Below are 57,671 nucleotides of genomic sequence, written 5' to 3'. Positions count from 1 at the left end.
TTGCCTTCATCTATCTTGACTTCGCAAGTTTCCCCTTCAGTCAATCCATGGAAATAAATATCACTTCCCATAAGCTTGAATTCCCCGGTATTTTCCAGATACTTCAAATAATCTTCATACACCTTTGGATACAAGGCATAACTCAACACATCCTTGTCATCACTGTCCATATTGAACTCTTTATCCAAATGAGCCTTGATCTTGTCAAAGTCTTCATCCGGCAGCAATTCTCCAGGTCTTGTATATATGGTTTCTTTTCCTTTAAGAACCAGCGTTCTCAGTTCCTCAGGAAATCCTCCCATAGGCTGTCCCATCATTCCCTGGAAGTAGGCAACTGAAGAGTCAGGGAAATCCATGTCTTTTGCTTTTTCATAAATATTCTCAGGATTAAGTTCATTCTGAATCATGAATATGGCCAGGTCCCCTACAGCCTTTGAAGATGGAGTAACCTTGACAATGTCCCCGAACATTTCATTGACAGTCTTGTACATTTCCTTGACTTCCTGGAACTTGTGACCAAGTCCAAAGCTCTCTACCTGAGGCTTAAGATTCGAGTATTGACCTCCAGGAATTTCATATTTGTATATTTCAGCAGTTCCAGACTTGAGGCCTGATTCAAAATTTCCATATACCGGTCTTACTGCATCCCAGTAATCCGATATCCCCTGTAGATCATCAAGCTTCAAGCCTGTGTCTCTGCCAGTATTTTCCATTGCGGCCACTACCGAGTTGAGCGCCGGCTGGCTTGTAAGTCCCGACATACTGTTAAATGCCGCATCTACAATATCTATATCTGCTATAGCCGCCATAAGCACCGTTGCTATACCATTACCGCTTGTATCATGAGTATGAAGATGGATAGGAATGCTTATTTCATTCTTTAGAGCCTTTATAAGCTTGTTGGCAGCCATAGGCTTCAGCAAACCGGACATATCTTTTATCCCAAGAATATGAGCTCCTGATTTTTCAAGCTCCTTGGCCATATCCACATAGTACTTCAATGTATACTTGTCCTTTGTTTCATCAAGTATGTCTCCAGTATAGCAGATGCTTGCTTCCACCACCTTGCCTTGATTAAGGACTTCATCAATGGATACTTCCATTCCCTTCAACCAGTTAAGAGAGTCGAATATCCTGAAAACATCTATTCCTGATTTTGCAGACTGCTTTACGAATTTTCTGATTACATTGTCAGGATAATTCTTGTAGCCTACTGCATTTGAACCTCTCAAAAGCATTTGGAACATTATATTTGGAATTGCCTTTCGCAATTCTTCCAGTCTTTCCCATGGCGACTCCTTCAGGAATCTGTAGGCAACGTCAAAAGTCGCTCCTCCCCACATTTCCAACGAGAACAGGTCTTTTCCCATGTTGGAGATCGCTGGTGCAATCTTAAGCATGTCAACAGTTCTCATTCTTGTTGCCATTAGAGACTGATGAGCATCCCTCATTGTTGTATCAGTCAAAAGAAGCTTCTTTTCATTTTTTATCCAGTCAACAAGTCCATCAGGCCCCTTGCTGTCAAGAATCTGCTTTGTTCCGGAAAGATTTTTTATTTTTTCATATGCCGGAACTCTAGGGACATCGAACTGAGGCTTTTCACCCCTGGCTTCATTGACAACCAGGTTTCCAATATATTTCAGCACCCTCAATTCTTCATCAGCTCCACTTCTTATATCAAGAAGTTCCGGGTTTTCTGCAATAAATCCAGTATCACAGTTTCCAGCTTTAAATGTCTCATGATTCAGCACATTCAGAAGAAATCCAATATTTGTTTTAACGCCCCTGATTTTGAACTCCTTGAGAGCCCTTGTGGACTTCTTGATAGCATCACTGAATGTTCTGCCGTAAGATGTTACCTTGACAAGCAAACTGTCATAATACGGACTGATAACCGCCCCTGTAAATCCATTTCCCCCATCAAGTCTTATTCCAAGACCCGAACTTGAACGATATACGTCTATTATTCCCGTATCAGGTGCAAAATTGTTGGAAGGGTCTTCCGTGGTTACACGACACTGAATGGCAAATCCTCTCACCTGAACATCATCCTGTGCCTTGATTCCGATTTCATCGGAGTCAAGAGCAAAACCTTCAGCTACCATTATTTGAGACTGAACAATATCAATACCAGTTACCATTTCAGAAACCGTATGCTCAACCTGAATTCTCGGATTCATCTCTATAAAGTAATGGTCACCGTTTGAATCTACAAGAAACTCAACAGTACCGGCATTTCTATAGTTTACAGCACCTGCAATTTTCAAAGCATCATTACATATATTGTTTCGCTGTTCCTCAGTAAGGCAGATTGAAGGTGTAAACTCAATCAGTTTCTGATGCCTTCTCTGTATTGAACAGTCCCTGTCATAAAGATGAACAAGATTGCCGTATTTGTCGCCAAGAATCTGAACCTCAATATGCTTCGGCTTTTCAAGATACTTTTCAATGAATATATCGTCTATGCCAAATGCCTTCTTGGCTTCGTTCTGAGCGCTTCTAAATTCGGAAAGAAGATCTTTTTCCTCTCTTACTATCCTCATACCTCTGCCGCCGCCGCCTGCGGCAGCTTTCAACATTACTGGATATCCGCAGTAATCTGCAAATTTTTTAGCATCCTTATCAGAATGCACAGCCTTTTCTATGCCCGGTATAGTGGGTACTCCCACTTCGTTAGCAACCATCTTTGACTTTATTTTGTCTCCAAGCCTATCCATCATTATATGGTCGGGACCTATGAATTCTATACCAGCCTCTTCACACTTCCTCGCAAATTCAGTGTTTTCAGCCAAGAACCCGTATCCAGGATGTATCGCATCAGCACCCTTTGATTTAGCGAGACTTATTATCTCATCAATGCCCAGATAAGCTTCAACAGGACCTTTGTTCTTACCTATTTGATATGATTCGTCAGCCTTTGTTCTGAAAAGAGCATTCTTATCCTCTTCAGAATAAATTGCCACCGACCTTATTCCAAGCTCCCTGCAGGCCCTGAATATTCTTATGGCAATCTCACCTCTGTTTGCCACTAAAATTCTCTTAAATTTCTTCATTAAATCAAACACCACCTTACAATTTTAACATTCATTTCACAGTTTTCTTGTAGGCTAAGAAAGTTAAAAATGCGTAATCCCTTGAAGCGTTGGTATTACGCGGTTAAGGAAACTTTCTACGACCTCTTAATAACCGCTTTGGCCACATGAAGCGTGACCCGGTTAACGCAGCAAAGCTGCTTTCTTGCCAACACTGTATTTTATCATATTTATAGAAAAAATATACAGCTAAAAAAATATGGAGTTATAAACTCCATTTCAATTTGTTTTACATTAGTTAACAGTGTAACAAAATTTTATTAATTTATCAAGCGATTTTTTTTATTTTTTTAATTATTTCTTCTTTAAACTTATTTGTATTCAGCATTCCGTTTTTCCCATACATTTGTTTACTGTTTGCAAACACTTCCTTCAATGCCGAAATTATTTCGCCAGCCTCTTCATACATTCCTATGTATTCAAGCATCATACATCCTGATAAGATTGCGGATGCCGGATTGGCAACACCTTTTCCCGCTATATCGGGAGCCGTTCCATGTACAGCTTCAAACACCGCACATTCATCACCTATATTTGCACCGGGAGCATAACCCAAACCGCCTACAAGCCCAGAGCACAAGTCAGATAAAATATCTCCGTAGAAGTTGGGGGCTACAACAACATCAAAATTATGAGGCTTCATTACCAGTTCCATGCACATGGCATCAATAATCTTGCTGTCATACTCTTTTTCCGGATATTTTTCAGCCACCATATTGGATGCTTCCAAAAACAATCCATCTGAAAACTTCATTATATTAGCCTTGTGCGCTGCAGTAACTTTTTTTCTATTGTTCTTTTCTGCATACTTGAATGCAAAATCCACAATTCTTTCACTGGCATTCTTTGTTATGATTTTCTTGGAAACTGCAGTCTCATGGTCAATCATCTCTTCTTCGCCGATATACAGACCTTCTGTATTTTCCCTTACAATAACAAGATCAATATCCTTGTACAGGGTTTCAACTCCCTCGTAAGACTTCAAAGGCCTGAGGTTGGCATATAGATCGAGTTTCTTCCTTATTTCTACATTGACGCTTCTGAAGCCCTGCCCCACAGGAGTAGCCGTTGGTCCCTTTAATGCAATCTTGTTTCTTCTAATGCTTTCCAGGGTTTCTTCAGGAAGGGGAGTATTATATTTGTCTGTTATTTCCGCTCCCGCTTCCATTATTTCCCATTCTATCTTATCGGTTACTGCGTCAATAATCTCCTCAGTAGCCCTGATCACTTCATAGCCAATTCCGTCACCATATATTAATGTTATTTTCATAGAACTCCTTTTTTGTCATCGTTCACACCAGTATTACCTAGAGTATTTCCGAATATTTGTTCCGTAAACCTTACCATTTCCTTATCACTGATGGCAGTTGTTCTTCCGGAATCATATTCAGCATCTATAAGATTCTTGATGAGACTTATTCTTGAATCTTTTTTGGATATTCTCACATCCCTGGCAAGGTCATAATAAAGATTTATCCACCCCGAAATCCCTGCAACTCCTGAATATTGATTAACTACTATTTTGATATTTCTATTAAATATGTCCTTGCTGTTGAACGAATTGTAAATGTCAGCATTTTTCATTATACCGTCCGCATGTATTCCCGCTCTGGTAGAGTTTGATTCTGCGCCCAAAAACGGCATTTTTGTATGTACCTTAAACCCAAATTCCTCATCAAAGAATGCTACAATTTCATTAAGCATTGCAAAATTTATCTTGTTTTTTGGTTCTTTCAACTGATGATACTCAACAAGCATTGATTCCATCGGACAATTCCCTGTTCTTTCACCTATTCCCAGCAGAGTTGTACTTACCGATGAAGCTCCGTACATCCAAGCCGCCGTCGAATTGGCTGTACAATAGTAATAATCGTTGTGTCCGTGCCATTCAAGCTGCTCCGATTTAAGCCCGGCAAGATTCTTGATATAGTAAACAAGACCTGGTACACTCCTTGGAAGCTTGTGACCGTTAAATGGTTTCCCTACGCCAAGTGTGTCACATATCCTGAACTTGATGTCAACACCTGCAGCTTTACCCATGTCATTTATCGCCGTTACAAGCGGAACAACAAATCCAAATACATCAGCTCTAGTAATATCTTCCAGATGACATCTTGGCTTAATACCATATTCCAACGCTTTCTCTATTGCACTGAGGTAAAGACTGAACACCTGACTTCTGCTCTTATTGAGCTTCTGGAATATATGATAGTCAGAACACGACATAAGTATTCCTGTCTCCTTTACGCCACAAGCCTTTGCCAACTTCATATCTTCAATTTTAGGTCTTGCCCATCCTGTTATTTCAGGAAACTCAAATCCTAAAGCCTGACATTTTTCGAGAGCTTCCCTGTCTCTTTTTGAGTACATGAAAAACTCCGATTGTCTTATCAATCCATTTCCATTATCCAATATATTTAACATTTTAAATATCTTTTCTATCTGTTCAACAGTAAAGGATTCCATAGACTGCTGTCCATCTCTGAACGTTGTATCTGTTATCCAGATGTCATCAGGCAGATCATATGGAAGTGTAACATTATCAAATTTGCTTACAGGAAACTTCTCGTAAGGAAAAATCCCTTTAAATAAGTTGGGTTTTATAACATCTAATATTTGTGAATAATTATTATCTACCATTCTTGCTTCCCTCCATTGTTTATGCAAGTATTTTGCGGACAGTTTCATGCATGGCCAAAAAAATACCGTTGTATTGCAAATACAAGGAATAAAAAGCCTACATTTAGCCTTAATCCATTGATTTTACATTGTATTTACATACCACAACTTGCTTTATCATGGTATTATAATAACAAATTAGACAGCGATAGTCAAGGAGTTTTTGCAAGTTAATTATTTTATCTTGCATTTGTCGTTTTTCCTCCCTGTTGTCATTAATGAATAAATTTCTCGGGTCAGTCGTAACGTTTAGACCGATAAATAAAAAACCTTCCCTAATACTTATTAATATAAAGGAAGGTTCAAGCATCACTATATGAATTTCAACAAATCAATTTTTTTATAATCTACGCCACCATTTTCATTAAGCAATTCCTCATCGGCATGTATACATTCAACCTTACCGATAAAAAGAACATGGGATCCGGTTTCTATGCTGTCCACTATTGTGCATTCGGCATTTACCGGACAATCAACAAGCAACGGAGCATCCACCACGGTTCCATCAACAGTTTCCATTCCAAGCTCCTTAAGCTTGTCAAAATCCCTTCTACTTTTTGAACCAAGATATGCATATTGTTCTCTCATGCTTTCAGTAACAAGGTTTACAACGAAAACTCCTGATTCCTTGATCATATTGTATGAATATCTGCTTGGCACTATTCCCACAGCAACCATAGGCGGGTCAAAGCTACAATTCATGGCAACTGCTACAGCAAGTGCATTGTCTTCTCCATTGTGCCTGCAGGATACAAGTATATCCGGCCTTGGCTGAACTGAGTTTCTTAAATCTTTTACTTCTTTCTTCAAATTAAACACCTCCATAATTATGTCCATTAAAATTATAATTTCAAAAAGCGTTATTGTCAAATGCCAATTACTCGAATTCTAATTTTTCTTTTCTTCCTTATTATAAGCAGAATCCCTAACAACAATACCTAAAACCGAAATTCTCCGGACATCCAGCCCTGATAATTATCTTGAACGTCATGAACAAAAGAAAAAACACCTTCTACAAGATGTTTATCTTATGCCACTCTTCAATTCTATCCGCTGCAAATTCAGCATCTGTAATATCTTCAATCTTCAGCTCATATTCATAAGTATCAGATTTATTCATATACATTGGATCGTAATATTCAAGCATAAGCTTCTTTATTACTCCATCCACATCCCCTTTTTCAAGGCTGTCCTTCAATTCCGCAACTCTGCTTTTATCCATATACTTGAGCAGGGTGTCAAGTGCTTCCATGGATTCCTCTTTCCAGTTTTCTCTTGCTATATAATCCTTTTTGATTATCCCGACTCTGTAATCAATATCTCCACTCACAAATATATGCTTTCCATCACGCATCTTCTCATGGATATATTTCGGTACCATAACCTTCCCTATTCTTCTGCTTTCGGCTTCCACATATACATGGTCCGTCTTGAAAGCTGACATTTGTTCAAGAATATTTGATTCAAACTGCTTCTGGGATTTGCATTCTCCAAGCCCTATACTTCCTAAAAGAGATCCTCTGTGATTGGCCGCACCTTCAAGGTCAAGTACATCCAGTCCTTTTTCCCTAAGATTTTTGAGGATATCAGTTTTCCCAGTACCGGTATTTCCATGAACAACTATGTATTCAACCTCGTCATTATATATAGGAAGTGTTTCCATGACATATTTCCTGTATGCCTTGTATCCGCCTTTCATCTTCAGTACGCTGATTCCTATTGAACTGAATGCAGTGGAAAAGAAAGTACTTCTATATCCACCTCTTGCACAATATGCAACGAGACGCTGATTATGGTCTCCTCTCAATTCAAGGAGTTTTTCAAAAGTTTCATTCATTTTCCTTGATGCGTATTTGACGCCGAGCCTTCTAGCCTGGTCCACACTTTCCTGCTTATAGGCCGTTCCTATCTCCTTTCTCTCTTCATTTGTAAAGAGAGGGATATTTATCGAATTCGGAATATGTGATTCCTCGTATTCCATTTCAGTTCTAACATCGATAAATATTGCATTCTCATTAAATTTTTCGTATGGTAGTTCCAAAAACATTATTGTCACCTCTTTCAGTGTAACATTATAGCATAAAACCATGCCCAGTTAAAGCATATATTACCAATCTCCCATTATCCCAATCTTCGATTATTATATCGTAAGACATAAGACGGATATATTTCAAGAACCAGGAAATCATGTACGACATCAGTGAGGTCTCGACTAATAGGTATCAACAATCACAATTATATATATTCAAATTGTTGTACCGGTGGCTAAATACCAGCGATTCAAGGTGTTTAGAAGTGCTTTTGTATAAGACTTTACCAAGAGGGAGCAAGGAGCTGGCACGGAGCTTAATTCCGGGACCATTAAAAATACGGCGCTGCGATAATCGCAACGCCGTAAGTTTCAAATATTCAATTGATTATTGTACTACTTCAAATCCCTGGTTTGCCCATCCGAGAGGAGCATTTGATTCCATTCCCATACCACCGTTAAGTGATACAGCGTCATATCCAAGGAATCTAAGAACTGCTGTAGTTTGTCCTGCAGTCTGTCCTGTATAGCAGTAAACAACAATTGTCTTATCTCTAGGAAGAGTATTGAAGTTTTCCTGCATTCCTTTTCCGTAGTTCATTTGAACTGCTGTAGGAATATGTCCTGCGGCATAATCCGCTTCACTTCTGATTGAAAGAACATAGATTGAATCGTCAGATGCATCAATCATATCCTTAAGGTTTTGCTCGCTTACCTTGTAGTTTTTGTAAACTGTATCAGCCACATCAGCAAGTCCGCTGTAGTACATGTCAAATGCTGCCTGCATTGCAGGTGCAATTTCAACTTCTTCCATTCCAAAGGCATTTTCAGTAGTTTCAATCTGCGCTTCATATCCTTCTACCTTCGAAATACCATAGTTGAATCCAAGATTTACAGATTTGGCATCAACTCCTGCCATCTGAAGAGTGGCAACAGCCTGTCCTGCAGTCTGTCCAGAATAACAATAAACATAAACTGTTTTGTCCTGTGGTATGTATTTCAAGTTTTCAGCTATTGCAGGTCCCCAAGGTGCATTTACAGCTCCCTTTACGTGTCCTTCAGCATAAGCATCAGCTTGCCTTATATCAAGTACAAACATATCTTCCCCAGCAGCTACCTTTTCAAGGAATGTATCCTGCTTGATCTTGTTGATGTCATCCGGAAGATTTGCAAAGTAGTCGTTTGCAGCTTCTTCTACTACGTGTACAGGGAATCCTTGGTTTGCCCATCCAATAGGAGCATTGATTGACATCCCCATTCCACCGTTAAGTGAAACAGCGTCATAACCCAACAATCTCAATCCTGCAGTAGTTTGTCCTGCAGTCTGTCCTGTGTAGCAGTAAACAACTATTTTTTTGTCCATTGGAAGCGATGCAAAGTTTTCCTGCATTCCCGCTTCAAATGATATTTGCTCGGCACCTATGATGTGTCCGTCTGCATAGTCAGCTTCACTTCTGATTGAAAGGATGTAAATGCTGTCATCGTTGTTGTCAATCATTTCTCTCAAGCTTGCTTCAGAAATCTTGTAGTTCTTGAAAATTGTATCAGCAACATCAGCAAGTCCTGCATAGTAAGCGTTCAGAGCATCCTGTATTTCAGGAGCAATTTCGTACTCTTCAGTACCGAATTCAGCAACATCTGTAGTGATAAGCGCCTCATAACCGTCAACCCTTGATATTCCATAGTTAAATCCAAGATTTACAGATTTGGCATCAACGCCGGCTGCATTCAGTGTCATAACAGTCTGTCCTGCTGTTTGTCCTGAATAGCAGTAAACATAAACCGTCTTGTCCTGTGGTATGTACTTCAAGTTTTCAGCTATTGCAGGTCCCCAAGGTGCGTTTACAGCTCCTTTTACGTGTCCTGCAGCATAAGCGTCAGCTTGTCTGATATCAAGAATGAACATATCTTCGCCTTCCTCAACCTTTTCAAGGAAAGCATTCTGATTAATCTTGTAGATATCATCAGGCATTTCTGCGAAGTATGCATTAACTGCATCTGCAAGTACGTCCGCCGTCGGTTCTTCAGGTGTTTCAGTTTCTGCCGGTGTTTCAGTTTCTGCTGGTGCCTCTGGTTCTTCTGTCTTTGGTGCACATGCCACCATACTGAATACCATAGCCAATACAGTCAATAGTACCAGTAACCTTTTCAAAATCTTATTCATATTCTCCTCCTTATTTTAATAATAGTTTTAACTATTATCCTGACTGTTTGAGTTTACAGGTGTAGAATTATCTGCCGGTACATCCGAAGGAGCATCCTCGTCGGAGCTCCACTCCAGCCATGCCCCATCATATAGCTTGATATTTCTATATCCTGCATTCCACAGGGCAACAAATGTTTCTGCTCCCCTTATTGAGGTCTTGCAGTATAATACTGCCGTCATTTCAGGTTCAAGCCCTTTTTCAATGTATGTGATTTGAATATCTCTTGGCGACTTTATAGTCTTGTCGTTGTGATTGTTCATAAGGTATTCAATATTTACGGAACCAGGTATTGTTCCCGCATTGAATTCCTCAAAAGATCTTGTATCTATAAGCATAATGTTTGCATCAGGTTCATTGACCTGCGCTTCTATATCCGCTTTTGTTGCAATATATTCTTCGTTCTTGTCAGCTGCTGTAAATTCAGCCTTTGCAATTACAGGAACAATGTCGGTACACACTGCACCTGCAGCTTCCAATGCTGTAAGTCCGCCGCTTACCACCTTAACATTGTCATGTCCGTAGACCTTCAATGTCCACCATAATCTTGATGCATCCATGTTATTCTTATTGTCATAAGCAATAACCATGGTGTCGTTTGATATACCTCTGCTGCCCATGACTTTTTCTATAGTTTCCTTGGGAGCAATCATGTTGCTGAAAGGTTCATTCACATTGATATCGCTTCTTTGAATGTTAACCGAATTTTCAACATGACTTTTGTTATAATCATCTTCGTCCTGCATATCTACTAGCACTACATTGCCGGAAGCCATCATGACCAAGGCATCTTCCGCTGAAACAACAGCAGTATCGGTTTCTGCAAAATCATAGGATGCACATCCAGTCAATCCCATAGCAGATACAAGAACCATACATAGTACAAGTAGTAACGATAATTTACGCATATGCCGTCCTCCATCCATAATTTTATTGATTTGAGTTTCTTGGTGTTGTTAAAGATTTGTTGCAAGATTGTTTAATAATAATCGTTTCAAGATTGTTAAATAATACACAATAATTATAAGTCATAACGTTTGCTTTTGGATATCACATTTTTTAATATAGCATTTGAATAGATAATATAGTTTAATATTACTATAATATTTAGTATAATGATACTAAATATTAGATTTTGGAGTAAAAAACATGAACCCATTTAAAGATAAGGCCAAATATTTTTTAGAAAAACCCATATTGATGTATATATTTGTTTATCTATTAATTAACATACTCTTCCTTGACAACTTTCCATTTATCCACTCTGACGAAAGCTGGTTAAGCGGACTGTCCAGAAATTATCTTGAATCCGGATCACCGGCAGTTACTGAAACTTTTTTTAATACATATAGGAGATTCCCACATGGAATAAAAATTATATTTCATTATATTCAAGCTGCCTTCATTTTATTGATGGGCTACTCTCCCTTCACTGTGCGTCTTGTTTCCCTGTTGGCTTCTTGCGGCATATTGTACGTCTTCTACCTTGTCAACTTTAGAAAAACAAGGGACTTGAGTTTTGCACTGATTTCAACTGTAGTTCTTTCATTGGATATACAATATATCTATGCATCGCATTTTGCAAGACAGGAAATCCTGATACTCTTTCTTATGATTACTTCCTACTACATTTATTACAGAAATATCTCTTCAATGCTGAAGCCTGTACTTCTGGCATTGTTAACAGGTTTAGCCATCGGTTTTCATCCAAATGCCCTCTTTATTTCCGCTATAACAGGACTGCTGTATCTTTACGATATATTCATTGTCAAAAGGGAAAAAATATCTTCTCTGGCTATATATGTTCTTATCACAGGGATCATTGCATTCATTTTTGTAGCAATAAGCTTCTCCTTTGATTCAAACTTCATATACCACTATATGAAGATCGGAGATCAGTTTGGAGTATTGGAAACACCATCCACCAAACTTTCTACCCTCAAATATTTCTATATGAAGCTTTATTATTCAGTAAGCGGCACCTACTATACCCCCTATATAAAGTTTCAGTTCTGGCTCTTTATTTTTTCCATTGCAAGCGCATTGTACTGCATAATCAAAAACAGAGAGGAGCACTATCTTGCCGGACTTCTTCTCTGCATAGCCGGAATAAACATTACATATGTGGTTATCGGAAGATTCAACCAAACCAGCTTTGTTTTTCAGGTGCCCTTCATGTGGCTTATTTATCTCAATCTTGTCAACAGGACAAATATCAAAAGGATAATAACCTTTGCCACCTGCACTTTGCTTTTTTATTTTTCAATCTTCAATATCTATCCATATTTGAACAATGATTATGAAGATTATATAGAAAATATAGCTGAAATTGTATCAGCTGAAGACAAGGTGCTTTGTAACCTGAATGCGGAATTCTATTTTGGCAACGGAAGCCTTCTGGATTACAGGAACCTCCATTACCTGAAGGACAATGATCTGAATTTTGAAGAATACATAAATTCCAACGATATAGAATATATAATCTATCCTGAAGAAATGGACTTCATATATGACCATCGCCCGGTTTGGAACGGAATTTACGGCAATCTTTATTACTACTACGACGACATGAATGAATTTTTCGAAGAGAACTGCACCCTTGAAAAGGAATTTACAAGCCCCTATGGGATGCGAATAGTGCGGTATATGTACAGAGATGAATGGTCTGTGAAAATCTATAAGGTGAATTGATTTATCCTTCTCAAGCTATAACAAATCCCTGCAAGATTGTTGCATCCTGCAGGGATTTAATTTGCTTTTGACTATTTTATTGCTGCCATTATTGCGTCTTCATTGACTTCAGTAACATACTCAGCTACTTGTCCATCCTTAACAATCGCAACATATGGGTATTCTGTTCTACCAAGTCTCTTTGCAAGTCCGTCAGACTTGTATACATCAATCTTGCAGAAATTGAAATCTGCCCTGTGCTTTTCAGTCATTTCTTCAATCAATGGAAGAAGTTCTCTCTGGTCAGCCTCTATTGCATTATATACATAAATTGCTCCATTCTTGTCTTTCTTCATGATTGTTTGTTCAAACACTTCGCTTTCAGCAATGTATTTTTCTGCTGCGAATCCTGCAATAGCTCCATCGCCAACAGCTGTAGCAACCTGCTTGAGCCATTTTTCCCTTACGTCTCCACAAGCAAATACACCTTCTATATTCGTTTCCATTCTGTCATTTGTAAGGATATATCCCTGTGGTGTAAGGTCTATCTGCTCCTTGAATATTTCAGTATTTGGAACATAGCCTATGAATTCGAAACAGTTGTCGCATTTCACAGGTACAAGCTTGTTTGCCTTAAGATCTTTGAGAACCACTGTATCAAGGTGTCCTTCCCCTTCAAATGATTCAACAACCGTATTCCAGATGAATTCCATTTTAGGGTTTGCCAGAGCCGCTTCCTTGGCTATTTCATTACAGTCCATTGTACCTTCATCATGCATAACAGATACTATTACTTTTTTTGCAAATTTTGTAAGGAACATTCCTTCCTCAATTGCAGCATCCCCACTACCAATGACTACAACAGTCTTGTCAGTATTCGCTGCCGCATCACAGGTTGCACAGAATGATATACCCTTGTCGAACAGGTAATCCTCTTCATTTTTAGCTTTTGTTATACGTGGTCTTCCACCGGTTGCAAGTATTACAGATTTTGCAATGAACTTGTTTCTGAAAGTTTCAACTACCTTTTCTTCTCCCTCAAGTTCAACTTTTTGAACTTCTGTCAACTTGAACTTGACACCCATTTTCTTTGCCTGAGCCTTCATCTCGTCAGTAATCTCTTCACCTTTTGGGCTGTTGGGGAATCCCGGATAGTTTTCAATTTCATTGGTATATGTTGCAAGTCCACCAACCAGAGCCTTCTCCATAATCAATGTGTTCAGTCTTGCTCTTGCACTGTAAATTGCAGCCGTAAGACCAGCTGCGCCGGCTCCTATAACTACAACGTCATAATATTCAACTTTCTTTTCTCTTGCCATATCTATATCTCCTCCGTATTGTATGAATTTTTCCGTACTAATTATGCTTGCCGAGGCAAGCATAATTGCAATATTAAATTTTAATACCTTCTACATGAAGTATTTCACAAGCAGCTTGCTTCCAGTTACTGCTCCAAAGAACATAAAGAAAGCAAATACCCAGCCTGACAAGGAAAGTGAAGTTATACCGCTGTACAATGCACCAATATTACATCCTCCTGCGATTCTAGCTCCATAACCCATGAATAGTCCACCTAATATTGCAGCTACTACCTGTTTCTTTGACTTGATCTTCTTGATTTTGAACTGAGAAGCCATCAAAGACGCAAACAACGCTCCAAATATTATACCTAAATTCCTCATAGTTCCGCCGTGGTTCATGAAACCTGCCTCAAGAGTTCTCTGAGCTCCTTCGCTGCTGAAGTAGTACCATTTGTCAACGCTTCCGCCTACTGCTTCATACAGCCACGCACCCCAGTTTGCCAAAACTCCTGAAACTCCCCACGGATTTCCGGTAAGTCCAAATGTAACTATTTGAAAAATTGAAAGGAGAATTGCTCCCATCACATATGTATAAGGTGTTTTGAACCATCTTTTAAAGAACATATTGTCTTTAAGTTTTTTCAAAAATTCCAAAACTACACCTCCATTTATATTTGTCTGTTAATTACTGTCAGTTGATTACTTGGCTTTTTCGATGATTATTTCCCACTCGCCGTCATCTACTTCTTCAATGTCAACATAGTGTCCTTCTTTTCTTGCCCACTCAGGTACGTTTTTCATTGCACAACTGTGGTCACACTGAACTACCAGTACATCTTCGACTTCAAGCTCTGCAAGAGCCTTCTCTGCCTTTACCAAAGGTACCGGACACGCTTCTCCCATACAATCCAAAATTACTTCTTTAGCCATTTTAATTTCCTCCGGTTATTTTATATTTTTTATTATTCTTAATATTTGAACTTGTTTCAAATTTATATTTCAAAAATTATTTTGCTTTCTCTATAATTATTTCCCACTCGCCGTCATCTACTTCTTCGATGTCAACATAGTGTCCTTCTTTTCTTGCCCACTCAGGTACGTTTTTCATTGCACAACTGTGGTCACACTGAACTACCAGTACATCTTCAATTTCAAGCTCTGCAAGAGCCTTCTCTGCCTTTACCAAAGGTACCGGACACGCTTCTCCCATACAATCCAAAATTACTTCTTTAGCCATTTTAATTTCCTCCATTTTTCATTTTATTTTTCTTTTTTGATGTGAATTATTCTAACTGACGCAAGGTTCAGTCTTAATGACCGGCTGCACCTTTTCTGTTTTCCCACTTTTCAGCAGCAACATACAACACTGCAATTATGAGAAGGTTTACTACAATACCTCCGAACCATCCGAATACGTCCGGAAGGAAGACTTTTTTCCCTGCAAGCATGAAATTCCTCTTCCAGAATCCCATATCATGGGCTCCCCAAAGTGAACCTACTATGAAGAAGAACAGTGACAATACCTGCATGTGGAATCCTTCTCCAACTCTCATTAGAGTTCCCGATGCACATCCTCCGGCAATAACCATTCCTATTCCGAATATGAATGCTCCTACTGCCGTAGCCACACTGACCGGTACTACATAACTCATTCCAGGTATTGGAAGTCCCATTCTGAAATATCCATACTTGATTGCGGTAAATCCTATTGACGTTACTGCAAATGCAATAAGTACCGCCCTGGTAATTGTTGTAGACCCTGTAAGGTACGGATCCCTCATCGATGCTGTAAAGCAGAAACTTGCTCTACGAAGTATGAATCCAAAACAGATTCCTACTATCCAGTACATGGCCAGTTCACCTGATTTGGTGTTAAGATACAGGGCGAAAAGCAATATGCCTGCAAGAACTGCCAGGCCTATAGGCATCTGATCTTTCTTTTTCTTTCTGGAACCTGCCCTGCTTGAGCTAGAACTCCTTCTAGGTTTTCTTTCCTCACCTTCTGCAGGTGCATCTGCAGTTGCCGCTGCTCTCGAAGGTCTGCGAGGTTTTCTTTCTTCGCCTTCACCCTTTGGCTCAGATGACTGTCCTTCTCTTGAGGGTCTTCGAGGCTTTCTTCTTTCACCGGTGTTTTCTGCAGTTGCTTCTGCAGCAGGCGAAGTTTTGGTTTCCTCTTGAGCCATTTGAGACGGCCTTCTAGGTTTTCTTCTTTCAGGCGTGGCGTTTTCCTGGTTGTTTTTCTCGTCTGACATTTTCTCACTCCTTTACGGAATTTTTTTGAATTTGAATCTGATATATTATTAACAATCTTGTCTATATATTAACATAGTTTGTAATTTTCTATTTATTTGATATAATTATATAGTATCAGAATTTATTATAGCTAAAAAAAGGAGCACTAATAATGCATATCGAATATTTCAATTACTTTTATCAAGTAGCAAAAGTTAAAAGTATTTCAAAGGTAGCAAAACAAATCCATATATCTCAATCGGCCCTGAGTCAGCAAATCCAAAAGCTTGAGGACAGCCTGGGTTTCAAGCTCCTTGAAAGGAGCAACAAGGGTGTAACATTGACCGAGATGGGAGAAATAGTCTTGAAATACTCTGAGAACATAATAAATACTTATGACAAAATGCTTTCAGAACTTGAACACGGGAACGAAGACACCAATACTGTTCATATGGAAGCGTGTCCCTCAATATCAAACTATGCACTTCCTTGCTCTCTTTATATCATCAAGGAAAAATTCCCTTCACACAAATATGAATTGATAACAAACATCTCAAGCAAGATTAAGGACAATGTCTCTAATGATATTTCAGATCTTGGGTTTGTCTACAAAAAAAGCGACGACCCCAACCTGAACTATTACAAGGTTGGAGCCAATAGATTTGTTCTTGTATCTTCTTACTATTACAATATCCCAAAGGAAATAACCGTGGATGAAATGATGGAATATCCAATGATTTCAATGATTGTACAGGATGAAGTTAAGGACGAAATTGGTAATTTGCTCAATAAGAGCAACTGTTCCTATGACGATATGAATATTCTTTTCCAGCTTGATTCCATAGAGGCAGTGAAATCATCACTTCACAAAAAGCACGGAGTGGCCTTTCTTCCCTATATTGCAATAAAGGAAGAGCTTTACAACAAGCATTTCAAGATAATCAACATAAAGGATTTTGACGTCAACATCAATGTATTCATGGTCACTAAAAAGGAAGGTCATCCTTCAAAGGCAGTAGAAGAATTTTCAAAAACCTTTAAGGAAATCGGCGAAAAAAGCTTTTGCTAGACCTTGTAAATCTTGATTTCCCAGACTCCATTCATCACTTCTTCAATTTCCAGATTGTTTTTTTTGAATTTATCCTTTATGGATTCAACTACACAACTGTGGTCTGTAACAACTTCCAAGGCTTCCCCTACCTCAAGCTTTGGAAGTTCTTTTATTATTTTTACTACGGGAACAGGACACATATCCCCAAAACAATTCATTTTTTTCATTGCACTCACCTCTTTACAATTTAGGAAAGTTAATATATATATATATATTATAATAGTTAATCCAATATAAGTAAACCATATTGTAAATTCCTTGACAAATATGTGACAATATTTAGTGGAGTTGATTAGATGGAACTAATATCATTTGTAATCCCTGTATACAACAGCGAGAAATCATTGGATGAATTATGCAAAAACATTACCTCACTTTCTTATTCATATGGGTTTGATTATGAAATCATCCTGGTCGATGACTGCTCTACGGACAATTCAAGAAAAGCAATGGAAATGCTAAGTTGTAGCAATCCCAAAATCATATCCGTTTTCCTTGAAAAAAATTCAGGTCAGCAGAACGCTATTTTCTGCGGTCTTGGACTTTCACGAGGCAGTCTTGTCGTAAACATGGACGATGATCTTCAACATCCCATTGATGTTGTTCCGAAGCTTATTGATGAAATAAAGAAAGGGTTTGATATTGTTTACGGCATAACCGATGTAAGATATGACGAAAACTACAGGAATTTCGGTTCAAAACTGACAGACAGGCTATTTACTTATATCTTAAAAAAACCCCGTGATAAAAGGATCAGTTCCTTTAGAATAATAAGAAGAACTACTGTGGATTCGATCCTTCTTGACAACTACAGATACGTATATATTTCTGCAGCCGTTGTCAAGCACAGTCATAAAATTGGAAATATCTTTTATAGGAAGGCCTGTCGAAAACACGGGAAATCAAACTACAACTTCAAGAAACAACTGATTATCTTTTTTAGGATAATTGTTTACTACAGCAATTTCAGTTTTCTTGAAATTTTCAGAAAAAGAGGAAGACAGTACAAAATAAAAAAAATAATTAACAGGTGAAATCATGAAATTTATCGTATTAGGAGGCAGCAACTGCCAGGTATCCTTGATAAAGGGACTCAAGAAAAGAGGACACGAAGTGGTATTGTGCGACTATTTCTCAAATCCTCCAGGAAAAGAATATGCTGATGTTAAAGAGGATGTTTCAACTTTTGACGTTGATGGAATAGTTGAAACCATAAATAAGCACAACGTAGATGGAATATTGACAGCCGGCACCGATCAGCCCGTATATACAGGAGCTCTCGCTTCTGAGAAGACCGGCCTCAATTTTTATATTGCTTCCGGTATGGCCAAAAAGCTGACAAACAAGAAATTAATGAAAGACATATTCACAAAACATGATATACCAACAGTTGCATACAGATATATCAAGAGGAACTATAAGGAAAAAGACATTGAGGGTCTTGACTTCCCCGTTGTGATCAAGCCATTTGACAGCCAGGGTCAAAGAGGTGTACTGAAAATAGACTCAATGAAAGAACTTGAAGAACTTATCGATGAAACCTTTTCATTCACCGAGGAAGACGAGATCTTAATTGAAGAGTTTTATGAAAACGATGAAATCACAGTATCAGGATGGGTTGTAGACGGAAAGGCACATATATTGTCCATAACCGACAGGGTCACCTTTGACCTGCATCCCCATATAGGCATTTGCACGTCCCACAATTTTCCCTCAAAACACTATGATGAACACGGAAAAGAAATAATCAGGCTGACAGAGGCACTAGTAAAAGCCTTTGCAATATCTCATGGTCCGATATACTTCCAGATGCTCGCAGGCGCCAAAGGGGTTCTTGTGAACGAAACCGCTGCAAGAATCGGAGGTGCCTTCGAGGATGTGTATATCAAATACCTTACAGGTGTAGACATGCATACATTATTGTTAAACGATACTCTGAAAAAGAAAAATCATTTGGGAAAAGACAATTATGTAAACGAAACATCCGAAAAACTCAACGTGGTACTGTTTTTTGCCAGACCTGGAAAGATAGTAACTATGGACGGCATTTCCAAACTGATAGAAGAAAGAAGAATAATTGATGGAGCATACAATTTCAAAGCAGGCGATGAGTTGGGAGAAATCAAGAATGCCACTTTGAGGGCAGGTCACTTCATTGTTGCAGGCAGCAATGAAGCAGAACTCAAAAAAAATATCCAATACGCATTTGATAATATGCGGATACTGGATGAAAATGGAAAAAATTTATTAATAAAGTCGGTTTAAGATCAATCTTAAACCGACTTTTTTCTTTACATGACGTCCAAGATAAAGCATGCATACCCACTTGAGACCTCGGTTACATTATGTAAGCCTTCGGCATCGAAGTAATCATTAGACTATCTTGCCATCCTTCATATGTTCAGTATTGTTGAAGTCCACAAGAGTGAATTCACCTGAATCATAGTCAAATTCCGTTAGGCTGCAGTTGTCCACCACATTGACAAACCAGGATTTCGAATCTCCTTCCTTGAAGATGTAATTTGTGATGCATTTAATAGTGCCACCATGACCTACCAGCAAAATATTTGAATCCTTGTATTCTTCAAGTATGGACTCAAATCCACCTATAACCCTCTCGTTGAATTCTTTAAGCGACTCTCCTCCCGGGTATTTAAAATTGTATGGATCCATCTTGATGATATCTTTCAACTCCGGATATACCTCCCAGACTTCCTTAAAGCCGTATCCCTGGAAATCACCACAGTTTATTTCCTTAAGACTGTCGCTCGTTAAAACAGGAATATTTGAATCTCCTGCAGCTATTTTCGCTGTTCTGAAAGCTCTCATTAGGGGACTAGCTATTATATAATCAATTTTTTTTGCCTTTATTGCCTCCGAAAGCCTATCAGCTCCCCAAAGTCCCTGTTCCGTCAGAGGCGAATCCAAAAATCCCTGTATCTTTCCCTGTATATTCCATTCCGTTTCTCCATGTCTAGTTATATAAACCTTCATAAATTCCTCCGTTCCAACTGTCCATAAGTTCCTTGGTTGGCGTAAATATATAATATACAATAACAGTATTGTTTTCAACCTTTTCTATCTTCAATTTGCAATATATGTCAATTGGATAAAAATCTTTCCTTTCACATTTTTTGTATGGAATGCCGTATTGGACATAATTGATATTGAATTCCTCATAGCCATGATAGATGCTGTTTGTTCTTATTTTCATTTCAAGATAGTCCGATTCATTTTGTACCCTTGAATCGACAACTTCATATTCCAGAAAGAAATCTTCCTTTGCCAGCCCCATATCTCCTGCCACAAGATATTTAAAATCATATTCAGGTACAAGGGCTATCCTGTCAATCAATATCTTTCCATATCTGTCGCAGCCGAAATATTCATCTTTATTTCCCTTTATTATATAACATCCGTAGAAGCTGTTGAACTGCGGACTCTCACTGTCAAAAAGAGTAGAGGTTCCAAGCTTGAAATCTCCATATGAATACATTATCAGCAGCTCAACGTCTTCATCTGCATATCGGGAAAATCCTTCAGCGTAAAATTTATTCATTAACGGGTACCAGTCTCCGTCAGGATCAGCTATTTCTATTTCATCAATGTAATGGTACATATTTGATTTCCTGACATTATAGTCATTATAATACAGCATTGCTGCAATGCTCCCAATATAATAGAAATTCAGTATTAATACCGATGTCAGTGAAAGGATAAAAATCCATTTAATTTGTTTTTTCATATTTTTTCCCTGATATCATGCCTGATAAATCCGGCGACTTGACAAAGACATATAGTCCTGCTATTACAATCATCCCTCCTGCAACAGTTTGCAATGACGGTGTCTCCCTCAATATCAGAAATGCAAGTATGCTGGCGAATACAGGTTCTCCAAGGGTCACAGTCGATACATATGTTGAAGAAACGTGCTGAAGCATCCAATTGTATGTAGTATGTCCAAGGCCTGAACATATTATGCCGTGAAGAAACATTACTGACAACTGTGTCGGTCCGCCTGGTGACAAATCAGTCTTCATTATAACTGCGAGAACAAAAAGTGTTACTGCAGCAGAGGCATAAGTTACAAAAGCATAGTCTGAAAGAGTCAGGTATTTCCTAACTTTTTTCCCGATAAGCAGATACCCTGCAACGAAAACCGCTCCCATGAAAGCTAGAAAGTCACCGAAAAGAGCTTCTCCCGACACTGCAATATCTCCTGCAGATATTATAACCGCTCCTGCTATTGATACTAAAATTCCAATAGTTTGAATCCTCTTAAGCCTTTCCTTCAAGACTATGAAATTAAAAAAAGCAACAAAGATCGGGCTTAATGCCACCAGTACCGTAGAGCTTGAAACCGTTGTATACTCCAGAGAGCTTATCCATGTTGCAAAATGTCCTGCAAGAAAGATTCCGCTCACAACAGAAAGAAAAAAGCCTTCTCTGTCCAATGTAGTCCCTTTCCTGCTCCAGTTTCTTAAAAATGGAACCATCATGAAAAGAGTGCCTGCCAGAAGTCTGTATGATGCTATTGTAAGGGACGGTGCATCTATGGACCTTACAAAAATGGATGATGTGGATGTAAAGAACAATCCTAAAAAAACAAAATATTTTGACGGTGATTTGTTCATTTCTATGCCCCCCGGAATTATATTATTCATATTTGATTTCCTCAATCATTATGATGATACATTAAAATACAAATACAATCAATTGAAACTTTTATTGTCACTTACACGCATTATACCAACATTTAAGAAGATTATGCAATTTAACTTTTGTAAGCTAAATAAAATCCGCCTTAATATAAAGACGGATTCATTCAAACAATCAAATATTTTACAGTTCAATATATTGATAATTTAGTTTTTAAAACTGTGTATCGGTGCAGGTATCCTTCCACCCCTGTTGATGAAGTCTTCACTCGAGTACTTGCTGACAGGCATTATTGGAGCTCTTCCAAGTAGACCACCGAATTCGGCCTCTTCTCCAATACCTTTGCCATACACAGGTATTATCCTTACAGCTGTCGTCTTGTTGTTTATGACCCCTATTGCACATTCATCCGCAAGTATTCCAGACAGTGTGCTTGCCGGAGTATCTCCAGGTACGGCAAGCATGTCAAGACCTACAGAACATACACAGGTCATTGCTTCCAGTTTCTCTATTGAGATAGCGCCTATATCCACCGCCTCTATCATACCTTCATCTTCACTTACAGGAATGAACGCTCCGCTTAATCCGCCAACGTGGGATGAAGCCATGATTCCACCCTTCTTCACAGCATCATTGAGCATAGCAAGGGCCGCAGTGGTTCCATGGGCTCCAGCTTTTTCCAGTCCCATTTCCTCGAAAATTCTGGCTACACTGTCGCCAATTTCAGGTGTAGGTGCAAGCGAAAGATCCATGATGTTGAAAGGAACGTCAAGTCTCCTTGAAATTTCATTTACAAGAATTTCTCCCGCCCTTGTTATTTTGAATGCAGTCTTTTTTATTGTTTCGGCAACAACATCAAAGGATTCTCCCTTGATATCTTCAAGAGCCGCCTTGACAACTCCAGGACCGCTGACTCCAACGCTAAGTGAAGTTTCATATTCTCCAACACCGTGGAAGGCTCCAGCCATGAAGGGATTGTCTTCAACTGCATTTGCAAAGATAACCAGTTTTGCCACCCCAATACTGTCTTGGTCCCTTGTCAGGTAGGCTGTTTTCTTTACTATTTCTCCCATGAGCTTCACGGCATTCATGTTTATTCCAACCTTGCTGCTTGCTACATTCACTGAGGAGCAAACCTTGTTTGTAGCTGCCAATGCTTCAGGAATAGAATTTATTAGGATTTCATCGCCTTTGGTGAATCCCTTCTGTACCAGTGCGGAAAAACCTCCTAGAAAGTCTACTCCCACTTCTTCAGCAGCCTTGTCAAGAATCTTTGCATATTCCACATAGTCCTTGTCTGTACTTGCTCCTGCAACTATGGATATTGGTGTTACGGCAATCCTCTTGTTGATTATTGGAATTCCATATTCCCTTTCAACTTCTTCCACTGTTTTTACAAAATTTTCAGCTTTTTTAGTTATCTTGTCATATATTTTTTGTCTGGCAATTTTTCCATCTTCATGTGCACAGTCAAGAAGTGATATGCCCATTGTAATGGTCCTGATGTCAAACTTGTTCTTTTCAACCATTCCAATGGTTTCCATTATCTTATTTCTGTTTATCATTGCTGCCTCCTACACTTCATGCATCTTTGTGAATATGTCTTCTCTTTGAATCCTTATACTCATTCCAAGTTCTTTTTCAACTTCTTCAAGCTTCTTTTGAACATCAGCAAAAGACACATTCACGTCAGTAAGATCAGTTAGCATTATCATTGTGAAATATTCCCTCATAACAGTCTGGTTGATATCCAGAATATTGATGTTGCATTCCGCCAACACGTTTGAAACCCTTGCTATTATGCCTACTTTATCTTGTCCAATTATGGTTAATACTGCTTTCATGTTTTCCTCCTTTAATATAAAAACGGGCACAAAGGCCCGCAGAAATCTATTTCTGCCTCTGTCCTTTTACCTGAGAGTTTCGCATTATGCTTGCCCCTTCGGTGCTCTTTCGAGTCTCTCCAGAAGTTTGTCCAGAAACGGTCGTATGTTAACTTCCGAAACCTTCAACCAACGTATTAATAATATCATCAAGTATATGACAAGTCTTATGTTTTTTCAAGATATAATTAAAATAAATTTCAAAACATGAGATTTGCATACAATTGTTGCGATGAAAAAACACTTTTACCATTCTCGAATTTTTTTCTAAAACAGATGAACAACAATACCCTGTACAATACCAATCATAAAACCAAGAACTCCTCCAAGAACCTCTATATGTCTAAGCTCCTTCCTCGCTATTTCATATGCAAGTTCTTCAAGTTTTGAAAGGTCAAAGGCATTAATTTTTTCTTCAACCATTTCATTTATCTTAATCTCCTCCTGTGCATTGACACCTATATTGTGGATTATTTCCTTGATATAGTCCTGCCCTTCCTCTTCCATGATCCTGTCGATATATCCGAAAATCATTCCCTTGAATCCTGCCAGAAGCGGCATTTCAGATATTTTCACATCTATTACTGCTTTCAGTTTGTTCTGGATTGAAAGAAGCAGTCCATGAATCTTATCCTCTGTTACAAAATTATCCAGTATATCGCTTATACTGACCAGTTCCTGTTCTATGATCTCACCAATATTTTTTGCTATTTCCTTCTGTCTCATAGGGATTACGCCCTGAATCCTAAAATTGATTATTGGTATTCTTATTTCTTCATAAGGTCTAAAAAGCAATTTTATGGCTAGTACATTGGTTACATATCCAATTGCTGATCCTATTAAAGCCAATATGAAGATCTTTACTAAAATATTTGTCATCTTTATGTCCTTTCTTAAAATCTAACCATATGTGGTATTCTTTTGCGGTAAACTGTAATATGATTAAATCCAATATCCTTAAGGTCTGAAATCAATTCCTTATGCTTGTATCCAATGAACTCCGGCTTGTCAGCATCCGAACCTATTACAATTTTTTCTCCTCCAAGCTTTTTGTACATTGTGAGGATTTCCTTTTTAGGATAGGGTCTGTTTACAATGGAATGGTATCCGCTCGTGTTTATTTCAATAGACTTGTCTTTTTCAATAATCTCCTTAAGAATATCAGAAATTATTTTTTTATACTTGGTAAATTCCAAATCCATGTAGTATCTTTCCTTAAACCTGTCAATCAGGTCCAAGTGACCAACCACATCAAAGTTGTCAAAGGATCTTATGCTTTCAAGAATTTCCGTATAGTATTCTTCATATATCTCCAAGGTATGCTTCTCCGAATAGAATCTTTCATCACTGAGATATACTCCATTTACCTTGTGGGTAGACAAAATTATCATGTCAACCTGTACATTGTCCATCAAAGCATCAAATCTGCCATATTCGCTTTCATCAATTCCCAGCTCTATAGCAGACAAGATTTCTATTTCATCATATTTTTTATTGATTCTTTGAATCTCGTTTCTATATTCATACAAATCAAAAGACATGTCCCAGTCTTTTTTTTCATTGATTTCATAGAAATCAGCTATGTAAACAAGCTTTATTTTCTTCTTTATGGCTGCTTTGACCATCTTTTCAATGTCATACCTGCATCCTGCTGAATACAGAGACCTTACATGGAAATCATACATTTCATCACCTGATTTATTATTGTGCCTAGGCTGCAAAAAACCCGCTTTGCCGCGGCCCAGTTAATTCATACCCGCCTCACAGCAGGTGGGTGCTCTGTCTCGAACTTCTGACCCCCTGACAAGCAGTTTCGTCATCAATTCCGGGAACGTGAACTCCCGTTCAAATTATGTCGGTTGAATTAAATGGTACCTCAAACATTGCAGGCTATTTCCTACTATTATTATAATCCAAAAATTCAAAATAATCAAATTACATATTTTTCACAATACATTGTATTATAGTTGCTTTCCCAGTAAATGTAAAGAGAAAATTAATTTACTTTAATTGCCTTTGACGAATTTATGAGATAGAGATAGGATTCCTTTACTTTTAAACCTGTAAGCTTTTCAAGTGCCTCCCTGTAAGTATGAATCTGGGGTGAATAGTGTTCAACAAGGTTATCCACATCGTCAAATACTCTGTCAGTCTTGTAATCCACAAGAACCAGCTCTCCTTTTTCCTTGAAATAACAGTCTATTATCCCCTGTACCAGTATCGTCCTTCCCTTTCCCGGCCCTTGGACTATATCTCCTTCACTTTTCTTCAATATGAAAGGCTGTTCTCTGTATACTTCTTGAGATTTTACCATTCTTCTTCCCAGGGATGAACTGTAGAAATCCAGTATCCTCTCTATTTCCACAACTCCGGCCTCCTCTTCAGTAAGCTGTTTTTTATCGATCATTTCATTTATTGAATCCTTGATATAATCGTGATCCATATCTCCGGACAGCTTAATGAGCTGAAGCACCGAGTGATTTATTGTACCAATTTCAGCAGGAGTAAATCCGGATACCCTGCTCTTGAAAAGCGGTATGTCTCTCAAAGCCGGAATCCTGTTCCTAAGGTTTTTATTTTCCCCTCTCAGCTCTTTGATATCAGTTACCGTTATCTTGTCGGGAACAAAACTCCTTTCACCGAATTCGTATTTCCAGTTCATCTTTCTATTTATGGATTCATACACTTCATCATCTCTCCACTCTCCCTGGAAAATCCTTTCGAGACAGTCCCTGGTCTCCAATGACTCATAATCATTGGACTTTGTAAAATGCAAGATACTGACTTTATGAACTTCGTATACTGATTCTTCCTTGTTCAATATATAACCTATCCAGTCAAGATAAGATGATGCCGACAAGGTATTTATATAGTCAATCTTTTCCTTCTTCCATTTCTCCTTCCATTTTGTGAAATCATCCACGGTTCCAGTTAAAATAAGTTTGTCTACAGCCCTTGTGAGAGCAACATAAAGAACCCTCATTTCTTCAGAGAGATTTTCTCTGTTTATTTGAATCTTTGAGGCAAATCTTGGAAGTGTTTCCTTGTAGATGCTTTCTTCCCTGTTTATATACTTTGGAGCAAGCAGACATTTCCTGCTTAATATCAGGTCACCAGTCAAATCCGACTTGTTGAATTTCTTGTTTAGTCCTGCACAAATGACTACGGGAAACTCAAGACCCTTGCTCTTGTGAATCGTCATAAGTCTTACAACATCATCATTTTCACCCAGAATCTTTGCTGTCATCATGTCACCTGAAGACTTCCTGACCCTATCCATATACTTGATGAAATCTGAAATGCCTGAGTATCCGTCCTTTTGAAAAACGCCTGCCCTGTCAACAAGAAGCCTCAAATTAGCCTGTTTCAAATTGCCGTTCTTCATGAGACCGTTGAAGTAGTAGTATTTTGTATCAATCATTATTTCCCATAGAAGCCTGCTCAAACTGATTGTTCTGGACTTGAATCTCCACTCTTCAACTTGACCTCTAAATTTTTCGATTTTCCCTTTCAGTCTTTCATTTTCAAGATCATCGCTTTTAAGGAAGGCTGAAAAAAATTCTCCATCCTTCTTTAACCGTCTTATCTTCACCAATTCATCTATGGAAAACCCTCCGAAAGGAGACCTCATTACGCTTAATAGCGGAATATCCTGCTTGATATTGTCAATTATTCTCAAAACATTCATCATGACTTTTATTTCTACTGTATCAAAATAACTGTTTGATACATCTGAATAAAATGGAATGCCTTCATTGTAAAAAACATCTTCAAATACACTTGCCCAATTGGCTGCCGATCTTAGAAGTATCACAATGTCGCTGTATCTGATTTTTCTCCAGCATTTATTTTTAGCATCATAGGTTTCCCCTGCCTTCAGCTCTTTTATCTTGTTCGCTATGAATCTTGCTTCCAGCTCATTTGTTTTAAGCTCCAGAAGTTCCTGATCAATAAACTCCCCTTCTTCTCCGTTCTCTGATTCTTCCATCTTCTTTTCTATTACATTTATTTCCAGTGGCTTTTCACCTGCTTCAAATGAAGTACCTCTGTAAAGATATGCATCCTCATTATAATCAATCTCGCCAAGCTCTTCATTCATGAGCTTGCTGAAAAGATAATTTGTAAAATCAAGAATTTCCCCTCTGCTTCTGAAGTTCTTGTTCAAAAGAACAAGACTGTCTTTCTCCGAAGGCTTTTTATAGTTGTTGTATTTTTCTATGAAAAGAGTAGGATCCGCCTGCCTGAACCGATATATGCTTTGCTTCACATCCCCTACCATGAAGAGATTGTTTTCTCTTTTGACGCGGTTGATCAATTCCTCCTGTATGCCATTGCTGTCCTGGTATTCATCGACATATATATATTTGAACTTGTTTCTATAATAAACAGATGCCTCATCTTCCTCAAGTATTTCAAGTGCCAGATGCTCGGCATCATTGAAATCCAGTGATTTCATTTCCTTTTTCCTTCTTCTGAACTCATGGTGAAGGTCTTCGACAAAACTATAAAGGGCTTCCATTATGGGATGCATGAATTCAAGATCCCTGGCCATAGCGGAATAACTGCTTTTAGGCATATGTTTCTTTATTCCGTCAACTGTCTTCTTGTATTTTTCTCTTGAATATTTCACCTCTTCTATCAGTTCCGGATCAAACATTTCTTTCTTGTCTTTTCTTAATGTCTTGAGCCTTGGATGAGAAAGGGCTCCAGCAGTCATGCAGAACCTTTCAAAGTCATTTTCAAGAAGGACCTTAAGGTTGTAGAGATTTGACCTGTCTTCCTGGAGTGTATCAAAATACGGCAAATCCTCCGGGCATATGCTTATTGCATCCTTAAGGATATCTTCTGCAAAATCCAGGTATTTTCCACCTTCATTCTTGAGTATTCGTATCCATAAGGTATCATCCACTTCCCCCAAACTCACATCAAGCTGGTCAACAGCATCCCTAAGCCATCCCATAGGATTTGGGTAACTGAGAACAGTCTTGTAAAGCCTCTTCACCAGGCTTACTATTCTTTCATCTCCCCGGTTCTCAGAAAAAGAGTCTATGAGAAGGAGGAAACTGCCGTCTTTTTCTTCATATCTTCTTTCCAGCAAATCATTGACAGTCTCTTCAAGAAGAATTTCAGAATCATTTGTATCCATTATCTTGAAATCAGGATCAAGATCTATGAGGTAGAAGTATTTTCTGATTATATCAAAGCAAAAGGAATGCATTGTTGATATGCTGCTGTTTCCAATCTGACCAAGCTGTTTTTTTAAGAAGGCCCCATTTATTTCATTCATGGAGGAAATCATCGCTTCCTTGATTTTTTCCTTCATGCCGGAAGCAGCTGCATTTGTAAAGGTTACTACAAGGAATCTGTCTATGTTTGTATTGTCATCTATTACAGACCTGATTATCCTTTCAACGAGAACAGCTGTCTTGCCTGATCCTGCTGCAGCAGATACCAGCAGATTTTTGCTCCTGTTGTCAATCGCCGACTGTTGCTGTTCTGTCCATTTAACCATTCTCGCCATCCTCCTTTTCCAGAATTTCCATAATTTCTTCCTTCTTCAAGTATTTGAGTCTGTTGTATTCATTTCCTTCAAGTTCATTGTCAAACTGACAAACTGACAAAAAATCACAATACTCACATGGTATCCTGTTCTTATATTTATATGGCTTTATTTCTATCTTTCCTTTTTCTATACAATCGGAAACTTCAATAATCTTTTTTTCAATTATATGAAGAAGCTTTTTTATGTGTTCTTCCTTGAGTATCCTGGAAGTTGCGGAAAACTTTTCCTTTTTCGTCATCTTTATACTTTCCAGAACATTAGAAGACTTGTTTTCCATGAAGTTTACATCCATCTTGCTTATTATGTTTATATCATCTATTGCATAACCCTTCAGAGAAAACCTTTTGAATATTTCTCCATCAACATCTTCAATATCCACAACATCTCCATCCAGTATGGGATTATCAATATGGAAATAGAAGACGCCTCCAAAACTTCCCTTATTTTCAAAGATGCCGCTATTATACTTGATCACTGCATCAAGATAGAGGAAGAGTTGAATTTGAAGTCCATTCATGACATCGTTAAGATCAATATTTTTATTTGACGACTTGTAGTCGATAATATTTATATAAGCTCCTTCATCATCTTTGTAGACATCTATCCTGTCTATTCTTCCCCGAAGGTAAACAGAACCCTTTTCGTTCTTCAGCTCAACCGGATTCATATCTCCTTTATCCAAGCCAAAAGACGCTTCGCTGTATGCAGGTTTGAATTTGCTGTTCTTCAGCTGTTTAACAATGCTGAGAGCAGCCTTTTCAGTAGTTGATTCAATTTTCGATCTTATATATCTGTTTCTATGGCTGTCGTTAATAAGATCATTGCTTTCATTTTCAATTGAAAACACTGAGTCCGATATGTTTTTCACTTCTTCCTTCAGCTGTACAATGTCCTTTTCTATGAATTCATCATCCTCTATGATCCTGTTTGTGACTTCTTCAATAATTTTATGGTAGAGGCTTCCAATGTCCTTGTAATCAATTTTATATTCCTCTCTTGCAACAGGCTTCAATCCATTTTCAACAAAATACTTGAAAGGACAGGTGTTGTAGTTTTCCACCGAATAAGGCGACATTTTCAAAGGCATGTCAAAAACTTCTTCTACAAGGCTTTCATCTTCAATGACGGCCTTGTTGTCATAGGAAAAAGCCTCGTCCATCAGGCTTGAAAAGTCAGTTTTGTTTTCCCTGATCCAATAAAGAAGATTTTTATCTTTTATATCCATTTCAAAGCCATTTATATCCGCTCTTATCCTTTCGGATACATAGTTGAGACAAGGTCTTGTCTTTTCAGGCATTTCTTCATTTTCCAGGATACCTCCAACCACTTTCATTTCAGGGAAGATGGATTTTATCCTTTCAGAATATGTCGAAGGGAGCATTGTCCTTCCTTCTGCATCTCCCAGTGAATATGAAAATACAATTCCATCACTTACCGAATTGAGTATTTTCCCAATTTTGAATTTCTCCATGGAAACATCTTCGTTTCTGCTGAAGATTCCAGCTCCTTTTTCAATTAGATAATCCCTTTCATCATCGTAGAGTATTCCCCGGCTGGTATGGATAGAAGGTACCACTCCCTCATTCATTCCAACAAAGTATACCTTTTTCTTCTCAACCAGGGTTTTTCCTATTACACCAAGTACGACACAGTCATCGTCAGGTGGAATGATGCTTATGCTGAATTCTTCAAATCCGGTTGTAATCATATCTCTGAATTCCCTTATTCCGGTTTCAGATTCTCCTGAGATATTCACAGTTTGTTCGAATATTTCCATAACGGAATTCCATATCTGTGAATTCTCGTAAGCTTCTTCAAACATCTCCCGATTTCTCAATTCATAGGTTTCATTCTTTATCTTTTCATATATTTTCAATTCTGTTATGACTTGTACAAGGATGTTGATCTTTTCCTCCCAGGTCGACTCCTTTACAAGTCCATCCACATGCTTAAGCAAATCTACTACTGTCCTCCTTGAAGCTTCCAGCTCTTCAAGGTCTCCGGATCCGTACTTAATTTCCAGCTTCCACTTGTATCCATCGATTCCATATCTAATTGCATGATTTTCAAGATCTTCAATGCTGCTCTTATCCAGATCCGTATACCCGCATTTCAAAAACCTGATGACATCACCCTGTCTATAGTTCTTTATCCCTATATCCAGAATTGACAATATCATGACAACCAGGGGATGATTAATAATCTCTCTTTTACTGTCCAAGAAATATGGTATTTCATATTCGGGAAACACCTTCTCCACATTTACTGCATACTGGTACTCATCGCCGGTAACCAGTGCTATATCCTTCCACCTGTAGCCATTGTCCCTTACATCCTTTATTATCATGTCCGCTGCAGTTTTTATCTCTTCGTAAGGATTTTTTGCATAAAAAAAGCCAATGTTTTCAGGTTCCACCTTGTAAAAAACATTGTCATAGCCAAATATGGAAGATGAGAGGAATTGTATGTCATCCTTGAGGCTGTTTCTACCATCCATGAATTTCTCTACTACATCAATTCCAACTTCTCTGAGAGATTTCAGGTCCGCCACCATTTTCCAACCCGATTCAAATTCCTCCTGACTGTCACCATTGGATTCGTAGTCATGAGGAATAGTGGCAGAAACAACTGCATCCTTTGAATACCTCACAAGCTCCCTTACAAGCTTTAACTCATTGACTGTGAAATTCTCGAATTCATCAAGAAATATATAGGAGTTACCGACCAGGTTGGATTCACTAATTTTTTTCGAACTGAGACTTATGGTATCCTCGTCATCAAGAAACTTCTCGTCAAGATGTTTTTGAAGCTCTTCATATACGATTCCAATATCTCTCAGCTTGTTTTTCAGATTTTCATCATCGGTTATACTGTTTGAAACAGCCTTGATGAAGTCAATTGAAATACCACAGGACTTAAATTCGTTAATAAGACTGTTGAATTCATTATACATTCCTTCCTGACTGCTTGACTTCTTGAAGACTGAAAGCTCTCCTTTTTTTCTTCTCATGATGTTTCCAAGAAGCATTATCTTTCCATAATCATTTATCAAGGGTGTCTTGATCCCGCCTGTCTCTTCCAGTACGGCAAACGCCATTCTCTTGAGAGAAAGGACTCGAATATTTATTATTCCTTCAGTGTCCAGATAGGCAATTATCTCTTTTTCCTTCTCATAGGTTGTCTGTTCAGGGACTATGAGTATACAACTGGCTTCCATATCCCTGGACAATTCCTTCATCTTATCGTAAATATATTTCGTCTTTCCGGAATTGTGCATTCCCCTCACTATCTCAAGATGCATCTCATCACTCCTGACTGATTCTTAGTTGTTCTCCTGCCGATATCTCCTTGATTTCCTGTTCTTTGTCATATACGGTATTATAAATGGTCCTGTTGTCAAGCACCCATACCCTGTCGGAGAAATTACCCGGCTCGACACCCTTAAGCGCCTTTTCAAAATCAAATACCCTGGCGTCGATAATATCCAAATAGTGTAAAATCTCAGCTTCAAGAAACATAGGTTTCTTTGGACTTCCATATTCCGGTTCATAGTGATGTGTCAGCAGAAGATGTTCAAGTATTATCTTGATTTCACTCTCCACCTGTAACTTATCCGCAACCTTTTCGATTATTTTTATTCCCATTACTATATGGCCAAGAAGCTTGCCTTCCATTGTATAGTCCTCAACTACTCCAAAGGCATTGGAATCCATCTCTTCTATCTTGCAGATGTCGTGAAGGAGCACTCCGGCATAGACAAGGTCCATATTAATGTTTTCATATACCGAACCTATAGCTTCTCCTGTTTTAAGCATTCTAAGCATGTGATAGAGAAGTCCGCTCTTTATGGAATGATGGTTTGCCTTGGCTGCAGGGTAATACATAAGCTTATCCTTGTAAATGCTCAGTATCTCTATAACAACCTTCCTTATTTCCTTATTTTGTATCTTGTTAATAAAAACCTTGATTTCCGAAAGCATATTTTCCGGCTTGATCGGCGCTGCAGCTATGAAGTCAAGAATATTGTATTGATCTTCATATATGCATTCCATGGTATTTGCATTGAAATTGATGTTTCCATTATATTCCTTTACCATTCCTGATATCTTCAATACCTTTCCTACTTTTGCGCACTCGATTTCTTCATTTGTAGCCCTGAACTTCCTGCACACTATATCTCCGGAATTGTCAGATACCGTCATATCCAAATAGTAGTTGCCATTCTTGTCTGTTTTGGTATCTGAATTTTTCACCATGAAAATATCATCAACTTTCATGCCTGGTTTAAGTTCCATAACAAATTTATTTTTCACACTCTTCTCCTTGTTTTAAAAAAATAATTGTTCCCAAATCGTAAATACATTTATTAGATAAAAAAACTGTTTCAATACCCTTTTCATAGAGAAATCGCATGATTTCTCTGCAATCCGGATGTTTATCTATGCGTCCAGTAAAATAAAGCGTATTGTCTACAAATCCTGTGGAACCGCCAATGAATCCATAATCATATCCATCAAGGCCTATATACCCGGATGATATTAAAAGGGCGTCAAAACCTTCTTCCACGGCCGCTTTCATGATGCCGGCGTCAGATGTTATTATTCCGCCGCTTCCCAAGGTTACCGTTGAACATTTGGTATAACCCTGGTTTACATTGATGCATTTGATATTCCTGCCTTTCATCATGTCAAGAATTCTTGCGTCTGTCGAATCGACCTTGTGGAAAAAGACATTTCCATTTAAAACACCGTTATAGCGGATATTTCCAGGATATTTATTTCCAAGTTCATTGCAACCTTTTAGGATTTTTATGTTGAAAGGCTGCAAACATTCTTCATAATAGTTATATTCTTCAGGGCAAACTATGATTCCCGAAGATTCATCCTTGAACATGACCATGTCAGGGTGTCCGTTAACAGGCTCAGACAGGGTATCATGCCTTCTTGTAGTCACAACATGAATATTCAGTTTTTTCAAGTTTTCAATTATTTCGCCACCGGCTCTATAGTCTATTACGGCAACGGTCTTATCCTCATACATAATGAAAATTATAACATATACATGATTTGAAGGTCAAAAGCAAGTTTTGACAATAAAACCGATTAATAATAAAAAAAGAAAACCATTGTTTTCTTTTTTTATCTATTCATCAAATTCAACTTTTCTTTTTATCCATAATGCTTTCAAGTTCGTCCTTGTTGAATGTATATCGCTTGTTGCAGAAATGGCATACTATTTCTGCTTTTTCGTCTTCGCGTATTATTTTTTCGAGGTCTTCCTCTCCCAGTGAAATCAGCACCTGCTCCATTCTTTCCACCGAACAGTCGCATTTGTACTGAACAGGAATTTTTTCTGTCACTTCAAGTTCAAAGTCCGGCAGCAACTCTCTGATTACATTTTCAGGTTCATCACCGTTCTCAAAATAGGAAGAAACATTTTTTATCTTCCCAATTGAATTCTCAATAAGGACAATTTCCTCTTCCGTAAGACCAGGCATCAGCTGCAGCATGAAACCGCCGGCACTTTTTATTGAATGGTCCTTGTCCACCAGTACTCCAAGTCCAATTACAGTAGGCTGTTGTTCCGAATGAAAATAGTATGCGGCTATGTCCTCTCCAATTTCTCCTGAAACAAGCCTTGCACTTCCTGAATAGGGTTCCTTTAAACCAATGTCCTTTATTACCTGTACAAATCCGTCTCTACCGACAGCGGCTCCCACATTCAGCTTGCCGTTGGCTGCAAGGGGCAGTTCAACATTTCCATTATCCAGATATCCCTTTACGTTACCCATGCTGTCGGCAGTTACCAGGGCCGTGCCTACAGGACCATTTCCGTTGACCCTTATTGTCACCTTGTCCTGTTCGTTTTTCAGTGTATAACCCACCAGAAGGCCTGCCGTAAGCATCCTTCCAAGGGCTGCAGAAGCGACAGGTGTTGTATTGTGATATTCCCTTGCCTGTTCTACAACCTCTGTCGTATCCACTGCAAAAAATCTAAACATTATATTCTTGTCTATTCCTCTAATCATGTATTTCATTCATTACTCCTTATTGCATACAATTACAGTTCTTTCATCATCCGGTTTGCTGCTGTCAAAGCTGTACCCGCTGTAACACCTGATATTTGAAAAGCCGGCATCGGCAAGAAGCCCGCTAATCTTGTCGATACTGTATGATCTCTGTACCTGATGTTCGTTCAGTCGCCTGTACAAGCCATTATCATCCCTTACAAAAAAGGTTATATCCATTTCACAGGTGTTTTTTTCACTGTCATATTCATTTTCCCAAACCATGAATATGTTGTCTTCCTCGCTGACAATGGTCTTGTTGCCTAAATGGTTTTCAAGCTTGTATATGGTGCTATAATCAAAAATGAAAACACCTTTGTCATCAAGGTGCTCATAAACACTTTTAAAAAATTCATTCAGCTCACTGTCATCAATTAGATAGTTTATACCATCGCAGCAGCATAATGCAACATCAAATTTTCTATCAAGGGAAATATTCTTCATATCCATATTGAGTATTTCAACATTGGGATATTTTCTCAGCTTTTCATATGCATGGACAAGCATCTCCTCAGATACGTCAAATGCTGTTATCCTGTAATTTTCAGCAGCCAGAACTCTTGTAACAGCTCCTGTGCCACAGGCTATTTCAAGAATCCTGCCGCCCCTTATGTTTTTTTTGATGAAATCAACCCATTTCTCATAGGGTATATCTTCCATCATTGTGTCGTATATTTCTGCAAATTCACTATAGCTCATCAGTTCACCTGTTTCTATTATTTAATAAAGTATAAAGAAGTTTTCTCATGTCCTTAAGTTCAAGAAGAATTTTGTTCAACGTGTACTGAATACTGATAATGATAATCAAGAATGCAACAACAACTAGTATTCTATAATCCATATTTTTCACCTCAGTAAATTAGTAGTTCCCTGTCTCCAATACTGTCAGGGTTTATTATTTCTTCCCAGTCCGCCGGCACAGTGACAATTCCTTCGTAACCGTCGCTTACAAATCTAAGATAAGGCTTTTCTTCAAAATGGGCAAACCACTCTTCCGATTCAGATGTATCAGAAGTCTTGCTCCCTCTGATTCTAGGCACCGACCTGTTGTCAAACCTTGAATCAAAAACCGAATATGATGGATACCACCCAACTTCAAGTGCAAGTTCTGTCTTATACTCGTATCCCTCATAGTTGCCCTCATACATATAGTCCTTTAATTCACCTACGGGGCTAACTCCAAATGGTATGGCCAGGACATCAATCGCCTTTCCGCCTGTCAGTTCATCAAGATACTTGACCTCCCTTCCTATTGCATATTCAACTTCCTCTTTCGTAGTCATTTCGCTAAGGTTCTCATGTGCATATGAATGATTGCCTATGGTATAGCCATGCTCAAGAAGGTATTCTATCTTGTAGTCAATGTATTCCTTTTGCCTGAAAGGATTTTCTCCAAATATGAAAAAGGTTGCCGTAATATTGAAATCCTCATATTTTTCATTGTAGTCCTCCATTATTCCAATTGCCGAATCAGGATCTATTTTCATTTCTCCGTTTTCCTCAATAATATTGAAATTGTTCTGGTGGGCATCGTCAAACGTCAATATTACAGGAGTATATCCTGCCGGTGTGTCTATTTCTCCATTCATGTACTTGTCGATGGCAATAGGTCTGTAGTTGTGCTCATATAGATAGTCCAGATCCTGTTTGAAGGATTCAACGGAAATTTCATATTCAGCTTCATCATCGTCTATGCTGTGGTACATAAGAACCATTACCCTTCCTGCTTCATTTGGCTCCAGGGAAAAATCTACACTTATTTCATCTTCGTCCTGCTGGTCGTTCTCACCAGTTGAATTATCCCCATTATCATTTTCTTCTTCAGTTTCCACTTCAGTATCTATTTCCGTCGAATTATTTCCACTATTTTCAAGATTAATTTCATTTCCTGATTCTTCCGCAGAATCATCAACCGGAGTATTTTCAACTGTGCCGCATCCTGTTGCCAACAAAACTGCACACAGCAAAATTAGAGCTTTGATTTTTTTCATAAGAATCACCCCTTTTTTTCATTGTATTATATTTTTACAAATTAATCCATATGATAATTAATTAATTACAATAAATTCATAAACAATATCATTAACAATAGAAAAAGACTGTTAATGATGTTATAATACTTGTCAGGTGGTGATATTTTGTTTGACAGCGGTACTAAACTGGCTCAAATCAAGCTTAAGCTATTATATATATTGAAATCCATAAACACTTCAATAGACAATGTGGACTTGACGAATTATGTGGTCGAAAACAATCATATGGATTACTTTACCCTTCACGAACTTCTGAATGATTTGCGAAAGAATAATTTCCTTGAAATAGAACATATACACAACAAGGAATGCTACAAGCTTACACGACTTGGCTCGGAATCTGTTGAAATGTTCAGCGACAAGATTCCTCAAAGCTTTAAGAATGAAGTTTCCAATTCTTCAAAGAATCTGAGAAAGGAAATAAAGAAAAAACGCGATCTTTTGGCTCATTATTTTGACAGAAAGGATGGAAGCTATACAGTGGTAATGCAGGCTTTTGAAAATACTGTAACTGTTTTCAATCTTTCAGTCAACGTACCTTCAGAAGACCTGGCAAAAAAAATAGTGACCAAATGGGATAAAAACCCTGAAGAAATATACTCTGAAATAATAAAAATTGTAATGAGGTAATAATGTCTAAAAAACTAATCATATATACGGACGGAGCATGTTCCGGCAACCAGAGCAGCACAAATATCGGCGGTTGGGGAGCAATACTTATGTATCGCGGGCATGAGAAGGAAATCTTTGGGGGTGCCAAGAATACAACAAACAACATTATGGAGATGACAGCCATAATAGAGGCACTTAAACTGGTTAAAAACAAAGATCTTGAAACGGAAATATATTCGGATTCTGCGTATATAATCAACTGCATCAACCAGAAATGGTATGTGAATTGGAGAAGGAACGGCTGGAAAAATTCCAAAAAGGAAAGTGTTAAAAACAAGGAACTATGGATTGAGATGCTTGAACTCCTTGAATCCTTCAAGAAAGTCAAACTCATAAAGGTGAAGGGGCATGCCGGAATTGAATACAATGAGAAAGCCGATGAATTGGCAAATAAAGGGATTGATAGCGTAAGGTAGCTTTCAATCCCTTCATTGTTTTTGCTGGGTCCGTTCATGAAAACGGCATGACTGTTCCCTGCTCCAGAGAGTTCATCATAATTCTTCCCTGCTCACTCGGTACAACAATACTCGATTTATAAGGATAATTGTTGAACCTCGAATTCACGACCTCAGAATTCTGCTGAACTCTCTTCAGACAATATTCAAGACATATCTCCAAGTCACGACTCACAGTCCTGCCATTTTCATTTCACTCTGAAATTAGAAGTCATATGGATTAACTCCATTGTTTTATATGCATATAAAATTATTTTTTCTTCTCGATTTCACTCAACATTAGAAGTCATTTGAAATTTTCATAATTTCTATAAACACAATAAAAAATTATTGAATCTTCTCGATTTCCATCTTGTTGATAGCGTCGTCTATCAGGGCCCATATGTCAATTTTTTCCTCGGACAGCTCAATCCTGTCTTTCCTTGGCTTTGTCTGGGGATGCTTTGGTGAAAATACCGAGCAGCAGTCTTCATATGGCAGAATGGAATCTTCATAGGTGCCTATGTTTCTGGAAATTTCTATTATCTCCGTCTTGTCCATTCCAATTAGGGGTCTCAATATCGGCAGGTTCACTGATGAGTCTATTACTCCCAGCGATTTGGCTGTCTGGCTTGCAACCTGTCCAAGACTCTCGCCGGTTATGAGAAAATCAAACTCCCTGTCATTTGCAATCTTTTCTCCAATTCTCATCATAAACCGTCTGGCAATGATAGTGGTCTGGTCTTCTGGACAATGCTTCCTGATTTCCGTGTAAATATCAAGCATGTTGACGTAATACAGGTTTATCTGCCCGCAAAATACAGCCAGTCTTTCTGTCAATGTCCTTACCTTGTCATTTGCCCTCTCGCTGGTGAAGGGATATGCATGAAAGGTTACACAATTCAGCTTAACTCCTCTTCTTGCCATCATATAGGCTGCAACAGGACTGTCTATACCACCGGATAGAAGAACAAGTCCTTCGCCGTTTGTACCCAGGGGAAGACCGCCTGTTCCCTTGTACTTTTCAGTATAAAGATAGCATTGGGACCTCAAATCCACATTTATGGTCACATCCGGATTGTGCACATCCACCTTCAAGTCTCCAAAATGCTTCAATACCACTCCGCCCAAATCCCTGTTCAAATCCATGGACTTGAAGGGATATGACTTGTCTGCTCTTTTAGACAGTATCTTAAAAGTTTTGATGTCTCCATTCTCCCTCTTCCACTCCATCAATCTTATTACAGACTGACTGATTTCTTCAAATTCCCTGCCTGTCTTAAAACATGGAGTCACATAAACAATACCGAAAATATTCTTTATATCCTTTATCAATTCGTCGATATCATTTTCAGTGTCTATAAATATCTTTCCCCTGTCCCTGTAAAGGCTTAACCCCTTCTTTTTTATTACCTTGTTTATTTGATTGGTCAGTTTTTTTTCAAACTGACCCCTGTTCTTGCCCTTAAGGACCATTTCTCCCAAACTTATGCTAATTGAATTATACATTATATACCTCGTGTGATTTTTCTGATTTCATTTACATATTCAGTTATCTTTTCAAGCACAAAAGTGTTTTCCGTTTCATCGTTAAACATTCCAAAGCTCATTCTAATGGTTCCATCACTGTATGCCGTGTCTCTGTCAAGCCTGCTCACAACATTATCAACTGTCTTGTCTTTAGACGAGCACGCCGACCCCGTAGATATGAAAATCTTGTCTCTTTCCAGATAGTGAAGCAACACCTCACCCTTTATATCCTTTATTGAAACGTTAAGAATATATGGAGAACATTTCTCTGCAGAGTTAATTCTAATATCTTCAATGGAATTTTTCAACCCCTCAATCAGCTTGTTTCGTAAATTTTTGATTCTGCCGTATTCAGCATCCATTGTTTCACTTCTTAATATAAGGGCTTCAGCAAAAGATTCAATAAGTGGCAACGGTTCCGTTCCCGGCCTCAGCCCACTTTCCTGACCCCCTCCAAAAACTATTGGCTTGAGCCCTGATCCTTTTCTTACATAAATTCCTCCAATGCCCTTTGGACCATGTATCTTATGTCCTGAAAAAGACAAGGTATCAACCTTGCATCGGCTGACATCAATATTTATTTTCCCAAAAGATTGAACACAATCAAAATGGATTCTAGCACTTTTATTGCAATTCTTTATTATACTGCATATTTTTTCCATATCCTGCAATGTGCCAAGTTCGCTGTTTACATGAGTGAATATGCATAAAACTGTCCTGTCGGTCAGTTTGGTCTCCAGGTCAACCAAATTTAAACTTCCCGTGTTGTCTGTAACTACAGGGATGGCATCAACACCTCTTTTTTTCAATTCTTCTACAGGTCCAATTATTGAAGGATGATCAATATCGGAATAAAGGACCTCAACACATTCATATTTTTTTATACTTCCAAAAATTGCCATATTGTTGCTCTCAGTACCTCCTGAAGTGAAATAAACTTCATCAGGCGAAGCTCCAATGAATTCTCCGAAAGTTTTTCTGCACTCCTTCAATATTTTTTCACATTCATAACCGTATGAATGCAGGGAGGATGGATTTCCATAATATCTTTCATTGGAATCAATGAATCTTTTCAAAGAATTTTTACCAATTCTCGTTGTTGCTGCATTATCCAAATATATCAAAATATCACCTCTTTTTAATCACTCAACTGTCTCAAGCCTTCAAACATCTTGTCTTCATAATTCTAAATATTAAATATTCATTCAGATAATAATTATTCAACAAAACCAAATAATTTTGTTAAAATTTAAATTTATAATTATCATGATTTTTATTAGTTTTTTTCTTGCATGTGTTTTTCACTTGTGCTATAATGAAGTTGGTTATCCCCCCGATAGCCAAAATATATTCCCAATACCCCTTTTAAGCATTTATGCTTAGAACAAAACGGCCTACCCGGGTCGTTTTGTTCTTTTTTGCAACTTAAGAAAGTCTTATCCTTATATCATGTTTCATGGCCCTGCAATATTCTTCCATGATTTTCTCCACTATCCTATTTTTGCTTGAGTTAAGCTTCATATCACCGATGCTGTTGACAGGCATAACATCGATTGAAGTACCAGTCATGAATGCCGCATCAAAGAAGGTTAATTCTTCAATTCTCAATGTCCTTCTCTGTACTGCAATTCTTTCTTCACGGCATATATCAAGAACCTTCTTTCTTGTAGTTCCTAGAAGAACACCTTCATCGGGAGCTGTAAGGACCGTATTCCCCTTCACAAAGAATACATTGGTTCTGCTGCCTTCAAGTATTTCTCCGTTTTCCGAAACATAGATGCATTCATCTGCTCCTTCACTTTCAAGAATGCTGTTGATCAAGCTTCTCAATTCATTGTTGATAATTTTTGCATTTGGAGTTTCCCTCTCCTCATAAATCAACACAGTACTGTATCCCTCCATGTGCTTTTCTTCTGAAGGATATTTCGACTTTGTGAGGTAAGCAATGACATGTTCTTCTGAATTTTCATAGAAAGCAATTTTAATATTGTTTTCTGTAATATTATATTCATCTACAAGAATCTTTATCATATCATCTATTTCGCGATATTCAAAAACTCTATCAAGACCAATAAGTTTTATACTTTTATTCATCCTGTCCACATGTTCCTTCAAAAAAAGAGGCTTTCTTTCAATTATTCTAATTACTTCATAAACCATCTTTTTTTCTCCATCAAGAACCGTAAATATATCCTCCATGGGTACCAGTTCACCATTTAAGAATCCCTTTTCCATAATACTATCTCTCATCTTTCCTCTCCCGCCAAAACTCGGTTAATTCACTCTCGAGTTCACTTAAATTGTTTACCATTTTATAATTGTTCCATGAATCAGGAAAAAGATTCCTGTACCTTTGTTCTGAGTACCTGTCATCAACCAAAAGTACTGTACCTGCATCTTTTTCAGTTCTGATTACTCTTCCCGATGCCTGCAGCACCTTGTTGAATCCGGGATACATATAAGAAAATTCAAAGCCTGTATTGTATCTTTCCCTGTAATACTCCATTACAAGGTCGCTTTCAAAGTTTATTCTTGGAAGACCTACACCAAGTATCATTACTCCAATGAGGAAATCTTCTACAAGGTCTATACCTTCCGACAACACGCCTCCAATCACCGAAAAAACAATCCTTTCATCATCCTCATAGAAACCTGATATAAGCTCCCCATATTCAGCTTCAGACATATTCGGTTTTTGAACCGTTATATTGTCCATGTCATAATATTGTGAATACAAATCATGTATTTCCTTCAAATACGAATACGATGGAAAAAATATTATGTAGTTGCCTTTTTTCACATTTATATATTTGTTTATTAGAAGACATACCCTTTCAGCATTTTTCCCCCGATCTCTGTACTTCATTGATATTCCGCTGTTCAATATTAAGTCCAGATTATCATTGTCGAAGGGAGATTCAAATCTTATTACATTGTCTTTGTCCGTTCCGCCAAGTATATTGGAATAATATTTCAAAGGAATTAACGTTGCAGAAAAAAACACTACAGACCTTACCTTTTCATTTATTTCTCTTAAAATATTCGATGGATTCTTGCAGAAAAGCTTCACTTTAAATCCATCTTCATAACCTGCATAATAGTCAAAATCATCACAAAACAATTCGGACATTTTCAAGAAAGCAGAAGACTGAAAAAACAATTCCAAAACCTTGCTGTAGTTTTCATTCTTCTTGTTTCTTTTAAGCCATTCATCAAGGGTTCTGTTCATATTTCTCAAGGATCCCAGGAGCCTGTCTGGTTCTTCTATTACACTGAATCCTCCTTCTTCAACAGTATGCATTATGTCAAGAATTGCCTTGTTTACCTTTCTTATGGCATTATAATCCTTTTTGAATCGTTCCTTCAGCGGTCTGCTGACTTCAAGAAAATCCTTCTTGAACAACTCCGCCGAATACATTGACCTTGCTCTGTCGGAAAGGTTATGCGCCTCGTCTATAAGTACCACCGTACCTTTGTTCTCTTCTCCGAAGCCTCTTTTCAATGCAGCTCTGGGATCATAGAAGTAATTGTAGTCGCAAATCGTAAGGTCGCCTACCAAACTAAGGTCCAGAGTGAATTCAAAGGGACAAACCTGAAACTCTTCACTTATTTCCTCAATTGCCTCTCTTGAAAACATATCATATTCTTCGAAGGAATACTTCAAGGCTTCATTGATTTTGTCAAAATATCCATAGGCATAGGGACAGTAGTCCTTGTCGCAGTTGCATTCCTCCATGAAGCATATCTTTTCCTTGGCGGTTATAATAACCGTCTTCAGCTTGAGACCTTTATCACTAAGATCCTTTATGGTATTGAAGGCAATTTCTTTAGTTGTGGATTTGGCAGTCATATAATATATCTTATCAAGAGACTTGTATCCCATATACTTGATTGCCGGGTATAGGGTTGAAATAGTCTTGCCTATTCCTGTCGGCGCCTGGATGAATATGTTTTTTCGATCCTTTATGCTTTGATAAACAGAGACTGACATTTCCCTTTGTCCCTTTCTATATCCTTCATGAGGAAAATCAAGGCCTTTGATCGATGTCTTTCTTTCTAATTTCCAGTCTAAAACAGTTCTTGCCCAGTAGTGATATTTTTCAAGAGCTTCAAAAAGATTCTTTTCGAGCTCTTGAAAATCCATTATTTTAATGAATTCAACTGTTTTAAAGGTTTCAACATTGCAGTACCTAAGTCTTATTCCCATGGAATCAAGTTTTTTCATGGAAGCGTACATGTATGCATACATAAAAGCCTGGCACCAGTGGGTTATATTGTCGTCCCTGATATCTTCCTCTTCAAGAAAGGTAGACTTGATTTCATCTACAAAATGGAGATTGTCATCCCTGTATATGCCGTCAGCTCTTCCTTCCAGAATATACGTCATGCCCTCATATTCTATTTCCTTCTTGAGGAAATACTCCTTCTCATATGCGGCTCCTTCCATATCCTGAAGTCTTTTATGGATCTCAACACCTTCCATAGCTCTTGAATTACTCATATATGTATTGTCCAGATGACCGCTTCTAAATGCATATTCGGCCAACGCTCTAACTGACAGGTTAATACTGTGCATTTCCACCTCTTTTGGTTGCTTTCCTTCACGTAGGAGTTACCGCATTCGCAGTAACTCCTACCATATAGATTATAACACTGTGAAGTAAATAAAAAAACCGGCAAATGCCGGTTTAATCCAAGAATTTTTGTATTACTACTGTATATCCGTTAGGATCCTTGATTTCAAAGTGATAAATGTTATACTTTGCATCCACTACAGGCAAAGGCAAATTTTCATAACCTGAAGCCTTAAGATGCGCATGTACTAAGTCTACATCCTCGGCAAGCAATGTAATCTCCGGTGAAACACGTCCTGTTACCACCTGCATGCCGGAACAAAATCCCACCTTGCCGCCCTGGGGAATTTCATAAATCCTGCAGTCTCCCTGATCCTTGAAAAGTACAAGTTCCAAAAGACCTGAATAAAACTCATGGGTCTCCTGTAAATCATCAGTTCCCAGAAAAATTACGGAACCATTCCATTGATTAATCATAGTACCACTCCCTTCGTTTAATTAAGCCAGTTTTTTGCGAATCTTAACAGTACTTCCATCTATCTGAAAGTCATCGGACAGTCTCTTTACAAGAATCAGTCCTCTGCCACCAGGCTTCAGTTCATCGACATTGTACCTATTGTTGACCTTTACTCCATCTCCTTCGTCAGACACTGTTATTTCAACAATCATATCATCCATATAAAGATATAGGTCAACATATCTTTCGCCGTCTTTCCTGTTGCCGTGAATTATGCTGTTGCATATCAATTCGTTCAATATAAGTCTCAAATCGAAAAGGTTGTCGCTATTCAATCTTCCATCGACCATTCCAAGAACTTCAGATATCACTTTCTGAGCAAGATCAATATCACTACGAAATCTTTTTCTAAAATCCATTTCACATACCTCTCTCGATATAAATATACCCAGATTTTAGACTTTTAAACAGGCATGTGAAATGAACTGTGAATTTAAATTATTATTGGTTTTACTATCGAACTATTTGTTGTTCAACACCGCTTGCGCGGCTGCAAGCCTTGCTATTGGAACCCTGTAAGGCGAACAACTTACATAGTCAAGACCAGCTCTGTAGAAGAAATCTATGGACTCAGGATCTCCACCGTGCTCACCGCATACACCGATTTTAAGGTCGTTTCTTGTCTTTCTGCCAAGATTTACACCTATTTCAACAAGTTTTCCAATACCTGCCTGATCTATGCTTTGGAACGGATCTCTTGGAAGTATCTCCTTGTCTATATACTCTCCGATGAACTTCCCTGCATCGTCTCTTGAAAATCCAAATCCCATTTGTGTAAGGTCGTTTGTTCCAAAAGAGAAGAATTCAGAAACTTCAGCAATTTCATCTGCAGTAACGGCAGCTCTTGGAATCTCTATCATTGTTCCAACGAGATATTCAAGTTTGCCGTCTTTCTCCGCAATTACATCCTCCACTGTATTCTCGACAATTCCCTTCAAATATTCAAGTTCTGTTTTCATACCTGCCAGTGGAATCATGATTTCAGGCTTGATGCACACACCCTCTTCGGCGTTTACTTCAATGGCTGCCTCTATTATCGCCCTTGTCTGCATCACCGCAATTTCAGGGTATGTAATTGCAAGTCTGCATCCTCTGTGGCCAAGCATAGGATTGAATTCATGTAGCGAGTTGATAACTTCCTTCATTTTTTCTATGGACACGTTCATATCGTCAGACAACGCCTTGATATCAGCTTCTTCCTGGGGGAGGAATTCGTGCAATGGAGGATCAAGAAGTCTTACGGTAACAGGTCTTTCCTTCATCACCTTGTAGATTCCCTTGAAGTCAGCCTTTTGCATAGGAAGAATCTTTTCAAGAGCTTCCTTTCTTTGCTCCACTGTCTCAGAAAGAATCATTTTTCTTACTTCAGGTATTCTTTCTTCATCAAAGAACATATGCTCCGTTCTGCAAAGACCTATTCCTTCAGCTCCAAATCTGACTGCCGTCTCAGAATCAACAGGAGTATCGGCATTGGTTCTGACTTTAAGCGTTCTTGTTTCGTCAGCCCATTCCATAAGTTGTGCAAAATTTCCTGAAAGGTTTGGTTCCACAGTCTTTATACTTCCCTTGTATACCTTTCCGGTGCTTCCATCAAGTGAAATAGTATCTCCTTCAACGAATTTTTCTCCCTTGATTGTAAATTCCTTGGCTTCTTCATTTACCCTTACCTCATCACATCCTGCCACACAGCATTTTCCCATTCCCCTGGCAACAACTGCAGCATGAGATGTCATTCCACCTCTTGCAGTAAGGATTCCATTAGCGACATTCATTCCTTCAATGTCTTCAGGTGAAGTTTCCTTTCTGACCAAAATTACAGCTTCTCCTTTTCCGACAGCAGCAACAGCTTCATGTGCTGTAAAGTAAACTTTTCCAGAAGCAGCACCAGGCGATGCAGGAAGCCCCTTTGTCAAAGCTTCAGCTTCCACCATCGTAGTTTCGTCAAATGTTGGGTGTAAAAGCTGGTCGAGTGATGAAGGCTCTATCCTAAGCAAGGCTTCATTTTTCGTAATAAGTCCTTCACCAACCATTTCAACTGCTGCTCTCAATGCAGCATCAGCTGTCCTCTTTCCATTTCTTGTCTGTAGAATAAAAAGCTTTCCTTTTTCTATTGTAAACTCGATATCCTGCATGTCCTTATAGTGTTTCTCAAGATTTTCAGTAATTTCCTTGAATTGAGCATAAACCTCAGGCATGATGTCGCCTAATTCGTCGATTGTTTTTGGCGTTCTTATTCCCGCAACAACATCCTCTCCCTGGGCATTCATAAGAAATTCTCCAAAGAGTTTGTTCTCGCCTGTAGCAGGATTTCTGGAGAAGGCAACTCCCGTTCCCGAATCATCTCCCATGTTTCCAAATACCATTGACTGTACATTAACGGCAGTCCCCATGGAATGCGACAGGTTGTGGATATTCCTGTATGTGATTGCCCTTGCATTGTTCCATGAACTGAATACGGCATTAATTGCCATTTCAAGCTGCTCTTTAGGATCCTGCGGAAATGCCTTTCTAACTTCCTTCTTGTATATTGCCTTGTATTCATCAACTATTTTCTTCAAATCTTCAGTAGTAAGTTCCGTATCGCTTTCGTATCCGTTTTCTTCCTTTGCATCGTCAAGTACGTTTTCAAAAAGGTACTTTGGAACAGAAAGGACAACATCACTGAACATTTGAATAAATCTTCTGTAACTGTCATAGGCAAATCTTTCGTTTTCAGTCTTTGTAGCCAGTCCAATAACGGAATCATCATTCAGTCCAAGATTGAGTATTGTGTCCATCATTCCAGGCATTGATATTGCGGCACCAGATCTTACAGATACAAGCAAAGGATCATTGATATCCCCGAATTTCTTTCCGGACTGTTCTTCAATAACCTTCATGCATTCATCTACCTGAGCTTTAATTTCGTCAGAAAGCTTTTCTCCCTGATTGTAGAATTCTGCACAAGCTTCAGTTGTAACTGTAAACCCATAAGGCACCGGAAGACCTATATTGGTCATTTCTGCAAGGTTCGCGCCTTTTCCTCCAAGAAGAGCCTTCTTTGATGCTTCCCCTTCCTTAAACAAATACACCCATTTTTTTTCCATTAATGTTTCCTCCTAATTGTAGTGACTATTTATTATTTTGAGAAATTATTGATATAATTATATTTGCAGTTTCTTCAATAGCTCTGTGGGATACATTTATTACGGGACATTTTATTTTTTCGAAAATCCTGTCCGCATACTCAAGCTCCTTCAATATCCTGTCCAAGTCCGCATATGAAGAATTACTTCTCACTCCCATGTCCTTCAATCTTTCTCTTCTGATATTATTGAGAACTTCAGGACTGTTTGTTAAACCTATTATTTTTTTGTGCGATATTTGGAATATCTCTTCTGCAGGTTTCACTTCAGGTACCAGCGGAAGGTTTGCCACCTTGATGTTCTTGTTGGCAAGATACATGCTCAATGGAGTTTTTGAAGTCCTTGATACTCCTATCAGCACAACATCTGCTTTCTTGAATCCCCTGGGATCCTTCCCATCGTCATATTTCACGGCAAATTCAATTGCTTCTATCTTGTCGAAATAATATGATGTAAGTCTTCTGTTGAGACCCGCCTCCCGTTTGGGTTTCATTCCCGTAAGCTCTTCCAAAGGCTTGATTATAGGACCTAGAAGGTCTATTGCAATTATATTGTTTTCTTCGGCAATCTGCTTGAAATATTCTTTTTCCTCGCTCATTACAAGAGTGTATATTATTATGCATTGCCTTTCCTTTGCCAACTCAACTATTTCATCCATTTGCTCCTTGTCAAGCACAAATGAAAACTTTCTAATTGCCCCCACCGAATCGTTAAACTGTATCTTTGCCGCCTGAGCTACCAGCTCTGCTGTTTCTCCTATTGAATCCGAAACAACAAACATTTCTATTTTGTTATCCTGCATACAACCGCTCCTTTAATGTGTTATACTATTCGGTCGTAAATTACAATTAGTATAACACAAACAAATAATTTGTGTACATGTTTTTTTGCAAATTTTTCATAAAATTTTCATATACTCTATTCTATCGTTCAAAACCGCTATTTTCAACCTGTTTATTGCAAATTTAATTTGATTTTTATGTAAAATTTAAACTCTCACCGACAAAATAATAGATGTAAAAATATTTTCATTGATGTAAAATTAGATAAGGTGATATAAATGGAATATGAATTCTTGTTGAAATATATGTCTCAGGAAAACATAGATCTCGTAATAAATTTCATAGACAGGTTTGGAGTACTTGCAGGTATAGGCCTGCCTGTTCTGGAATCCTTCATACCTCTACTTCCTCTCGTTCTTTTTGTTACCCTCAATGTATTCTTCTTCGGTTTTTTTGGAGGATATATGCTGTCTTGGATAGGAAACTGTGCGGGCTCCATTCTCCTTTTCATGTTCATTAGATACATAAGAAGAAAAAGGCATATGATAAACATTAGAAAAGACACAAGATATCACAGAATCAAAAAAAGAATAAGCGACAATGACTTCACATTCCTTTTCGTACTCCTCTGCTTTCCATTTACACCATCGTCGGTGGTTACACTTATTGCTGCCGTATCCGATATAAAGCTGGAACACTTCATCATAGCACTCCTACCCTCAAAACTTATTATGGTGTTGTCCCTTGCCTTTATAGGTTTCAACATATCATCCTTTTGGGAAAATCCTGCCAGATCAATTGTATTCCTGGCGTCAATTTTAATAATCAACATGGCCGGCAAAAGATTTATGGAATTCTATCACAAGAAATATGAAGAAGATTGATAAATATTCTCTTGCAAAAATTTGGTTTTATTATATAATATTGAACTTGAGGAAAAGAATGATCCATTTTGGGATTTACAGGAGGAATAAATGAAATTTTTCATCGATACGGCAAATGTTGAAGAAATCAAAGAAATAAATGAATGGGGAGTTGTTGACGGAGTCACTACAAATCCATCATTGATAGCTAAGGAAGGAAGAGTTTTCAAAGAAGTAATCGAGGAAATAACCAGCATAGTTGACGGACCAATTAGCGCTGAAGTTATTAGCCTTGAAAGTGAAGGAATGGTGGAAGAGGCTCTTGAACTTGTTAAGATCCATAAAAACATAGTAATAAAGATACCAATGACCGACGAAGGTTTAAAGGCTGTCAAGGTACTTTCTTCAAAGGGAGTGAAAACAAACGTAACACTGATATTTTCACCAAGCCAGGCACTGCTTGCCGCCAAGGCCGGCGCTGCATATGTAAGTCCTTTTGTCGGAAGACTGGATGACATCAGCAATCCAGGCATGAATGTCATATCTGACATAGCAGAAATATTTGATATTTTCTGCATTGAAACAGAAATAATCTCTGCAAGTATTAGACATCCAATGCATGTAGTTGAATCGGCAAAAATGGGAGCTCATATAGCAACGGTACCATACAAGGTGTACAAACAAATGCTTAAGCACCCACTGACAGACATAGGAATAGAGAAATTCCTTAAGGACTGGGAAGGTTTAACCAAGTAATGCAATCATAAAAATGCACAATAAAAATCAAACCGGTTTTTATTGTGCATTTTCTATTTCAATCAAAATCCATCAGTAACAACTCTCTTAAGAAAATCGTCCTCAAAATACTCCATCGCATTTTTGAGCGGTACAGCTTCAGTCTTGCCGCTGCCGCACAGAGACGCAATTTCCATGGTTTTTACTATTCTTTTATAGTTCTCCACATCTTCTTTTGTTCCCTTGCTCTCCTTGAATCTTTCCAATATTCTTTTAAGTTGCTTGTTTCCTTCTCTGCAAGGAGTACACTTGCCACAGCTTTCATGGGAAAAGAATTTCTGTACAGTACCAACATATTCCACTATATCGTCAGTATCATCCGCAACAACCACTGCACCCGAACCTATGCCCATGTTCAGATTCGAAAAGGTTTCGTAGTCATATCCTATGTTCAATTTTGACCCAGGAAGAATTCCTCCCGAAGCTCCGCCTATCTGAACAAAACCGATTTTACGACCGCCTGAAACTCCTCCCGCCAAACCATTGATCATTTCCATCACGGAAATTCCAAATGGCACTTCATACACTCCGGGAGTATTGACTTTTCCGCTTATGCATACAACCTTGGTTCCAGGGCTTTCTTCAGTACCGTGTTCAGTAAATATTTCACTGCCGTTTTTCATTACAGTTGTGATTGCAGCAAGAGTCTCTACATTTATTATTAGAGTCGGAAGCTGAAGGTAACCCGCCTGCTTCACATATGGCGGCTTGGACCTTGGTATTCCAGGTTTCCCTTCCAGGGACTCGCATAAGGCAAATCCTTCGCCGCAGACATAGGAACCCGCTCCCGATACAAGCCGTATGTCAAAATCATGGCCGCTGTTTTTGATATTCTCTCCAAGCCAGCCGTATTCCCTTGACTTTTCAATGGCATTGCCTATTCTGTCCCTCATCCAGTAGTATTCTTCACGAAGATATATGAATCCTTCATTTGCATCAGTAAGATACGAAGCTATGAGCATGCCCTCTATGATCTTGTATGGGTCCCTTTTGAGTATTTCCCTGTCCTTGAAGGTTCCAGGCTCACCTTCGTCTGCATTGCAGACAATTACCTTTCTTTCATTTTTGACAGCCCTTGACTGGGACAGCTTCCTTCCTGTAGGATATTGAGCTCCACCCCTTCCCCGTATTCCGGATTTGGAAATTTCATCAATGGATTCTTCAATACCTTTCTTTACAGTGTTGTTGAAGGCTTCGTAACCTCCCAGACCAATGTAGTCAATTATGTTCATTCCATCATATTCATCAAAGTTGGAAGTTATTATCTTAAGACTTCCATTGTCTGTCGATAACCTTTTATCTTCAGGATACAATTCGTCCCTGGAAAGTTTCTCGATAATTTCTTCAATCTTATTTCTGGTTATATTTCCGTATATCCTGTCGCCAATCCTTATTGCCGGAGCCATGTCACAGGCTCCAAAACAGGGAGTCTCCTTCAACGAAAACAATCCGTCATCTGTTGCCTCGCCTTTTTTTATTCCCAGGATATCCTCAACCCACTTTTCAATCCTGCCGTTCCCCATAAGGCCGCAAGTGGTTCCGTTGCATACATTAATTACATACCTTGCTTCAGATTCCATGGACAAGGCATCGTAATAGCTGATAATGCTGTGAATTCTGATTTCAGGTATATTGAGTTCTCTCGATATAAATTCAATGGTGTCCCTGTCGATATACCCCTTATCTGTATTCTTTTGTATTTCCACGAGCATCTGTAGAAGCTCATGACTATCGTAATTATATTTTTTCAAGATAGATTCAACAAATTGTCTGTTGCATTCCAGTATCTTGTTTGACATATTGCCCTCCTCTATATTCATTGTCCTGTATATATGTTCATTCTGTTTCCTCTTGCAAAACCGATTATTACTATTTTGTATTTCTCACCCAGCTCTATAGCCTTGAGCGTAGGGGCCGATCTTGACACTATGCACCCGATATCAACAGCAGCAGCCTTCTGAACTATTTCAGAGGAAATCCTCCCCGATACAAGAAGGACCTTGTTGTCAAAACTGATGTTGTTGATTGCCGCTTTACCGATAATCTTGTCTACCGCATTGTGCCTGCTTATATCTTCACTGAAAACGAGTATCTCCTTCATAACAGACAACCCGCTGCTGTGGACTCCCCCTGTATTTTTGAAATTTTCCGATCTTGCGTTGAAGTCCTTTATGACCATTTGAATTTCTTCATAATTGATTTTCATATATCTGGTCCGCCAGCCGTTTTTTTTCAATAAAGGAAGATGAAATGTCCTGTTTTTACCACAGGCAGTTGTAACGGTCCTTACAATTCGAGCTTCATCTGTAAAAAGATACTCCCTGCTTTCCACAGTTTCAATCTCAACCTGCCCCTTTTCCGAATCTATACTTTTAAAACCTGTCAACCTTATATCATCGATGCTGTCTATTATGGATTCTGCCAACAGATAGCCTATTGCAAGTTCTTCCATTTCATCTGGAGAACAGGTGAATTTGACGAAATCCCTCCCATTCAATGAAAGCTTCAACTCGTACTCTGCAACTACCAAATCTGTTTCCTCAGTACATTTCCCATCCATGTATTTTTTTATCTTTGTATCTTTAGATATTTTCATTTCAATCACTACTTCCACTTCCCAGATAGATGCTTATGTCCTCCCTTGTATTAAAATTAATAAACATCTCCCAGTTCGGACTGAATCTTCTTGCTTTATTTTCTTCAATGTATATGAATTTCAACGTTTTTACAAGCTTGTGGATTGAATAACCTCCACCATAAAGATACTCCTCTATATCCATCACAATGTTTTTCGAGTAAAATGCATTGAAAGGTTCTATATGGTCTCCGTAAAGGGTCATGCATCCATCCACATCCTTCTGATATATGTTTTTTTTCATGAAATTGATATAGGCAGTGTTTATTACAGGCATATCGCAGGCCATCACATAGGAATACTTGCTCCTGGAGGCAACCAGTCCAGCATGAATACCTCCAAAAGGACCTTTATCTTCAATGATGTCACTTACCGCTCTACAGTCAAGGTCATTGTAAAATTCCCTGTTTTTTGTCACGACTATTATTTCATCAAAAATCCCATGTAAAGCTTCAATCTGATAATTGACTATTCTTTTTTCATCAATCATTATGAGCTCCTTGTTATAGCCCATTCTGCTGCTCTTTCCTCCAGCCAATATTATTGCAGAATTGAATCTTTCCATCATCATACCTCTTTCATTATTTTTTCCAATCTAACTGCACTGACCTTGAATTCAGGTATTTTCGCAACAGGGTCCAGTTCCGTATGAGTCAGTCGGTTTGCCGCGCCATCAGTGAAATGAAAGGGGATAAAAACGACATCTTCCTGAATATCATCTGTAACAAAGGCGGTAGTCTTTACTTCCCCTCTTCTTGAAATCACTCTTATCAACTCGCCGTCATTGATTTTCAATCTACTTGCAGTAGTAGGGTTTATTTCAACAAAGGAATTAGGATACAAATTGTTGAGTCCCTCAATTTTCCCGGTCATTGTTCTGGTATGATAATGATACAATATTCTTCCAGTAGTAAGAATGTATGGGTATTCCTTGTCGGAATTTTCATAACTGCTCATATAGTCTGCAGGCTTAAAAAGCCCTTTCCCTCTCACGGGAGCATCCTTGTGAAGGTATCTTGTTCCCGGATGGTTTTCATCAATACATGGCCATTGAAGCCCTTCTTCCTCGATTCTATCATAATTCATACCTTTGTACTGAGGTGTCAACCCTGCCAGTTCGTCAAATATAGCTCTAGGATTTTCATATCTTTCATTCATTCCCAGTCTTCTCATTATTTCAGTCAGTATTTCCCAGTCTGGCTTTGATTCACCTATGGGCTCTATGGCTTTCCTTACTCTTTGAACACGCCTTTCCGAGTTTGTGAAGGTTCCGTCTTTTTCTGCAAAGGTTGCCGCCGGCAATACTACATCTGCATGCTGCGCCGTTTCAGTCATGAAAATGTCCTGTACAACAAGAAATTCTGTATTTATCAATGATTCCTCCACATGTGTAAGGTCAGGATCTGAAAGCATTGGATTTTCTCCCATTATATAGAGGAACCTTATTTCACCTTTCCCGCAGTCATTGATTATTTCAGTCAGCGTCAAACCTGCCTGACTTGAAAGTTCCTTTCCCCATCCGCTTTCAAACTTCCTTTTAATATCTTCATCATACACTTTCTGATAACCGGGATAATCTCCAGGCAAGGCTCCCATATCACAGGCACCCTGTACATTGTTCTGTCCTCTCAAGGGATTGACCCCAGAAGATTCCTTCCCTATATTTCCTGTAAGAAGAGCAAGGTTGGAAAGAGACATAACCCCTTGTGTTCCAGTTGTGTGTTGAGTAACGCCCATTGAATATAAAATACTGGACTTGGCTCCTTCTGCATATATCCTTGCCGCCTTTCTGATTTCATCAGGATCCACTCCGCAAATGCTGCCGGCATATTCCGGAGTATAAGTTTTAACCACTTCTTTTAAATCTTCGTAGTTTTCAGTAGCTCTTGCTATATATTCACTATCCTGCAAATCTTCCTCTATAATAACATTCATGATGCCATTGAACAATGCAACATTGGTACCGGGCTTTAGGGGAAGATATACATCCGCCTTATATGCAAGCGGAATCCTTCTTGGGTCTGCTACAATAATTTTTGCTCCCCTGTTTTTTGCCTGCTTTACGAATGCACCCAGTACAGGGTGTGTCTCTGTAGTGTTTGAACCTGTGATAAATATAACATCAGAATCCAGCAATTCCAGGTTACTGTTGGTCATGGCACCACTTCCAAGAGTTGTAGCCAGGCCAGCCACCGTAGATGCATGACACAGCCTTGCACAATGGTCAACGTTGTTGTTGCCCATATATGCCCTTACCATTTTCTGAAAAAGGTAGTTTTCTTCATTGGTTACCCTGGCTGAAGACAATCCTGCAAAGGACTTGCTGCCGTATTTGTTTTTTATTCCTTTCATCTTTTCCGTAATCAACGAATAAGCTTCTTCCCAGCTTGCCTCCTCGAACACTCCATTTTTCTTTATTAAAGGTTTTTTCAGTCTGTCCTTGTGGTTGATAAAACCATATGCAAATTTTCCTTTAACACACAACAAGTCCTTATTGGTTGAGCTGTAATTTGGTTCAACCCCTACAACTTCGTTGTCTTTCACAAGGAGATCAATCTGGCATCCAACACCACAATATGCACAGGTAGTCTTTACCTTCTTTTCCACTTCCCATTTTCTCATTTTCTTTTTATGCTTTGGGCTCAATGCATTGACCGGGCACAATGATACACAGGTTCCACAGGATACGCAATCACTTTCTGCCAGAGTTTTGCCAAAGGGTGCTGCAACTTTCTGTTCGTCACTTCTATTTACAAAACCTATGGCACTGATTACTTGAAGTTCGTTGCATGCCCTTACGCACAAGCCGCAGTTGATGCACTTGCTGTCGTCTTTTATATAGAATTCGTTGGTGTCGTCAATATCCGATTCTCTCACTTTCCCGCAAACCTTTTCATTTATGTTGAATACGGGACCTTTCACATCATATTCATAGCAATAATCCTGAAGTTTGCAGTCGCCTGACTTCTCACAGGTAAGACAGTCAAGGGGATGATCCTCTATTATCAGTTCCAGTATTAGTTTTCTTGCTTCAACCACATCATCACTGTGGGTTTTTACAACCATTCCTTCTGCAGCAATTGTCGAACATGAAGGCTGAAGTCCCTTTCTTCCCTCTATATCTACAATACAAAGTCTGCACGAAGATCCATATTTAATGTCCAGGTCAGGATGGTAGCAAAGTGTAGGAATATCTATGCAGTTTCTTCTGCATACATCAAGTATTGTTTCATTTTCTTCTGCAATAAAGTCTGTTCCGTTTATATTCAAGTTAATTTTGTCCATAAATTACCTCCCACGAACATTTTACATAAAAAACGTCAACAAATCGTCTAATTATTACGTTAATTTAATAACAATGTCGTTAAATTAATAACAAAACGGTTTATTGTTCCTCAAATGCATACATACCATGTGTTCCACCGAACATTCAAACACAAATCACTTTTTTCTATATATAGTATATAACAATTCATGAAAATTTTAAATTTATTAAATCATATAATTTCGACGTTATCCAACAACGGTCATTACATATTTTGCCGAGATTCAACAAACAGCAGTTATGCATTATGCATAATTGCTGACACGGAAGCAAAAAAGCGAAAAAGACAGGTGTCAGTTCCCTGTCTTTTTCTACTATTCTGATATTTATATTTAAGAGGTCTTTAATCAATTAATTGGTGTCTTGTTTAAAGCTTTCTTACAGCTTAGGAAAGTTAAATATGCGTAATCCCTCGAAGCGCTGGTATTACGCGGTCAAGGAAACTTCCCTTCGCGCCTTAAAAAATGCTTTGCATTTTTCTGGCCTAGAACAATCCTGATATAACTCCATTGTCGTCTACGTCAATCTTCTCTGCAGACGGTACCTTTGGAAGTCCCGGCATTTTCATGATATCTCCTGTCGATACAACTATGAAGCCCGCTCCTGCAGATACTGTGACGTTGCTTGCAGTGATTTTGAATCCTGTAGGTCTTCCAAGCTTCTTGGGATCGTCAGTAAGGGAATACTGGGTCTTCGCCATACAGATTGGAAGGTTTCCAAATCCGAGGCTCTCAAGGTTTGCGATCTCCTTGTCAACCTTTGAAGTGTAGTCTACTCCGTCGGCTCCGTAGATCTTTGTCGCTATTGCTTCTATCTTTTCCTTGATGCTCATTTCGTCTGTGTATGTAAATTTGAATTCAGACTTGTCTTCCTCTACCAGTCTTATTACTTCCTTG

48 protein-coding genes, 1 other RNA gene and 1 riboswitch (1 of these 50 running past the window's edge) are annotated in these 57,671 nt (G+C 38.5%); of the genes, 8 read left to right on the top strand and 41 right to left on the bottom strand.

What is annotated here, in order from left to right; translation table 11 throughout:
• The 7 genes from BUB05_RS13770 to BUB05_RS13735 all read right to left on the bottom strand — a co-directional run.
• Positions 1-3,053: the 5' portion of a pyruvate carboxylase gene (locus BUB05_RS13770; RefSeq protein WP_073050193.1), read on the bottom strand. 376 nt of this gene lie to the left of the window's left edge; the window shows 3,053 of its 3,429 coding nt (coding positions 1-3,053); the start codon lies at positions 3,051-3,053; its stop codon lies beyond the left edge, outside the window.
• Positions 3,054-3,360: 307 nt separating this feature from the next.
• The gene (locus BUB05_RS13765) at positions 3,361-4,362 is read right to left on the bottom strand and encodes an isocitrate/isopropylmalate dehydrogenase family protein (RefSeq protein WP_073050192.1); all 1,002 of its coding nucleotides are present in this window, start codon (positions 4,360-4,362) and stop codon (positions 3,361-3,363) included.
• Positions 4,359-5,732, bottom strand: a complete 1,374-nt coding sequence (locus tag BUB05_RS13760; protein WP_245819896.1) for a beta/alpha barrel domain-containing protein — start codon at positions 5,730-5,732, stop codon at positions 4,359-4,361. The genes BUB05_RS13765 and BUB05_RS13760 overlap by 4 nt, the downstream gene beginning before the upstream one ends.
• A 351-nt stretch (positions 5,733-6,083) precedes the next feature.
• Positions 6,084-6,581, bottom strand: a complete 498-nt coding sequence (locus tag BUB05_RS13755; RefSeq protein WP_073050190.1) for a flavin reductase family protein — start codon at positions 6,579-6,581, stop codon at positions 6,084-6,086.
• A 202-nt stretch (positions 6,582-6,783) separates the two neighbouring features.
• On the bottom strand, positions 6,784-7,818 hold the full coding sequence (gene mnmH, locus BUB05_RS13750; protein ID WP_073050189.1) for a tRNA 2-selenouridine(34) synthase MnmH: 1,035 nt from the start codon (positions 7,816-7,818) through the stop codon (positions 6,784-6,786).
• Positions 7,819-8,188: 370 nt separating this feature from the next.
• Entirely contained in the window at positions 8,189-9,964 is a 1,776-nt protein-coding gene (locus tag BUB05_RS18880) for a rhodanese-like domain-containing protein (protein WP_245819894.1), read from the bottom strand.
• A 27-nt stretch (positions 9,965-9,991) separates the two neighbouring features.
• A complete protein-coding gene (locus BUB05_RS13735) occupies positions 9,992-10,912 on the bottom strand; it encodes a sulfurtransferase (protein ID WP_073050188.1) in 921 nt (306 codons plus the stop codon).
• Positions 10,913-11,153: 241 nt separating this feature from the next.
• On the opposite strand from BUB05_RS13735, the gene BUB05_RS13730 reads away from it, so the two are divergent.
• A complete protein-coding gene (locus tag BUB05_RS13730; RefSeq protein WP_094762953.1) occupies positions 11,154-12,695 on the top strand; it encodes an ArnT family glycosyltransferase in 1,542 nt (513 codons plus the stop codon).
• A 71-nt stretch (positions 12,696-12,766) separates the two neighbouring features.
• On the opposite strand, the gene BUB05_RS13725 is transcribed toward BUB05_RS13730, so the two are convergent.
• From BUB05_RS13725 to BUB05_RS13705, 5 genes are all read right to left on the bottom strand, one after another.
• The gene (locus BUB05_RS13725) at positions 12,767-13,993 is read right to left on the bottom strand and encodes an FAD-dependent oxidoreductase (protein WP_073050204.1); all 1,227 of its coding nucleotides are present in this window, start codon (positions 13,991-13,993) and stop codon (positions 12,767-12,769) included.
• 90 nt (positions 13,994-14,083) lie between these two features.
• Entirely contained in the window at positions 14,084-14,599 is a 516-nt protein-coding gene (locus BUB05_RS13720) for a YeeE/YedE thiosulfate transporter family protein (RefSeq protein WP_073050203.1), read from the bottom strand.
• Between the two features lie 75 nt (positions 14,600-14,674).
• Entirely contained in the window at positions 14,675-14,905 is a 231-nt protein-coding gene (locus BUB05_RS13715) for a sulfurtransferase TusA family protein (RefSeq protein WP_073050187.1), read from the bottom strand.
• 76 nt (positions 14,906-14,981) lie between these two features.
• On the bottom strand, positions 14,982-15,212 hold the full coding sequence (locus tag BUB05_RS13710; RefSeq protein WP_073050186.1) for a sulfurtransferase TusA family protein: 231 nt from the start codon (positions 15,210-15,212) through the stop codon (positions 14,982-14,984).
• 73 nt (positions 15,213-15,285) lie between these two features.
• On the bottom strand, positions 15,286-15,903 hold the full coding sequence (locus tag BUB05_RS13705; protein ID WP_073050202.1) for a YeeE/YedE thiosulfate transporter family protein: 618 nt from the start codon (positions 15,901-15,903) through the stop codon (positions 15,286-15,288).
• 476 nt (positions 15,904-16,379) lie between these two features.
• Between BUB05_RS13705 and BUB05_RS13700 the strand changes: the two genes are divergently transcribed.
• Positions 16,380-17,276 carry a LysR family transcriptional regulator gene (locus BUB05_RS13700; RefSeq protein WP_073050185.1) on the top strand — a complete coding sequence of 299 codons (897 nt, stop codon included), beginning with the start codon at positions 16,380-16,382 and terminating at the stop codon, positions 17,274-17,276.
• Here BUB05_RS13700 and BUB05_RS13695 read toward each other — a convergent pair.
• Entirely contained in the window at positions 17,273-17,485 is a 213-nt protein-coding gene (locus BUB05_RS13695) for a sulfurtransferase TusA family protein (RefSeq protein WP_073050184.1), read from the bottom strand. The two genes, BUB05_RS13700 and BUB05_RS13695, sit on opposite strands and share 4 nt — an antisense overlap.
• Before the next feature lie 129 nt (positions 17,486-17,614).
• On the opposite strand from BUB05_RS13695, the gene BUB05_RS13690 reads away from it, so the two are divergent.
• On the top strand, positions 17,615-18,352 hold the full coding sequence (locus tag BUB05_RS13690; protein ID WP_073050183.1) for a glycosyltransferase family 2 protein: 738 nt from the start codon (positions 17,615-17,617) through the stop codon (positions 18,350-18,352).
• Between the two features lie 4 nt (positions 18,353-18,356).
• Positions 18,357-19,583 (top strand): ATP-grasp domain-containing protein, encoded by a 1,227-nt coding sequence (locus tag BUB05_RS13685; protein ID WP_094762952.1) that lies wholly within the window; start codon positions 18,357-18,359, stop codon positions 19,581-19,583.
• Positions 19,584-19,691: 108 nt separating this feature from the next.
• Here the strand turns inward: BUB05_RS13685 and BUB05_RS13680 are convergent, their stop codons facing one another.
• From BUB05_RS13680 to BUB05_RS13610, 15 genes are all read right to left on the bottom strand, one after another.
• Positions 19,692-20,312, bottom strand: coding sequence for a histidine phosphatase family protein (locus tag BUB05_RS13680; protein WP_073050181.1), 621 nt, complete (start codon positions 20,310-20,312; stop codon positions 19,692-19,694).
• A complete protein-coding gene (locus tag BUB05_RS13675) occupies positions 20,293-21,063 on the bottom strand; it encodes a hypothetical protein (protein ID WP_073050180.1) in 771 nt (256 codons plus the stop codon). The genes BUB05_RS13680 and BUB05_RS13675 overlap by 20 nt, the downstream gene beginning before the upstream one ends.
• On the bottom strand, positions 21,047-21,982 hold the full coding sequence (locus BUB05_RS13670) for a DMT family transporter (protein WP_094762951.1): 936 nt from the start codon (positions 21,980-21,982) through the stop codon (positions 21,047-21,049). Before BUB05_RS13670 ends, BUB05_RS13675 begins: the two co-directional genes overlap by 17 nt.
• A gap of 201 nt (positions 21,983-22,183) precedes the next feature.
• Entirely contained in the window at positions 22,184-23,542 is a 1,359-nt protein-coding gene (locus BUB05_RS13665) for a PFL family protein (RefSeq protein ID WP_073050179.1), read from the bottom strand.
• Positions 23,543-23,551: 9 nt separating this feature from the next.
• Entirely contained in the window at positions 23,552-23,821 is a 270-nt protein-coding gene (locus tag BUB05_RS13660; RefSeq protein WP_073050178.1) for an ACT domain-containing protein, read from the bottom strand.
• Between the two features lie 48 nt (positions 23,822-23,869).
• Positions 23,870-23,954, bottom strand: a riboswitch (glycine riboswitch).
• A gap of 173 nt (positions 23,955-24,127) precedes the next feature.
• The gene (locus BUB05_RS13655; RefSeq protein ID WP_073050177.1) at positions 24,128-24,739 is read right to left on the bottom strand and encodes a DUF445 domain-containing protein; all 612 of its coding nucleotides are present in this window, start codon (positions 24,737-24,739) and stop codon (positions 24,128-24,130) included.
• A 14-nt stretch (positions 24,740-24,753) separates the two neighbouring features.
• Entirely contained in the window at positions 24,754-25,545 is a 792-nt protein-coding gene (locus BUB05_RS13650) for a histidinol-phosphatase HisJ family protein (protein WP_073050176.1), read from the bottom strand.
• A 34-nt stretch (positions 25,546-25,579) separates the two neighbouring features.
• A non-coding RNA gene (gene ssrS, locus BUB05_RS13645) (6S RNA) lies at positions 25,580-25,755 on the bottom strand.
• Positions 25,756-25,856: 101 nt separating this feature from the next.
• On the bottom strand, positions 25,857-29,372 hold the full coding sequence (gene addA, locus BUB05_RS13640) for a helicase-exonuclease AddAB subunit AddA (protein ID WP_073050175.1): 3,516 nt from the start codon (positions 29,370-29,372) through the stop codon (positions 25,857-25,859).
• The gene (locus tag BUB05_RS13635; protein ID WP_073050174.1) at positions 29,365-32,724 is read right to left on the bottom strand and encodes a PD-(D/E)XK nuclease family protein; all 3,360 of its coding nucleotides are present in this window, start codon (positions 32,722-32,724) and stop codon (positions 29,365-29,367) included. Before BUB05_RS13635 ends, addA begins: the two co-directional genes overlap by 8 nt.
• 4 nt (positions 32,725-32,728) lie before the next feature.
• The gene (locus tag BUB05_RS13630; RefSeq protein WP_073050173.1) at positions 32,729-33,736 is read right to left on the bottom strand and encodes a 3'-5' exoribonuclease YhaM family protein; all 1,008 of its coding nucleotides are present in this window, start codon (positions 33,734-33,736) and stop codon (positions 32,729-32,731) included.
• The gene (locus BUB05_RS13625; protein WP_073050172.1) at positions 33,726-34,463 is read right to left on the bottom strand and encodes a DUF6873 family GME fold protein; all 738 of its coding nucleotides are present in this window, start codon (positions 34,461-34,463) and stop codon (positions 33,726-33,728) included. Before BUB05_RS13625 ends, BUB05_RS13630 begins: the two co-directional genes overlap by 11 nt.
• Before the next feature lie 115 nt (positions 34,464-34,578).
• The gene (hslO, locus tag BUB05_RS13620; protein ID WP_073050171.1) at positions 34,579-35,460 is read right to left on the bottom strand and encodes an Hsp33 family molecular chaperone HslO; all 882 of its coding nucleotides are present in this window, start codon (positions 35,458-35,460) and stop codon (positions 34,579-34,581) included.
• Between the two features lie 3 nt (positions 35,461-35,463).
• A complete protein-coding gene (locus tag BUB05_RS13615) occupies positions 35,464-36,189 on the bottom strand; it encodes a class I SAM-dependent DNA methyltransferase (RefSeq protein ID WP_073050170.1) in 726 nt (241 codons plus the stop codon).
• A 152-nt stretch (positions 36,190-36,341) separates the two neighbouring features.
• Positions 36,342-37,481, bottom strand: coding sequence for a polysaccharide deacetylase family protein (locus BUB05_RS13610; RefSeq protein WP_073050169.1), 1,140 nt, complete (start codon positions 37,479-37,481; stop codon positions 36,342-36,344).
• Between the two features lie 147 nt (positions 37,482-37,628).
• Here BUB05_RS13610 and BUB05_RS13605 point away from each other — a divergent pair, with 147 nt between their 5' ends.
• Together BUB05_RS13605 and rnhA are read left to right on the top strand one after the other, a co-directional pair.
• On the top strand, positions 37,629-38,153 hold the full coding sequence (locus BUB05_RS13605) for a DUF4364 family protein (RefSeq protein WP_073050168.1): 525 nt from the start codon (positions 37,629-37,631) through the stop codon (positions 38,151-38,153).
• A gap of 2 nt (positions 38,154-38,155) precedes the next feature.
• Positions 38,156-38,611, top strand: coding sequence for a ribonuclease HI (gene rnhA / locus BUB05_RS13600; protein ID WP_073050167.1), 456 nt, complete (start codon positions 38,156-38,158; stop codon positions 38,609-38,611).
• Positions 38,612-38,977: 366 nt separating this feature from the next.
• Here rnhA and thiI read toward each other — a convergent pair whose 3' ends face one another.
• From thiI to BUB05_RS13560, 8 genes are all read right to left on the bottom strand, one after another.
• A complete protein-coding gene (gene thiI, locus BUB05_RS13595; protein WP_073050166.1) occupies positions 38,978-40,138 on the bottom strand; it encodes a tRNA uracil 4-sulfurtransferase ThiI in 1,161 nt (386 codons plus the stop codon).
• Positions 40,138-41,283, bottom strand: a complete 1,146-nt coding sequence (locus BUB05_RS13590; protein WP_175548571.1) for a cysteine desulfurase family protein — start codon at positions 41,281-41,283, stop codon at positions 40,138-40,140. The genes thiI and BUB05_RS13590 overlap by 1 nt, the downstream gene beginning before the upstream one ends.
• A gap of 301 nt (positions 41,284-41,584) precedes the next feature.
• On the bottom strand, positions 41,585-42,409 hold the full coding sequence (locus BUB05_RS13585; RefSeq protein ID WP_073050164.1) for an aminotransferase class IV: 825 nt from the start codon (positions 42,407-42,409) through the stop codon (positions 41,585-41,587).
• Positions 42,399-44,735 (bottom strand): helicase C-terminal domain-containing protein, encoded by a 2,337-nt coding sequence (locus tag BUB05_RS13580; protein WP_073050163.1) that lies wholly within the window; start codon positions 44,733-44,735, stop codon positions 42,399-42,401. The genes BUB05_RS13585 and BUB05_RS13580 overlap by 11 nt, the downstream gene beginning before the upstream one ends.
• 112 nt (positions 44,736-44,847) lie before the next feature.
• Complete coding sequence (locus tag BUB05_RS13575; RefSeq protein WP_073050162.1) at positions 44,848-45,210, bottom strand: VOC family protein; 363 nt, start codon at positions 45,208-45,210, stop codon at positions 44,848-44,850.
• Between the two features lie 21 nt (positions 45,211-45,231).
• A complete protein-coding gene (locus BUB05_RS13570) occupies positions 45,232-45,609 on the bottom strand; it encodes an ATP-binding protein (protein ID WP_073050161.1) in 378 nt (125 codons plus the stop codon).
• A gap of 102 nt (positions 45,610-45,711) precedes the next feature.
• Complete coding sequence (gene ppdK, locus BUB05_RS13565) at positions 45,712-48,336, bottom strand: pyruvate, phosphate dikinase (protein WP_073050160.1); 2,625 nt, start codon at positions 48,334-48,336, stop codon at positions 45,712-45,714.
• A 25-nt stretch (positions 48,337-48,361) separates the two neighbouring features.
• Entirely contained in the window at positions 48,362-49,177 is an 816-nt protein-coding gene (locus BUB05_RS13560) for a pyruvate, water dikinase regulatory protein (protein ID WP_073050159.1), read from the bottom strand.
• 258 nt (positions 49,178-49,435) lie between these two features.
• On the opposite strand from BUB05_RS13560, the gene BUB05_RS13555 reads away from it, so the two are divergent.
• Positions 49,436-50,041: a TVP38/TMEM64 family protein gene (locus BUB05_RS13555; protein WP_073050158.1), complete on the top strand. Its 606-nt coding sequence runs from the start codon at positions 49,436-49,438 to the stop codon at positions 50,039-50,041.
• Positions 50,042-50,131: 90 nt separating this feature from the next.
• Entirely contained in the window at positions 50,132-50,776 is a 645-nt protein-coding gene (fsa, locus tag BUB05_RS13550) for a fructose-6-phosphate aldolase (RefSeq protein ID WP_073050157.1), read from the top strand.
• A 62-nt stretch (positions 50,777-50,838) separates the two neighbouring features.
• Here the strand turns inward: fsa and BUB05_RS13545 are convergent, their stop codons facing one another.
• From BUB05_RS13545 to BUB05_RS13520, 5 genes are all read right to left on the bottom strand, one after another.
• Positions 50,839-52,614, bottom strand: coding sequence for an NAD(P)H-dependent oxidoreductase subunit E (locus BUB05_RS13545; protein WP_175548570.1), 1,776 nt, complete (start codon positions 52,612-52,614; stop codon positions 50,839-50,841).
• A gap of 17 nt (positions 52,615-52,631) precedes the next feature.
• Positions 52,632-53,411, bottom strand: coding sequence for a formate dehydrogenase accessory sulfurtransferase FdhD (gene fdhD / locus BUB05_RS13535; protein WP_073050199.1), 780 nt, complete (start codon positions 53,409-53,411; stop codon positions 52,632-52,634).
• A 1-nt stretch (position 53,412) separates the two neighbouring features.
• Positions 53,413-54,015, bottom strand: coding sequence for a molybdenum cofactor guanylyltransferase (gene mobA, locus BUB05_RS13530; protein ID WP_073050198.1), 603 nt, complete (start codon positions 54,013-54,015; stop codon positions 53,413-53,415).
• A gap of 2 nt (positions 54,016-54,017) precedes the next feature.
• The gene (fdhF, locus tag BUB05_RS13525; RefSeq protein WP_073050156.1) at positions 54,018-56,735 is read right to left on the bottom strand and encodes a formate dehydrogenase subunit alpha; all 2,718 of its coding nucleotides are present in this window, start codon (positions 56,733-56,735) and stop codon (positions 54,018-54,020) included.
• A 524-nt stretch (positions 56,736-57,259) separates the two neighbouring features.
• A partial coding sequence (locus BUB05_RS13520; protein ID WP_139258021.1) for a formate--tetrahydrofolate ligase occupies positions 57,260-57,671 on the bottom strand: 412 nt, incomplete at its 5' end.

This window comes from Dethiosulfatibacter aminovorans DSM 17477 (assembly GCF_900142005.1).
Classification (GTDB): Bacteria; Bacillota; Clostridia; order Tissierellales; family Dethiosulfatibacteraceae; genus Dethiosulfatibacter; species Dethiosulfatibacter aminovorans.
Note: the sequence above shows the minus strand (reverse complement) of the source record. Positions and strands in the feature narration are given on the sequence as shown.

Coding starts and splice junctions, on each gene's coding strand:
- BUB05_RS13765 (WP_073050192.1), bottom strand. CDS start 4,362: ATGAAAATAACATTAATATATGGTGACGGAATTGGCTATGAAGTGATC.
- BUB05_RS13760 (WP_245819896.1), bottom strand. CDS start 5,732: ATGGTAGATAATAATTATTCACAAATATTAGATGTTATAAAACCCAAC.
- mnmH (WP_073050189.1), bottom strand. CDS start 7,818: ATGTTTTTGGAACTACCATACGAAAAATTTAATGAGAATGCAATATTT.
- BUB05_RS18880 (WP_245819894.1), bottom strand. CDS start 9,964: ATGAATAAGATTTTGAAAAGGTTACTGGTACTATTGACTGTATTGGCT.
- BUB05_RS13735 (WP_073050188.1), bottom strand. CDS start 10,912: ATGCGTAAATTATCGTTACTACTTGTACTATGTATGGTTCTTGTATCT.
- BUB05_RS13730 (WP_094762953.1), top strand. CDS start 11,154: ATGAACCCATTTAAAGATAAGGCCAAATATTTTTTAGAAAAACCCATA.
- BUB05_RS13725 (WP_073050204.1), bottom strand. CDS start 13,993: ATGGCAAGAGAAAAGAAAGTTGAATATTATGACGTTGTAGTTATAGGA.
- BUB05_RS13720 (WP_073050203.1), bottom strand. CDS start 14,599: ATGTTCTTTAAAAGATGGTTCAAAACACCTTATACATATGTGATGGGA.
- BUB05_RS13715 (WP_073050187.1), bottom strand. CDS start 14,905: ATGGCTAAAGAAGTAATTTTGGATTGTATGGGAGAAGCGTGTCCGGTA.
- BUB05_RS13710 (WP_073050186.1), bottom strand. CDS start 15,212: ATGGCTAAAGAAGTAATTTTGGATTGTATGGGAGAAGCGTGTCCGGTA.
- BUB05_RS13705 (WP_073050202.1), bottom strand. CDS start 15,903: ATGCCTATAGGCCTGGCAGTTCTTGCAGGCATATTGCTTTTCGCCCTG.
- BUB05_RS13700 (WP_073050185.1), top strand. CDS start 16,380: ATGCATATCGAATATTTCAATTACTTTTATCAAGTAGCAAAAGTTAAA.
- BUB05_RS13695 (WP_073050184.1), bottom strand. CDS start 17,485: ATGAAAAAAATGAATTGTTTTGGGGATATGTGTCCTGTTCCCGTAGTA.
- BUB05_RS13690 (WP_073050183.1), top strand. CDS start 17,615: ATGGAACTAATATCATTTGTAATCCCTGTATACAACAGCGAGAAATCA.
- BUB05_RS13685 (WP_094762952.1), top strand. CDS start 18,357: ATGAAATTTATCGTATTAGGAGGCAGCAACTGCCAGGTATCCTTGATA.
- BUB05_RS13680 (WP_073050181.1), bottom strand. CDS start 20,312: ATGAAGGTTTATATAACTAGACATGGAGAAACGGAATGGAATATACAG.
- BUB05_RS13675 (WP_073050180.1), bottom strand. CDS start 21,063: ATGAAAAAACAAATTAAATGGATTTTTATCCTTTCACTGACATCGGTA.
- BUB05_RS13670 (WP_094762951.1), bottom strand. CDS start 21,982: ATGAATAATATAATTCCGGGGGGCATAGAAATGAACAAATCACCGTCA.
- BUB05_RS13665 (WP_073050179.1), bottom strand. CDS start 23,542: ATGATAAACAGAAATAAGATAATGGAAACCATTGGAATGGTTGAAAAG.
- BUB05_RS13660 (WP_073050178.1), bottom strand. CDS start 23,821: ATGAAAGCAGTATTAACCATAATTGGACAAGATAAAGTAGGCATAATA.
- BUB05_RS13655 (WP_073050177.1), bottom strand. CDS start 24,739: ATGACAAATATTTTAGTAAAGATCTTCATATTGGCTTTAATAGGATCA.
- BUB05_RS13650 (WP_073050176.1), bottom strand. CDS start 25,545: ATGTATGATTTCCATGTAAGGTCTCTGTATTCAGCAGGATGCAGGTAT.
- addA (WP_073050175.1), bottom strand. CDS start 29,372: ATGGTTAAATGGACAGAACAGCAACAGTCGGCGATTGACAACAGGAGC.
- BUB05_RS13635 (WP_073050174.1), bottom strand. CDS start 32,724: ATGCATCTTGAGATAGTGAGGGGAATGCACAATTCCGGAAAGACGAAA.
- BUB05_RS13625 (WP_073050172.1), bottom strand. CDS start 34,463: ATGTATGAGGATAAGACCGTTGCCGTAATAGACTATAGAGCCGGTGGC.
- hslO (WP_073050171.1), bottom strand. CDS start 35,460: ATGAAATACATGATTAGAGGAATAGACAAGAATATAATGTTTAGATTT.
- BUB05_RS13615 (WP_073050170.1), bottom strand. CDS start 36,189: ATGAGCTATAGTGAATTTGCAGAAATATACGACACAATGATGGAAGAT.
- BUB05_RS13610 (WP_073050169.1), bottom strand. CDS start 37,481: ATGAAAAAAATCAAAGCTCTAATTTTGCTGTGTGCAGTTTTGTTGGCA.
- rnhA (WP_073050167.1), top strand. CDS start 38,156: ATGTCTAAAAAACTAATCATATATACGGACGGAGCATGTTCCGGCAAC.
- thiI (WP_073050166.1), bottom strand. CDS start 40,138: ATGTATAATTCAATTAGCATAAGTTTGGGAGAAATGGTCCTTAAGGGC.
- BUB05_RS13585 (WP_073050164.1), bottom strand. CDS start 42,409: ATGAGAGATAGTATTATGGAAAAGGGATTCTTAAATGGTGAACTGGTA.
- BUB05_RS13580 (WP_073050163.1), bottom strand. CDS start 44,735: ATGCACAGTATTAACCTGTCAGTTAGAGCGTTGGCCGAATATGCATTT.
- BUB05_RS13575 (WP_073050162.1), bottom strand. CDS start 45,210: ATGATTAATCAATGGAATGGTTCCGTAATTTTTCTGGGAACTGATGAT.
- BUB05_RS13570 (WP_073050161.1), bottom strand. CDS start 45,609: ATGGATTTTAGAAAAAGATTTCGTAGTGATATTGATCTTGCTCAGAAA.
- ppdK (WP_073050160.1), bottom strand. CDS start 48,336: ATGGAAAAAAAATGGGTGTATTTGTTTAAGGAAGGGGAAGCATCAAAG.
- BUB05_RS13560 (WP_073050159.1), bottom strand. CDS start 49,177: ATGCAGGATAACAAAATAGAAATGTTTGTTGTTTCGGATTCAATAGGA.
- BUB05_RS13555 (WP_073050158.1), top strand. CDS start 49,436: ATGGAATATGAATTCTTGTTGAAATATATGTCTCAGGAAAACATAGAT.
- fsa (WP_073050157.1), top strand. CDS start 50,132: ATGAAATTTTTCATCGATACGGCAAATGTTGAAGAAATCAAAGAAATA.
- BUB05_RS13545 (WP_175548570.1), bottom strand. CDS start 52,614: ATGTCAAACAAGATACTGGAATGCAACAGACAATTTGTTGAATCTATC.
- fdhD (WP_073050199.1), bottom strand. CDS start 53,411: ATGAAAATATCTAAAGATACAAAGATAAAAAAATACATGGATGGGAAA.
- mobA (WP_073050198.1), bottom strand. CDS start 54,015: ATGGAAAGATTCAATTCTGCAATAATATTGGCTGGAGGAAAGAGCAGC.
- fdhF (WP_073050156.1), bottom strand. CDS start 56,735: ATGGACAAAATTAACTTGAATATAAACGGAACAGACTTTATTGCAGAA.